Source organism: Bacillus sp. JJ1533 (assembly GCF_036965045.1).
Taxonomy (GTDB): Bacteria; Bacillota; Bacilli; order Bacillales; family Bacillaceae_L; genus Ferdinandcohnia.
Genome location: NZ_JBALOV010000003.1, coordinates 116519 through 158650, shown reverse-complemented (window position 1 = coordinate 158650; position 42132 = coordinate 116519). Strand labels below are relative to the sequence as shown.

The window sequence follows — 42132 nt, the reverse complement described above, 5'->3', positions numbered from 1 at the left end:
TCCCATCAGCCGCCCCTTTTGATTTTTTTCTTATAACGTTACGTGTGACATTCATTCACGCAGGCTAATCGATGGGCTATAGCCAAGCGGTAAGGCAACGGACTTTGACTCCGTCATTCGTAGGTTCGAATCCTGCTAGCCCAGCCATTTTTTATAAGATCATATACTATGCGGAAGTAGTTCAGTGGTAGAACACCACCTTGCCAAGGTGGGGGTCGCGGGTTCGAATCCCGTCTTCCGCTCCAATGGCGGCATAGCCAAGTGGTAAGGCAGAGGTCTGCAAAACCTTTACCACCGGTTCGAATCCGGTTGCCGCCTCCATTAACTTTTAATCAATGTAAGTGCTTTTTTATAACTTGCCGGGGTGGCGGAACTGGCAGACGCACAGGACTTAAAATCCTGCGGTAGGTGACTACCGTACCGGTTCGATTCCGGTCCTCGGCATCTTTAGATGTCTTTTTTCTTTCTATATATGCCTGAGTGGTGGAATGGCAGACACGGTGGACTCAAAATCCACTGCCAGCGATGGCGTGCCGGTTCGAGTCCGGCCTCAGGTATCATAAAAATAATCGGTTTATTAAAACACTCACAAATGTTTGTGAGTGTTTTTTTGTATGCAGAAATTGAAAATGATAGGACTTTTTATGGCTCTATAATGTGGCTCTATAATATTTGTTGGGGTTTAGACAAAGTTTTGTGTGCATAAAAAAACACGCAAACTCTTCATTCTTTTATACTTGAATTGACTAGAAACAAGTGTAAAGAATGGAGTTGCGTGCAATATGGATTTTACCATGATTATTCCTGGATTAAAAGGGTGTATTCTAACCAATGTTGAAGAAGTTGGTGAAGTAGTTCGACTGTATGTTGAGATGGAGCGAAAAGTACACAAGTGCCCCGAATGTAATCAAAGAACGAGTAAAGTTCATGACTATTGTCTACAAAAGATTCAACACTTAAAGTGGTTTGAAAGAAAAACTCAAATTTTTTATAAGCGTAGACGTTATGCTTGTGAGTGTGGTAAACGTTTTTCGGAGAAAAACCCTCTTGTCATGCGTTATCAACGTACTTCAATAGAGTGGAATCAAGCGATATCAATAAAAGCGATTCAAGGAAACGGCTGAAATCTATGGATGTTCTTCATCAACTATTATACGGCGATTCGATCAAATTTCCCGAAGTGAAATTTGTCCTGTGGAAGAGTTACCATCAGTTATAGCCATTGATGAATACAAAGGAGATACCCGCGAAGGAAAGTATCAGTTGATTATTGCGGATGGGGTTACAAAAGAACCTATTGATATTTTACCAAATCGCTATAAACGTACGATTGGTAAGAAATGAAGGGTTGCCTTTTTTTTCATAAGTTTCTCAATTTGTGTAATGATGTCTATAATCGATGATCGTTCTTTTCCACCAATAAAGACTACTTAAGAAAGCATGGATCTAGGGTCCAAATAGTCATAATGGATATGAATCATTCCTTTAAAGCAGCTGTTCAAGAGGCATTGGGTAAGCCCGTTATTGTAGCTGATAGATTTCACTTTTGTCGGTACATTATTGGGGGCTTGATGGTGTTAGGCGCCGAATACAAAACGAGTTTCATGGCTACGACCGTAAAAAGTGTAAGCGTATGAAACATGTATTTCATAAAGATAGCCAGCGCTTAACTGAGGATGAACGATGGCATTTAGACCGATACTTGGACATGTCTAATGAACTCAAACGAGCATATGAGATCAAGGAGGCCTATCGTTCTTGGTTTTTACGTGCCAAAGAGTATGGAAAACACCAGATTAGTTTAGTTAAAAAAGAATTAGAAGAATTATAAAAGTTTATTGAGGATTCAAAGATACCTGAGATGAGGAAAGCAATAAAGACCATACAAAATTGGCAAGTTGAAGTATTAAATAGCTTTGCCTATGAGTATTCAAATGGATTTCTAGAGGGAATTAATAATTTCCACCAAAGTTCTAAAGAGAAATGCTTATGGATTTAGAGTTTTTGAACGCTTTAGGGCGAAAATTTTATTAACACACAAGTATAAAAGAATAGGGGTACATATTGGTTAACTGGGCATTCTCCTCTATAAAAAATGATGAATGGTACCATCCATCATTTTTTATAGAGGTCACCAAGCGAAGCGCGGTAGCCTAAAACCCTAACAATTGATTTAGAACCCTTTTTATAAACTAAAATAACAAATACATTTACATTCTATGAAGAAGAAACGGATGGTTCTAGCACGGTTACAGTATTATTTGTCGTATTGAGGTTCACGGTTGCACCTATAGGAATGGCCGCTTTATAATAGCCGTGCCCAGTTGCAAGGTTAACCATTAGAGGCTTTCCTATGGGGGCAAGCATATAGTGGATTAAATCTTCATATGATGTGCGATAAGATGCAGGGCAATTGCTACATTGTCCCATGATGATGCCGAGACAATCGTTTAGCTTACCCGACATTATTAATTGAGTGAAATACCGGTAAACGAATGTAGCGGGAGTATGAGTTTCTTCTAAAAACAGGATTTTACCCTTTGTATCAATTTCATAGGGTGTACCAAGAGTGTTAACAAAGGAGGTCATATTCCCACCAACAATTGGACCTGTTACATTTCCAGGTACTAAACTTCTCAGTTGCATATTGGGCGGATTTTGAATCTTCCTAGGAGATCGTAAAGTCGAGGTTGCTTCAAAGAATTGGTTGAAATTATAGACTTGTGTATCTGGTCTGAAATTAAGTAGCATTAAGCTGTGGAAGGTAATTAAATCACTATTCTGGTATAAATTATTTAATAATACAGTTATGTCACTATACCCAGTTATAATTTTTGGGTTCTTTTTTATGATTTCAAAATCAAGATAGGGAAGGATTGATTGAACTCCTGTACCACCACGTGTTGGAAGTATCATGTTAACCCTCTGATTCGTAAACATACGCATTACATCTTCGGCTCTTTGCTCTGGTGAGGCAGCCGTAATTCCTTCTGCTGAATAAACGTAGTTTCCAAACAAAATAGTAAAACCTAAATCTCTTAAGAATTGCGCTCTCGTATTAATCGTATTAGCATCAATCGGGCTTCCGGGTGTAATTAACCCGATCGTATCTCCTCTTTTCAACATCGGGGGTTTCTGAGCCATATACTTTCCTCCCACCATTTGTTCCAGATAGTAATAAGTATTAGTTTCTGTGTAGAAATATGTTTAATTTGACATGTTGGAAGAGGAACCAATCTAAAAAGGGCCCTCTTCAATCAAAGGTGATTTCCTAATTTGATACATTAAGTCGAAGCTAACTGGTGTTAGTCTGGTGCACCGGTATATAGAAAAGACCAGCTATGGATGTCCTGGTGCCCATTTTCTAAATTTTACAGAAAAAGGGTTTATTTTTTAAGAAATCAATGTATAATAAACGATATATAACATATGATTTATNNGATTTATATCAACTGAATTATATGAAGAAAGGAAAAATGCAATGGCACCAAAGAAAAAATTTTCTAAACAACAAATAATCGAAGCTGCATTTGAAATCGCAAAGAAAGAGGGGATGTCCAATATTACGATTAGAAAGGTGGCGGAGTATTTGGGGAGTTCGATAGCGCCCATCTATGTCAATTTCAATAATGTGGATGAGCTTATGGAGGCGGTCATGCAAAAAATCATTGAATTAAGCTATCAACTTTTAGCCGAGGAGAATTCGGGAAAACCATTCCACGACATCGGGGTAGCGAGCCTCCGATTTGCAAAAGAGTATCCAGTTCTTTTTCGGGATTTTGTCCTGAATCAAACTAATTATACTCAAAACTATACCGAAGACATGGGGCAGGGATTAATCGAACAGATGAAAGGTGATGAAGATCTCGAAGGCTTTACGGACGAAGAGCTAATGACGATTTTATTGAAAATGAGAATTTTTACAACAGGACTCTCAATCATGGTCGCGAGTGGCATGCTTCCAGAAGAGTTTAACGAAGAAATGGGAGTTGGGCTATTAGATAGTATGGCTACAGATGTGATTACAACTGCTTACCTACAGAAGAAACAGACCTAACTCTAAAAGGGGAGGAATACAGGCTTGAACATCTTAAAAACATTGATTATTGCTTGTATAGTTTTTGTTTTAATAATGACTGGTAGTCATTCGTCTTTTGCTGCAAGTACTAATGACTTATCAGATGTTGAAACGTTTATGGATGAGTTTTTGCAGAAAAAAGTAGATGAAGAGCATATTCCGAATATGGCCGTTACCGTAGTAGCTGACGGGGAAATCGTTTTTAAGAAAGGCTACGGGTTAGCCAATATCGAGGGGCAAGTTAAGGTAAATCCAGAAACAACCATGTTTCGTCTAGGCTCCGTATCCAAGCTCTTCACTTGGACAGCAGTCATGCAGCTTGTCGAGGAAGGAAAACTTGATTTGAACACGGATATTAATCAGTACTTAGATTTTGAAATCCCAGCTAGACTTGCAATAGGTCCGAATAAAAATCAACCAAAGCCAATCACTCTCCTAGATTTAATGACTCATACACCTGGATTTGAAGATTATTCGAGTTCTATCTTTAGGCTTACGGCTGAAGAGGCGCCTCCACTTGATCAATATGTGCGTGATTATAGGCCAGAACGGATATTTCCTGCAGGTGAAGTGCTCGCTTATTCGAATTATAGCACGGCCTTAGCTGGCTACATTGTAGAAAGAGTTTCGGGTATCCCTTACTCCGATTATGTTGAAACGTATATATTTAAGCCGCTGGAAATGAACAACAGTACGTTTCAACAACCAGTACCCAAGGAGCTTTCTACTAATCTAGCACAGTCTTACAGATACATCGATGGGGAATTTAGAGAAGGGAAGTTTGAGTTTGTACCTGGACCTGCCGGGGGAATGAGTAGCACGGCAGCGGATATGGCAAAGTTTATGCAAGCCTATCTTGAGGGTGGAAGTTTCAACGGAAAAAGGATTCTAAAAGAGGATACAATCCAGCACATGCTCCAACAGCAGTTTACCCATCATGGCCAATTAGATGGGATGACTTTAGGGTTTATGGAAAAGACAATAAATGGCCAAAGAATTCTTCATCATGGCGGCAGTACGGCACTATTTGATACGGGACTGTACTTATTGCCAGATGAAAATATCGGTCTATTTATCTCGTATAGTGGAAATAATTTTCGTACTCATACAGAGCTTTTTCAGTCGTTCATGGATCATTATTTTCCGTCGGATGAGAGTGTTTCCGTCACACCTATGGGCGGAGAGGGATTACGCCAATATGTCGGTGAATATCATCAAAATCGGAAAAGCGTTACGAATGAAGATAAGATTGGCAGTCTGATCATGGGAGTGATTCAGGTCCAATTAGATGAATCAGGAGAGTTAGTAGTGACCCACAACGGAGAATCTAATCCTTTTGTTGAGATTGAACCTGGTATCTACAAAAGTATGAGAGAAGGCCATTCGATTGATGCTTATGGTGAATTTCGCACAATTGTCTTTCAAAAAGATCCCCATGGGAACATCATGCTTACCACAGATGGTCCGATGACCTATTCGAAAGCACCATGGTATGCTTCGAGCGGTTTTACCTTTTTATCTTTGATTGTGGTGATCTTATTATTTGTTGGCAGTCTTCTTTATTGGGGTATAAAAGCATTGATACGAAGGAAGAGGAAAACAACTCAACCTAAAATGGCGGTTTTGGGGAAGGGATTGGCTATTGCAGCCGGGCTACTACTGTTATTTCTAATCGCTGGAATAGGAATATCCGGGGGAGTCGACCCGATCTACCAACTACCAAAAGAAGCATTCGGTATTGTGCCAGCTTGGGGCCCCATTTTAAATATCATTCCCTTTCTTTTAACAATCATGGGATTTGTAATGCTTATTTTCAGTGTTCTCCTTTGGCGGAACAGGCATTGGAGGATCATTGGTCTTCTGCATTATTCATTGTTAAGTCTTATGATGGTGCATTTGATTTGGATTTTTTGGTATTGGAATTTGTTTTAAAAGTCATGAGTACAAATAAAGTAAGAAGCAAAAATACTCACAAATGTTGCTAAAACAATGTTTGTGAGTGTTTTTGTTGTATCTGTGATATCTACATTTACTATTTTTCAGGTTACTCATAATTAGTAGGGAATCTATAGAGAATAAGGAGAAAGAAAATAAGAGTAAAGAAGGATTATGATGAATGACAAAAAATTAAACGCGCTAGCTCCTTCTGTCATTAAGCAAGCGTTACAAGTAAATAAGAAACCATTCCCTTGGTTAAAAGCATTTAGTGCGGGGCTAGCAGCTGCTTTGCCCGTAATGATAGGATTAATCTTTGGCCATTTGCAATATGGTTTAATTGCGGGCTTGGGTGGCTTTACTTATTTATATGTATTTAATATCCCATATGCGCAACGAGCCAAAAAGATATTTTCAGTTGTTCTTGGTTTGACGTTTGTTACTTATTTGGGAACAATTAGTGCACCATATCCGCTTGCAGTTGCAATCTTGATGGGAATGATTGCAGCAATAGTCATATTTGTGTTTGGTGCATTAAAAATAACCGGCCCATCCGCCATCTTTTTTGTATTAGTTTATGCCATGTCAACCGGAATGCCGATCAATCCCGATGAAGCATTCTTACGGGCAGGATTAGTATTTTTTAGTGGTTTTTTATCGTGGATCATTGCGATGATTGGGTGGTTTTTTAATCCCCATGGTCCAGAAACTGGTGTTGTGACTAGAGTTTATTTGCAATTGGCAGAACTATTGGATGCTGTTGGGACTCATAAATTCACAGAAGCTAAGCATAAAGTGATGGAGGTATTAAATGAAGCAGAAGGGACTCTATCAGCGAGTTATATTCCATGGCGAACGACGGATATGTTTAATCGATTGTATCTGCTGAATATGTATGCAAATGAGTTGTTTATTTCAGTTGTGGAAAACTTCTCTCATGCAAAGGCGAAACTACCTAAAGAACTTGGGCAATCTGCTCGTTTGCTTGCACAGACTTTGAACAATCGTGATAAGAGAGCAAGTACAAGGATATTACAGCCTGAAAAGACAGAAATAAAGATAAGTCAGCTGTTTACTACCATCTATAATGCAGATGCAATTCTGAATGAACCCATTAGTAATATTAAAAAATCGATTCATTTTGATAAAGCCTCTCTAAAAACAATTTTTATGGGGGCGTTTGATAAAAATTCAATCGTGTTTATTTCGTCAGTACGCCTAGGTGTAATGACGGCCATCGCCGCTATCATTGCCTATCAATTTGGATTTGCTCGTTCCTATTGGGTGCCGTTATCTTGTGTAGCGGTGATGTCGGGTGCAACGATTGTTGCCACCTTTCATCGTGCCATTCAACGATTTTTAGGTACAGTAATTGGAATCATTATTGCAGGGTTCATTCTATCGTTTCATCCATCGGGTTTTGTGATTGCGATGTTTATTTTAGTATTAACGTTTATTACCGAGTTGTTTATTGTGAAAAACTATGGATTAGCAGCACTTTTCTTTACGCCTAATGCCCTGTTACTGGCTGAAAGTACAAGTTCTGAGTTGTTTAGCTTTTCTTATTTTGCCCAGGCAAGATTTATTGACATTGTAATCGGTAGTGCGATTGGATTATTAGGGGTTTATATCGTGGGTAGAAAATCTGCGTCTAGCCGAATTCCGCATTTACTGAGCAAAACGTTGCGAAGTCAAGCACAGTTCCTGATGGTTCTTTTTTCGGACCAAGGAGAAGGATTTAATGCAAGGCAGAGTAGAGAAAGATTGAAAATGAGAACCAATTTAAGTAATTTACAAACCTTGTATACTACTGCATCCGGTGAGATTCCAGCTAATCGGAAGGCGTTAGATTATTACTGGCCGATTCTTTTTTCAATACGGCAATTAGGATATTTATTAGAGAGTTGTTCAAAAGAATCTGATCGGCCAAAACTATCTGATGAAAAGTTAGCTCAAATCTTATTTGCATTTGAAACAATGGCAAATGCTGCAGCACGTAATGTTACACCGAAGCAGATAGGAATACCAGAAATTGAAGGCTATCCGAGTATACATAAGGAAATTCAATTTCTACAAAAAGAACTGGGGAGATCACGAGTGTAATAAGGAGAGGGGCAGTTTCATACTATTTGTTGTTTCCAAAAATCAAGTAACTCAAAAGGCTTGCAGTAATTTCATTACAGCAAGCCTTGTTAATGGATGAATAGTTGCCAATACATTAGTACCCGTATTCCCAGTCGATTGTTTCCTCATACCAAACGACATTATCAAAGGAATCAAAGTGGATTTCTTTATTCATGGTAGATTGAATATGTTTAGAATCTCCGAGACTTACTAGATCTTCATACACATCATGTTCAACGTTTTCTAATACTGTAACAGAGTGATCTTTATTGATTAATAATGCTGTACCTTTCATGACTTTGCACCTTCCTTGGAAGATTTATTTTTTAACTCACTTCCAGTATATCTCCATTTGGTAGCTTGAAGGCACTATTGTGAAAGGGTTCACAAATCATTCATAATTATGTTTGAAATCTTGTAACAATCTAACCTCTTTTTTCAATAAAAGATTTAGTGGTTGAGTAGGGTATTTGGATAGTGTTAGTGCGCTAATGCCGGCCCTATTTTAATATTCTCCTTTAATGACAAAATACGAGCCCCGAATCGTTCCAGCTAGCTTAGACTTCTGTCTGGCAAACTTAAACTTTCCTTCTAACTCCTTTGGAATCTCCATCCCCTCAGAAAGCTTAAAACCAACGGCACGCTTCTTAGGGTCATCAATCGTATACAAAACGTTGACCTCAAGACCATCTTTATAGAAAACGTAGGCCCAATTGATATTTTCCACTTGAAAACGAGATGTTTCTAAAGGTTTGGCCGCAAACTCAATGTCACGTTCTTCTTTCAAGACTCGGTTCACATAGTCCAGTGTTTCCTGGCTGTCGCTCGCTGGTACAACCGTAAATTCATGCTTATATTTGTTCATAAAGTAACGGGCTTCATGAGCCCGTAAACCAGCGAGTGCATCTGCTACAGGTGAAGAATCCAAACCAACTGTCGACACATTTTTAAAATCGACGATATAGGACATTTCCATCACTCCTACTTATTTCTTAACAACAGGAATCCACATTTCTCCAGAGACTAAGTTGTCTCGCTGCCCCATCTCAACCGTTGTATTTGGTCCACCCACATAGGCATAATCCACTGCTTCTGGCAAAGCTTGACCAAAGGCTAGGCCAGTAAGAGTTTGACTCAACTCTTCTGCTGTCTCCGCTTCTCCTTTAACAACGAGATAGGCACCCTTCGGGAACTGGATCACTCTGGTTGCTTCAGGGATTGTTTCCTCTGTCATAACGCCAGCATAATGGATCATCTTGTTATTCACGGCTTCGTTCACAGCAAAAATGTAGTCATTTTTGGCAATTGCTTTTAAAGCATCAAGCCTTCCATCTTGTTTAACAGCTTGCCAAAAATCTGCTTTTTCCTTGTTGATGCCAGCAAAGTCTCTGTAGTCACTTTTTAGCTCGGTTCCAATTCCTAAAACGATAAAACTTTCTTTTTCTTCAATTGTATAATCTGCCATAATTCAAAACCTTCCTTTTTTAAAAATTAGACCAAATGATTTGTCTTTTCATTTGATATGTTTATAATAGCCTTAAACCATGTCAAAAAATGATACTGTTTAGGGGTTGCCATGAAAAAAGTTGAACGGATTAATATCATTATGCGGTATATCAACAACCGCTCCCATTTTACGATCTCTGAAATCATGAGGGAATTTAATATCTCTCGTTCGACAGCCATAAGGGATATCAGAGAAATTGAGGCTATGGGGATGCCACTTGTCGCTGAAGTAGGCAGGGATGGGGGCTATTTTGTTATGCATAACTCTGTCCTGCCCGAGATTCGTTTTACCAATGATGAGGTTAAAGCTCTTTTTATCGCCTTTATGGCCACAAGAAATCAACAGCTTCCATATCTTAAGAGCCGTCAGTCTTTAGCAGAAAAATTACTAGGACTCATCTCAGAAAGCCAGCAAGATGATCTTATTCTGTTAAATCAAATTTTACTATTTGAGGGAACCAACCCGAACAATCCTGACTTACTTGATCTATCAGATCTTCCTCATCCGATGTTAGAAAAACTCATCCAAATTCTTCTTTTGGATCGATATTTATTGATTTCCATCGAAGAAGAGAAGGTCGTTACGTCTTATCACATTTATCTCTTGCACCTTTATCGTGAAAAAAGTGTATGGCTAATTGAAGGATTTGATATCAAGGAAGAAAAGACAAGGATTATTCCTGTTGACCATCTCAAAAATGTAAAACAATACCCTCCGGATGAAAGAGTAAGTGAGAAGAAGATTTTCGAAAAACTACGGAAGCAGGAAGAAGTCATTAACTTTGTCCTTGAACTTGGTCCAATGGCGATTGCACAGTTCAAAAAATACCATCCTTTAAAATGTTCTCTTTCCTATACCGATCCTTATCAAACGACAGCCATTCTGAAGACATATATCAATGTTCATCATTCCGAAGAACTAGCCGAAATAACAAATTGGCTCCTTTTCTTAGGAGAGGATATCAAGCTCAAAGAAGTGCCAAATGAAGTCTTAGTGTGCTTACAAGAGAGATTATCCTTATTTTACCCATAACGACAAACTAACAATTCTTATAAAAAGGGAATTTGTGGAATCACTTTATTTCAAGTAGCTGCATCCATCCATTACGATAGAAGTAAGTACAAAATACATAGGAGTGGATGAAGATGGCAAAAGTATGTTTTTTACTCGCTGATGGCTATGAAGATTCGGAGATGAAGAATCCTTATGAAGCAATGAATGAAACGGGGCACGAAACAGTTGTAGTAGGGCTTGAAAAAGGAGCCGAACTGAAAGGCAAGAAAGGAACAACTTATACTTCTGATCTATCCATAAGTGAAGTGAAGGCTGATGAGTATGATGCGGTGATTATTCCAGGTGGTGGCGCGCCAGAAGCACTTCGCGTCAATGACGAAGTAGTTCAATTTGTAAAACAAGCAAATGAACAAGGTAAAGTGATTGCTGGGATTTGTCATGGCCCGCAAGTCATGATAAGTGCAGATATCTTAAAAGGGGTAAAAGCAACTTCTTATATTGGAATCCGAGATGATTTGAAAAATGCTGGATCTACCTTTTTAGATCAAGAGGTAGTGGTGGACGGAAATATAATCACGTCACGTACACCTAAGGATGAGCCAGCATTTATTAAAGAAATTTTAAATAAATTATAAGATTGCAAAGGGTCTCTTCCAGTTGTGGAAGAGGCCTTTTCTATACCGTAAAATATACAACAATCGATAGCACTATTGATGTAATCGAAATCGCTATGAGAGGTCTGATTGCCCGTTCACGGACATCTTTTAAGCTTACGTTTAAACCTAGGCCAACCATTGCTGCGGTCAGCAGCCATGTGGTAAGGGCAAAAGCGAGATTCATTAAATCATCGGACACTGGAATGGAGTTGCCAAATACATAGCTTCCTAGAATACTCATGACGATAAATCCTACCAGGAACCAAGGGAATTCGATTTTTGCCTTGCCGGTTTCTGTGTTCTTATTTTTTCTCTTCATGAAGTAAATTAAAATAAAGCATAGTGGGATGAGGAGGAAAACACGGCCTAATTTTGCTAGTAGTCCAACTGCGAGTGCATCTTCTCCACCAGGAGCAGCTGCAAGTGCTACATGGGCGACCTCATGAAGACTTGTTCCAGACCAGATTCCATATTGTACGGCGTCAATTGGTAGGATTGGTCGTAAAATTGTGTAGATAATCGCGAAAATAGTTCCAACCAAGGCGATAATACCAACCCCTATTGCAGTATCCTCTTCTTTTGATTTTAAAATTGGTGCAACCGCTGCAATTGCAGCAGCCCCACATACTCCTGTTCCAACACCTAGTAATAGGGAAATCGTTTGATCCGCTTTTAGAACCTTTGCAAGCCACATCATAGCAAAAATCGCAAACATAATTACTACAGCATCCCTTACTAACAGGCCAATACCGTCACTAAGTACCATATCGATGTTTAATTTTAATCCATATAAAATAATGGCGAGTCTTAGTATTCGTTTCGATGAAAAGGTAATACCAGAGCGAATCATCTCTGGAAAGCCAAAAATCGGCCTGTAAACTATTGCAATAATGATGGCACATGCCATTTGTCCGATACTACTAAACCCTGGTACAAGTGCTAATAAGTATCCTAAAAGTGCTATAAGAAATGTAAAAGCAACCCCACCAGCCCATGCTAATTCCGGTTTTGTTTTTTTAATTAGTAATGGTTTTGTATTAGCTAAAGCCATATGTACACCTCCTGCTTTTACTATATTGGAAGATTAGGTATAAGTGAAATAAATGTTAATTATAGTTATGATAAGTGATTTGTTATAATGGGTGTATACGGAAAGGAAGTGTAGTAATGGATCAGCAATTACAAGTATTTATTATGGTTGCAGAGAAGCAGAATTTTTCTCGAGCTGCTGAGGAGCTACATATGACTCAACCTGCAGTTAGTCAATATATCCGTACTTTTGAGGGAAATCTTGGGGTGCGACTGCTTGAAAGGACGAATAAATATGTGCGATTAAATAAAGCAGGCGAGATTGTTTACCATCATGCGAAGGAGATTGTCGGATCATATACACGAATGCAGAATCTATTGGATGAATTAACAAATAAGGTGAGAGGACCGTTGTCAATTGGCGCGAGTTATACATTTGGTGAGTATGTCCTTCCGCATGTGTTAGCAGAGATGAAAGCAGTGTATCCAGATGTACAACCAACAGTAAAGATTGATAACACAGAAAGAATTGTTGAGTTGGTGAGAGCACATCAACTTGATATTGGAATTATTGAAGGGCATGTAAAAGAGGAGAAGTACCTTGAGATTGAGGAATTTGCGGAGGATCGTATGGTGATTATTGCTTTACCAAACAACGGATTGGATGGTGGAGACGGAGAGGTGGAGCTAGAAGAGTTGGAGGAGCAGGCGTGGATTCTTAGGGAAGAGGGATCTGGAACCAGGGAAGCTGGGGAAAAGATTTTTAAGGAATTGGGGATTTATCCGAAAAATATCATGACGTTTAGTAGTACACAGTCAGTTAAGGAGGCTGTAAGGGCTGGGCTAGGAATTAGTTTGTTGTCAGAGCTTGCAGTGGCAAGAGAGCTTAAGAGTGGTGACTTAAAGATTTTTGATGTCAATGGATTGCAGTTTTCTAGACAATTTTATATTGTTTTGGGTTCCTCGTTTCGGACGAAGGTTTTGGAGGAGTTTGTTGGATTACTGAAGGCAAAGGGTAAACAGTTATATTAATATTTGATTCTTCTCTCAAAACGTTATGTATACATATAAAAAATAAAGGAAAATAAAATAAATTAGCTTTGAGTAATAAAACTCAAAAATTCCGAAAAGAACATGTTGACACCGCATAATTATGGTTATAGAATTGTTTTAAATAGTCAGATATGTATACATAACTCAATGGATATTTAAAAAGAGGAGGTTTGGAGCATGGACACAGATGTAACATCTGCGGTAAATTATAAGGAATATCAAGATGGAAAGATCGGCTGTTTAGAGCTCAATCAGCCCGAAAGTTTAAATGCTGTAGATGAAATAATTTTAAATGAATTAGAATTTTATATTAATCAAGCTAATAACAATAATCGGTTACGAGTCCTAATTATTAAGAGTACTTTTTTAAAGGCATTTTCAGCTGGTGTTAATGTTAAACTACTAAAGAGCTTTTCTAATGAAGAAGCTTCTTATTTTTTCGAAAAAATTGCCAGAATATTAGAAGAAATCACAAAAATACCGATAGTAACAATTGCTGCAATTAATGGTATTGCATTTGGTGCTGGCGCAGATATCGCTTTATCCTGTGATTTGCGTATAGCAAATAAGAAAGCAATGTTCCGATTCCCCGGGCCACAATTTGGAGTTGTGCTAGGAACCCATAGGTTAGTGAATGAAGTTGGATACTCAAAAGCAAGAGGGTTAGCTTTATTGAATAAAAGATTAGATGCAGCTGAATCCTTAAAGCTGGGATTAATTCATGAAGTTAGTGATGATGAGGATTGCTTTGAAAGCGCTTTAATTATTGCGAAAAACTTACTTGAGGTTCCTGATTTCACAATAAACGCCATATCCAATATTTGTTCAGAAAGCCAGGATAATACATTTGGGCCAATTAAAGTAGCAAAGCAATCCATTATAAATGGAGATTTTCAAAAGCGGTTTGACACTTACTTAAGTAAGATCCGAAAAAAATAAGAAGCATTTTACCACTTGTGAGGAATGTAGAGAATAATATTAGGAGGATTAACATGAGTCAAGGGCTATTGTCTGGTATTAAAGTTATAGAGCTAGGGCAGGTAGCAGCTGGTCCATTTACAGGTATGCTCTTAGCAGACCTGGGTGCAGACGTTGTAAAGGTAGAAAGACCTGATAGTGGCGATGGGATGAGGCAATGGCCACCAATTCTAGAGGGAGAAGATAGTTCTTATAGTGGAAACTTTGCCTCGTTAAATAGAAATAAACGTAGTATTACAATCGATTTAAAGGATCCGGACCAAATACAACAGTTGAAGGAATTATGTTCTGAGGCAGATGTGCTTATTGAGAATTATCGACCGGGTGTCTTGAAGAGATTGGGAATAGGTTATGAGCAAATAAAGGAACTGAATCCTAAGATTGTCTATTGCTCGATTTCGGGGTATGGGCAAACTGGTCCTTACTCACAAAAAGGTGCGTTTGATGTTACAGTTCAAGCTATTAGTGGACTTATGAGTGTAACTGGAGAGGAAGACGGTGAACCTGTTAAATGCGGTGTTCCTGTAGGTGATTTTGTTTCAGCGTTATATGCAGCTTATAGTATTTTAGCAGTTCTGATAAAGCGAGAAAAAGATGGAATGGGCAGCTATATTGATAGCTCTATGATTGGTAGTCTTTTAGGAATCTCGGCATTACAGACTAGTGAATATTTTGGAACAGGTTCTCCACCGAAAAAATTAGGTTCCGCTCATCCGAGAAATGCTCCCTACCAAGGTTTTCAAGCGAAAGATGGGAAATTTGTTATTGCAGCTGGTAATAAAAAGCTTTGGAAGTCGGTATGTGAAGTTGTTGATTTACCAGAGCTTGTATATGATGAAAGATTTAAAACTCAAATACTCCGGGCAAAAAACCAGAAGAAGTTAGCTAATATTTTACAAGAAATTTTCATAGAACGAACAGTTTATGAGTGGCTTGAGATCTTTGATGAGATAGGTGTTCCTTGTGCTCCAGTCAACAATTTCCAAGACATATTAAATGATAAGCATGTAGAAAGTATGGGGTTAATAGGTGAGCTCACCTTACCGAATGGTTTGAAAGAAAAATATGTTGGTTACCCAATTAAAATTTCTGATTTCAAGTTTAATGTTTATCGAAACCCTCCAGAATTGGGGGAGCATAACGAAGAGGTCTTTCATGAATGGTTAGAGGAAAAGGAATTGGAAAGTAAGTTTTAATATTTAAAGGAGTGGAAGTTAATGGTGAGTTTTGTAAGCTTAAAAGAACTAGCTTCTCAAGTGACTGACGGATCATCGGTTACGATGGGAGGAAGTTTGTTGCATCGCGGACCATTTGCATTTTGTCGAGAGTTGATTAGGCAAGGAACAAAAAATCTTACTTTTATAAAGCCTTCTCCGGGGTATGACTTAGATATCCTATCTGCTGGGAGAGTCGTTTCAAAGGCACTAGTTGGAATTGTGTTAATGGAGAATGGTTATGGTTTAGCTCCAAATTATCGTAGAGCGGTTGAAAAAGGTGATGTTGTACTAGAAGAGCATGCATGTGCAACAATTTTGGCTGGTATGAGAGCTGCATCTAGTGGTATCCCATTTCAACCACTCGCCGGTCTTGATGGTAGTGATATACCTAAGGAAAATGGCTGGAAGAAAATAAAAAACCCATACGGTGATGAGGAAGTATATGTCGTTCCTGCTATTAGACCGGACTTTGCAATTATCCATGCTTCTGAGGTAGATGTAAAAGGAAATGTGCGGGTAAATGGAACCCCTTATTGGGATCGAATTTTGAGCCGATCTGCAAAAAAGGTCCTTATTACTGCTGAAAAAGTCGTTCCGCATGAGGAATTTTTAAAAATACCGGAAAGAACATTAATACCAGGTTTTATGGTCGATTCAATAGCAGTTGTTCCAAAGGGTGCTTGGCCTGGAACTTCTTTTGGTGATTATGATGTCGATCATGAAGCGGTTCGAGAATATTTGGAATTTAGTAAGGGGGATAAAACAATATTAAGTACACACTTAGAAAATGCCCCTGAAATGAAAAATAGGGAGGTAACAGTGAATGCCTAATACAAAAACTAAAGCAACGGCATTAGATCACATGATAGTGGCTTTAGCGAGAGAAGTAATACCGGATGAGGTTACCTTTAATGGAGTAAACTCTATTATTCCGATGGTAGCTATTGAGGTAGCAAGAAGAACAGGTAGAGTTCCATCAACTTATATCAATATTGCTGGAGGTGTTGATACAACGATCAGTGAAATGCCAAGATCTACTAGCTCGTCTCTTTTATTAGAAGGATCTGCTGTTATTTTTCCAAATGAAGAATTCTATGATCTTTGTGCGAGAGGAGGAGTAGACTTAGTATTCCTTGGTGCAGCTCAAATTGATTCACACGGAAGAACAAATGTCTCTGCAATTGGTGATTATCATAATCCAAAGGTACGTCTACCCGGAGGTGGGGGTGCTTCTGTGTTAATGCCAACCGCAAAACGAGTTGTAGTCTGGCGTACGGAGCATAGTCCGAGAGCATTAACAAAAAAACTTGATTTCATAACAAGTGCCGGAAATGTTGATAGTGTTGTGACACCTCTCTGTATATTTAAAAGAGTCAATGGTAGATTGCAAGTAAAAAGTGTGTACTCTTCCACAACTTTAGATGAAGTTGTAAAACAAACTGGTTTTGAAATAGATGTTACTAGAGAAATAGAAATCTTAGAACCTAATAAAGAAGAATTAGCTGCAATGGAGGAAGTGGATCCAAAAGGAGTTCGGTTCTTGGATTGGAAATAATGGTGGATTAGGAGGAAATAGAATTGAGTTCCATTCGAACAATATTTTTAGATGCTAGAAGTGATTGGCGTTCTGAACGCCAGGCTCTTAAAGCAAATGATGCATGGTATACCTATGAGGAGTTGGCAGTGCACGTTGAGAGCATAGCCTCTACCTTATCAAAAAGTGGTATTAAAGCTGGAGACATTGTAGGGCAGGTAGCTGAGAATAGTTTTGAAATGATTGTAAATATTTTTGCAGTGTTCCGGATTGGGGCGGTATATTGTCCGTTATCCAGGTATTTCTCCATGTCAGAACTTACTTATCGAATAGAACATTCAGGGTTAAATGCTGTTATTGCTGATGAAGAAAATTACCAGCGAGTTTCGGAAATTGCTAACACTTCTTCTAATCATGATTTTATGGTTTTACCAGTTAATTTGAAAGATGATTTTATACAAAATGTACCACTTCCAGATGTAAAAAGTGAACAACCAATTCTACTACTTTATACCTCAGGCAGTACTGGTCTTCCTAAAGGCTGCTTACTATCCGAAAAGAACTTACTTGTTAATGCAACACAAGTTATTAATCGTACTCAACTCACCAGAGAAGATAGAATCCTCCATCAAATGCCGTTACATCACACAAATGGAATTAACAATAATCTAATAGCACCGTTTTTAGCTGGTGCACAGGTTGTATTAGGACCTAGATTCTATGCACCCGAGTTATTTAGTATTTTACAAAAAGAAAGACCGACTTACTTTACCGGTGTCCCAACCATGTATTACAGATTAATTAAAGAACCAATACCAGAAGGAGCACTCGACAGTTTACGCTTTGTTCGCTGTGGTTCTGCACCTCTTAGTGTAAAACTTGAGCGGGAAATTGAAGATTATCTTAAGGTTCCAGTCATTACTAGCTATGGATTAACAGAAGGTACTTGTACCTCTACAATGACACCGATTGATGAGAAAAAATATGGATCGGTTGGAAAGCCAATGTCAGGTCAAGAGGTAAGGATCATTAGTCCGGCGACAGGAGAATTCTTACCTGTAGGAGAAGAAGGTGAGGTTGTTGTTAGAGGGGAAAACCTGATGCTTGGTTACTACAAGAATCCAGAAGCAACCGAGAAAACACTGCGTGACGGTTGGCTGTATACGGGTGACCTGGGGAGAGTAGATGAAGAAGGTTATCTATTTTTAAGTGACCGTATAAAAGATCTAATTGTTCGTGGAGGAGAAAATGTGTCACCCAAAGAAATAGAAGAATCGTTAAGTCTTCATGAGGATATTGATGAAGTTGCGGTGGTTGGAATAAAGGATGAGGAGTATGGTGAAATTCCAGTGGCGTTTATTGTTTCTAATAAATCATTTTCTCATGAGGAGTTAAAGGCTTATTCTATGTCAAAGCTATCTCGATTTAAGGTTCCCGAACGTTTTATTCAAGTTAATGCTTTGCCGAGGAATGCTTTAGGGAAGGTAGAGCGGTCAAAATTGGTTAGTAAAGCACAGAATGAGAAAGTCATAAACAAATAGTAATGATTATACACAAGAAAAGGAATCTCTTATAGAGGGAAAAAGGGAGGAAAAAATGAAGTATTTTCTAGGTATTGTTGTAATTGGCATGCTAGTTTTGGTTTCAGCCTGTGGGGGAGGAGGCAGTAGTGCATCCTCAAAAACGCAATTTTTAACGATTGCAACTGCATCTACAGGGGGAACGTTTTATCCAATTGGAATAGGATTAGGTCAACTTTGGACAGAGAAACTAGGGGACGAGGGTATAAAGGCAACTGGACAGTCCTCGGCAGGATCAGTTGAAAATATTGATTTATTGAGGAATGGTGAGGCACAGCTTGCCGTATTGCAAGGGATTGTTGGACCAATGGCATATGAGGGAATTGGGGAATTTGAAGGAAATAAATACGAAGACTTAAGATCTATCAGTATGCTTTGGCCTAATGTGGAACACTTTGTTTTAAAAGAAAGTAAGGTCAAAACTGGCACTATTTCTGATATAGAGGGTAAGAAATATTCAATTGGAGCTAGAGCGAGTGGAACTGAAATGTCTTCAAATGCTATATTTGCTGGATTAGGATATGGGGAAGGAGATATTAAGTTAGATTATCTCGGTTTTAGTGAAAGCGCTTCCTCGATTAAGGATGGACGACTAGACGGAGCGGCGTTACCAGGTGGAGTACCTGTTTCTGCTGTGACTGACCTCTATGCGAGTAATTCAGGTACTACTATTTTGGAAGTAACTGAAGAACAATTAGATTTAATTAATAGCAAATATCCAATCTTCTTTCCGTATGAAGTTCCAGCTGGTTCCTATCCCGGACAGGATGAACCTATACAAACAATTGCTCAACCAAACTGGTTAGGACTGAGTATGAAATTAGATGAAGAATTAGTTTATAATCTAACCAAAACTTTATTTGAAAATCTTGATTATATGTATGGCATACACGAAAGTGCGAAGGAGATGAAATTAGAAACAGCACTAGATGGACTTCCAGCCCCTCTACATGTTGGTGCATATAAATATTTTAAAGAAGTAGGTTTAGAAATTCCCGAGAACCTCATACCACCTGAAGCAAATGAGTAATTAATTCATTCCTACTATATACAAAACTTCTTAATGATTAAGTTTTGTATATAGTACATAAGAGTGATTTTATTGCTAGACACTTGAAAGGAGAGTGAAATAATGAATTTTTTCAAAAGGAAGAGAATGGTTAAGCAAATAGATTTAGAAGTGGATTCTGAATTGGAGATCCCAGGATTTTATGGGAAAGCAATTGCTGTAATTGCTATATTGTTTTCTTTATTCCAGATTTATGCTAATAGTTTGGCGAATATAGATGAAGTTACTAGGAATGGTGTTCACTTGGGATTTCTGTTATTACTGACATTCCTTATATACCCTGGTAGAAAGAAGACAACTAAACAGCATAAGCCTGGAATTTGGAATACTATTTTTTCTATTCTCGGTTTTGTCTCCGCGTTATATATTGTTTTATTTTTTACTGACATTCATGCTATACGAAACTCCCAAGCTATATTGCAAGATTATATTTTTGCTATCATTGCCATCGCATTAACATTAGAGGCTGCCCGTCGGGCGATTGGAATTTTTGTTCCGGCCCTTTGCATACTGTTTCTTGCTTATGCTTATTTTGGACCATACATTCCGGGAATGTTAGGACATGCGGGATTTACGTTAGAGCGACTGTTATTTAGAATGTATATGACCACCGAAGGGATTCTTGGGATCACTATATCTATATCATCCACGTATATTTTCTTGTTTATCTTATTCGGCGCCTTTTTAAAGAAAAGTGGGGCAGCAGAGCTGTTTAATGATTTATCGATATCAATTGCTGGAAAAAAGAGGGGTGGACCTGCAAAGGTAGCTGTCGTATCAAGCGCTATGATGGGGACACTGAGTGGAAGTCCTGTTGCTAATGTAGCAACAACGGGGGCTTTTACAATTCCTTTAATGAAAAAAGTTGGATATAAGCCGCATTATGCTGGTGCAGTTGAGGCAGCAGCATCCACTGGAGGAATTATTACACCACCTATTATGGGTGCGGCAGCTTTTATTATGACTGGCTTTTTGGGTGTTCCGTTTTCCACAATCTTAATCGCAGCGATTATTCCTGCGACATTATATTATTTTGGGATATTGGTGATGACTGATTTAGAATCAAAAAAAATGAATCTAACTGGTATGGATGACGATAAAATCCCGAAAGTTTGGAATGTGCTAAAGGAACGAGGGGTTTTGCTTCTTCCTATTATAGCGATAATGTGGGCATTGTTATCTGGTAGAACGCCACTTTTTGCGGGTTTTGTGGGTATTATAGTGACAATTATTGCAAGCTGGTTTAATAAAGAAACTAGAATCGGAATTAAAGAATTTTTGGAAGCACTGGAGGATGGAGCAAAAGGTGCCGTTCAAGTGGGGGTTGCTACTGCTGCTTGTGGTATAATTGTCGGTGTAGTAAATATGACAGGTATCGGATCAGTTCTTTCCTATAATATTCTTGACCTTTCAGGAGGGATACTTTTCGTATCATTACTGTTCGTAATGATTACCTCAATTATTTTAGGAATGGGTATGCCTGCTACAGCTCTTTACATTGTCGTAGCTGTGACGGTTGCACCGGCATTAATTGAAATGGGAGTAACTCCTTTAGCTGCACACTTTTTTGTTTTCTTTTTTGGTGCACTATCAAACCTTACTCCACCAGTAGCTTTAGCTTCCTATACTGCTGCAGGACTTGCTAAAGCAGATCCTATGAAAACATCCTGGAATGGATTGAAACTAACTTTGGCTGGATTTATCATTCCATTTGTTTTTGTGTATAATCCAATTATTTTATTACAAACAGATGAATCCTTTAATATCTTTTCTTTCCTTCTAACGATTCTTACAGCCTTTCTAGGTGTTTATATTCTTGCAATAGCTGCAGCTAATTACTTAAATAGGAAACTAATGGTGGTAGAACGATTACTCTTTTTTGCGAGTGCTTTATTACTCATTACACCAGGTATAATGACAGATGTTATTGGCGTAGGATTAATAATAATTACATTGATATTTAACAAACATTATAAAATAAAAGTTACAGAAAGTAGAAACACAGCCTAAAATGCTAAAGAGAAAGAAACGACAAGTATTAATTTACATCGTTTTCTTTCTCATATTCTTTTATAAAAATGGTTTAGAAGACAATTTTATGGATTAATAGTTTTACTAATATGAATGCAACATTCTGTTAATAAAAATCATATAACATCGTAGATTTCTATAATTTAAAAGGAGTTTTATTATGACTGGAAAACTACAAAATAAAGTGGATGAACTAGTGAGTCAAATTAGAAATGGTATACAAACAGGAAGGTATCCTGCGGGTACTATGTTTTACCAAGAAGCTCTTGCAGAGGAATATAAAGTAAGTCGTACACCAGTTAGAGAAGCTCTTATGAAATTAGCTTATGAAGGATATTTAGAAATAGGAAAAAAAAGACAGTTTAAAGTACCACAAATAGATTGGGATCAATTAGTACAATATTATCGTTTACGTGAGGTAATTGATGGATTAGGAGCACGGCTATTGGCTGAAGAAGTAGTAAAGGATGAGGATAAGACACTAGTATTTATTGAAGAACTAGAGAGTACCCTTAGCCGAATGGAAGGCGTAATTAATTCCTGGAACCTTCAAAAATGGTCAAAGGAAAATGTGAAGTTCCATACCCTAATAATTGAAGCGACCAAAAATACCCCCCTTATCAACCAACTCTCAGTGGTACAGGTATCAGCAAATATATTTTACCCTGCTGTAATGGCAAACCCAAGTAGGGCGAAAATTGCCTTGGATGAACATCGTCTCATTTTGAATGCGATTCGTAAGGGGGAACCAGACTTAGCCGAGAATATTGCGCGTTTTCATATTCGGTCAGCGCTTAAAGATGGTATTGATCAGAAGGATTGATTATGAAGTTGTTATCCAGATTTCTAATGGTGATAAAATCCAATTGACGAAAAATCCATTATTTGTGAAGATTTAAAAAACGCTGGATCTACCTTTTTAGATCAAGAGGTAGTGGTGGACGGAAATATTATCACATCACGTACACCTAAGGATGAACCAGCATTTATTAAAGAAATTTTAAATAAATTATAAGTTTGCAAAGGATCTCTTCTAATTTTGGAAGAGGCTTTCTTTTACGCAAGGAAGTCAGTCCCTAGGACTAACTTCCTTGCGTATTAAAATCGATTAATAAAAGCTCTTAAATCCTTCAAAATGTTTTTTCCAATAAGAGTCATTTACATTAGAGATGACTACTCCGTCATTTGACGCATGGATGAATTCATTGTTTCCGATATAGATTCCCATATGAGAAATACCAGCTTTATAGGTTCCTTGGAAGAATACTAGGTCGCCAACACTTGGTGTATTTACATAATAGGAGCGCATATGGTAACCTTCGCTTGAATAACGATTCGTATCTAAACCTGCTTCTTTATATACATAGTAAATGAATCCGCTACAGTCAAAACCGGCAGGTGTTGATCCACCCCATGCATAGCCTGTCCCCAATAGGCCTTTAGCAACTTTAATTAACTGATCGACATTATAGCTAACTTCTTTAGATGGGGTTTCATCTTTAGGAGTTTCTACTTTAGCGCCATCTCCAATATTGAGCTTTTGACCAATATAAATCATATCTGATTTTAAATTATTCCAAGTCTTAAGCTTTGCAACTGTCACTTTATATTGGCTTGCAATTCTCGACAAGGTGTCGCCGGATTTAACGGTATAAACAGTCTTAGGTTCTACCTTTTCATCTTGAGGTTTCTCTGTTTTCTCAGGAGTCGTGTTAGTTGGTTGCTCAGTTGTAGTTGTAGTAGGTTTACTTACAACAAACACGTTTCCTGGGAAAATAAGCGTAGAATTCAAGTTATTCCACTTCATTAAATCAGTTAATGAAATCTTATGTTTTGCCGCAATACCACTAAGTGTATCACCAGCTTTTACTGTATATGTAGTTGCCACTGAAGTACTAGGTTTTGGGCTTTCTTGTTTATTCGTATTTGGCTTGTTGGTGCTTGGTGGGTTAGTAGTGGCAGTTAGTTCTGTTTTAAGGATTTGATTCGGAAAAATAAGATCGCTTGTTAAATTGTTTAAGGACTTCAACTGTGTAACCGAAATATTATGGCTTTGAGCAATCTTCCACAGTGAATCACCGCTTTGAACTTTATATGTACTTGCTGCCTCAACCTCACCTGCACTATATAATGCAGTGGCAATGAATGCAGCCGTCGTCACGGACATATATATTTTCTTATTACCCAACTTTTGAACCTCCTCACAAATCTATCATTCTAATAAATCATTATACTATAGGATTGTCTAGAATTGTAGATTAATGTGGAAATAGAGGAAGGGATATCCATTCTTTTTAGACGCCAATAGAAATGCTCATTTTTTTAAAAAATTGCTAAATCTAATTCTTATTGACTGGTTAGTGCTAATAAAATAAAATTGGTAATAACAGTAAAATGAATAAAAATACAACAAAGGAGATGTTCACATGACACCATACGCTAGACCTCCTTGTTAATCGTTAGAGTCGAATAGCTCACGAGCACCTCCGTGTCTGATTATAGACGGTAATTAGACATGAGAGGAGTTTTAGAATGAATTATCAGGCGAATGTTTGGAAACTATATGGGATTCGTTTTTTTCAGAGCCTCATACCTGCCTATGTGATTGAAAGATTGTTCTGGGAACAAAGAGGCATGACCATTCAGATGGTCGTTTACACAGAGATTATTTTTGCTGTTACGGTTGTTCTCCTTGAGGTTCCGTCAGGTATTATCGCTGACAAATGGGGTCGTAAGAAGATGATCCTGTTGGGGGCTTGGTTGGAAAGCAGCATGTTTTTAATCTTGATTTTTGCGACGGAGTTTTGGCACTTTGCAGTAGCAACGTTTCTATCTGGAATCGCTGGTTCTGCAAGCAGCGGAGCGGGAAATGCACTCCTTTATGATTCATTGCTGCTGAATGGCAGGAAAAGGTCATTTGAAAAATACCTCGGCCGATTGAATGTGTGGGTTGGAACATCGGCCATCCTTGCTGCATTATCCGGCAGTCTTTTGGCAACGAAGTTTAACTTTGAGTTTAATTATTGGGTATCGTTGATTAGTATGCTTGTGTCTGTCTGTTTGTCGTTAATGTTAATTGAGCCTGCAGTAAAAGGTGACAAGGAGACATCGATTCCTTTTAAAAAATATATCAATGCTTCTGTGAAATTTTTTAGAACAAACCCAAGCGTTTGTCTCGTGGTGTTATCTGGCATGGTGACAGGTGCTGCGTTAAGTTTCGTCTGGGAGTTTTGGCAGCTTTATTTGAATCGACTGGAGATTCCGGTTATCTATTTCGGATTTTGTTCGGCAGTGTTTATGTTCTTGAGCCTTCCTGGAAATGTATTCGCCCATCTATTGATTGGCCGATTCCGATATCAGACCTTGCTGTTAACGGTAACGGCGGTGTTGGCGATAGGATTCTTATATGTATCTGTCATCAAAGATTTTACCGGTTTACTTGTGATTTGTGTGATTTTTTTCGTTTCAGGAATCATTGAACCTCTAGTTAGCGGGTACTTGCATCATAGAATGGATTCCTCGATGAGAGCAACCATTGATTCGTTCCAGTCATTGGGGCTAAATGCCGTCATCATCCTGACAGGTCTTGGGTTCGGTTATTTTTCCAGTCAATTTGATGTTTTCGGTGGGTTCGGTTTCATTTCCCTGATTTGCGGAGTGTTTTTTCTTTACTTTTTATTTGCATCTTCGAATCATGCAGTTGAATAAAGATAAGACGGAACTTTTGAGTACCAGCATCGAGAAACGTATAAAAAACTAAGTATAAAAGCAGTGTGTTTAAACACTGCTTTTAGTCGTTTTTAAATAGGAATTAGATGGTGATTAAGTACGAGCAAGATCGTTTAAGAACAGTATCAGACTATTGGTCTATTTATTCGTCATACCTATTATATTAAGGTATCAAACTTAATTTGAGGTGGGTAAATGAAAGCCGTTGTGTACAAAAGGTATGGTCCTCCCAGTGTTCTTGAAATGAAACAGGTAGAAAAACCTAGTCCTAAAGAAAATGAAATCTTAGTTAAAGTAAAAGCTACAACGGTTACAGTAGCAGACATTCGGTCACGGAGTTTTACAGTTCCACCTGCTTTTTGGCTGCCTGCACGTATATCACTTGGTTTGAGGCAACCCAAAAAAGAAATATTAGGAATGGAGCTAGCTGGGGAAGTGGAGGGAGTTGGAAAAAAGATAACAAGTTTCAAGCCAGGAGACCGAGTTTTTGCGGCATCTTTAGCTGGATTTGGTGCTTATGCCGAGTATAAGTGCTTGGAGGAGGATGGACCTGTTGCAATTATGCCATCCAATCTATCTTATGGAGAAGCTGCTGCCATTCCAATTGGAGCTCGTACCGCATTGTTTTTTCTAAGGAAGGCAGATATAAAGAGCGGTCAATCGGTATTAGTCTATGGTGCTTCAGGAAGTGTAGGAAGTTATGCAGTTCAAATTGCCAAATATTTTGGAGCAAAGGTTACAGGAGTATGCAGTACCACGAATTTGGAATTAGTAAAATCACTAGGAGCCGACAATGTGATTGATTATACGGTAAAGGGTTTTTCTCGTACAGATGAGAGATATGATGTCATCTTTGAAGCGGTAAATAAGAGTTCCTTTTCAGCTTGTATGAAATTGTTAAAGAGGAATGGTACCTATATAAATGTTACTGAACCGCTGCCGAGTATGCAAATGCTATGGACTAAATTGACTAGCAACAAGAAGCTAGTATTGAGCCGAAATTCACCTGAAACACCAGAAGCATTAAACTTCCTTAAAGGACTTGTTGAGATGGGAAAGTTAAAAGTAGTCATTGATCGATATTATTCGTTTGATGAGATTGTGGAAGCTCACAGTTATGTCGAGAAAGGACACAAAAAGGGAAATGTAGTTATAAATGTGGAGCCTAATTCATAATTGAGGTAAAAAACCATGTGGTTCCATTAAGGGGTGCGTTGATTCAAAAGGGATTATCGCACTTTTTTGTTGAGGTAAGCAGGTTAGTGAAAAAGGGCGTTTTCTTTCAAAAAAAAGGAGGTTTACAGGTGAAAGCAGCTATTTATACGACATTTGGTCCCCCTGAAGTAATGAAGATAAAGGATGTCGAACAGCCATCTATCAAAGATGATGATAGAGTGTTGATTAGAGTGCACAGTGCGTCGGTCAATGCTCTAGACTATTTGTACCGAAGGGGCTATTTGCCTACAAGGTTAGATAATGGACTAACCAAACCCAAAAATTCTGTACTGGGTATAGATGTTGCGGGTACGATTGAGGCAGTCGGTAAAAACGTACACAGATTTAAGGCAGGTGATCATGTTTTCGGGAGTTGTTTAGGATCCCATTCTGAATATGTCTCTCCACGCGAGAATTTCCTAAGTCATATGACGAAAAATATAACTTTTGAGGAGGCGGCAGCTATACCGTGTGCGGGCCAAACTGCGCTACAAGCATTGCGAGATGTAGCACAAGTAAAGGCAGGACAAAAAGTCTTAATATATGGTGCGTCAGGCGGGGTAGGGCACTTTGCTGTTCAACTTGCAAAATACTTTGGGGCTGAAATAACGGCTGTTTGTAGTACCTCCAATCTTGATTGGGTTTAGGAACTTGGGGCACATTACGTTCTTGACTATACCAAGGAAGATTTCGCGGATAATGGAAAAAAATACGATGTTATTCTCGATGCAGTTGGTAAGCGAACCTTTTTCAGTTGTTTACGTTCTTTAACCGAAAAGGGTATTTATATTACCGAACACCTTTTTTATCCAAAATACCACCCAGTTCAATTGATGATAAGTCCATTAATAGGTCGTAAGAGAGCGAAGGTTCATTTTGCGAGACCAAATGATAGAGATCTAGATTTCTTAAGTGGTCTTGTGGAGGAAGGAAAAATAAGACCTGTTATTGAGAAATGCTTTCCTCTAGACCAGATTGTCGAGGCTCACGAACACATTGAAAGTGGACGTACAAAGGGAAAAATTGTTCTTAAAATTTAAATGATAGGCCGAAATGACGGAAGTGACATTCATTTTATTGAATGGACAAGTGGTTAATATAAGGGGGATATTTCTATGGAGCGGATTAAATTAATGTTCATGCATTTTTCAAAAGAACCTTTGTGGTTTAAAATATTAATCTCTATAACTCTTCTCATTTCCATTGTCTTTAGCAGTTCTTTCTTTTCTAATAATGCCTGTTTTCAAAGTCTTTCAAAATTATCTGCTGGCATTTTCTTTTGTGCTTTGGGAATCAATATGAGATTCAATCGAAAAATTTCTACCCTGTTCTTCACCTTAGCAGTAATTTGTATAATTTTATCTATTATCTCAATAATTTAATGGGTACCTCAAACAATTCAATTGCCAAAACCGTGAATAACATATTTGATCTTCAATTGGCTTAATACCAAATATCCCTTTTTAAGAGCTAGTGTTATAATTACAAAGAATTTTCTAATAGAATCCCTTTTGGGTCAGGGTGATTGTTCAATAAAGCAGTCGTTATTTTATTCAACCATAGAAGAAATTTAGTTTAGGAAAAAAGATAAATAATGTAACCAAAAGATAACTGAAAAAGGAGGTTAAAATGTGTATTTGAGAGATATGATTGTTGAGTCCAAAATTTTTAGGTTAGTTATTAAAGGAGCTTTTTGGACATCTATTGTCATAGCTTTACTCATTATATTTATGATTGGTAATTTCATTTTTAAAATTATGTTTTTAGATTATCGATTCGAGGATGGTGAACTAATACCGCCAGTTGAAACTACATTTTATTCAGAAAATCTTGATTGTAAAAGAATTTACTTATATAAAGGGTGCGTTGATCTTTTAAAGGATTAACCACCTTTTTTATTGAATTCCTAATTGAAAAAACGGTACAGGGTTATGGCTTATTTTTGTTGATGTTATAAAGCTAATGGAGCAGAAATTGAACAATATTCATTAGCTTTTATCAACAAAGGGTTGACATTCTTGCAGAAGCGAAGGAGTGTAAACAGTGAGGAATTTATTAGTATTGGCGTTTTTAGTTAATGGGTTGACATCATTCTACTAACGAAGTAGAACAGCCTATGACAATTAGAATTTTATTATCGAAGTCCCAAAGGAGTATGTACATCTGTTCATTATCGGATGTGTTGACTAAAGATGGGTAAGAGCACTTTTGGTTTAAGTTATTTAGCTTGCGTGCAGTTTAGTTCAGCAAGAAGGAAAAAACAAACTGTAAGTTGAAGTATAGAATTATTGAAAAACAGTCACAGGGAGAGGTGAAAATGGAATACTATAAATATTTAAGACAGTTTGTAGGACATAGACCTATTATTTTACCTGGTTCTGTTGTTATCATTTTAAACGACCAAAATGAGGTTCTACTGCAAAAAAGACATGATGGTAATTGGGGGTTACCAGGTGGTTTAATGGATCTAGGAGAAAGTTTTGAAGAGGTAGCAAAAAGAGAGACTTTTGAAGAAACGGGATTAGTAGTTGAAAATTTAAAATTACTTAATGTATTCTCAGGTTCTGAATATTACTTAAAGCTTCCAAATGGTGATGAACTATATTCGGCAACAGCTGTTTATTATACGAGAGATGTAAGTGGAGAAATCAAGATTGATTATAGTGAGTCAGAAAAAATGCAGTATTTTTCCTTCGATAATTTGCCAAATGAATTGACAGATGAGTATAGAGGATTTATTGAACAATACATAGATTGTGAAAACATATACTTAAAGTAAAGGGTGCGTTGATCTAAGAAAGGATTAACCACCTTTTTTTGAATTCCGTACTGAACAAGCGGGGAATATAAGGTTTCGATATGAGGGGATTATATGAAATATCTTAGCGGCGGGGGATGATTGTATTATTAGCAATAGTGTTAAGTAAATATATTTATTAAACTATAAAAGATTTAACTGTAATTAAACGAACCGGGCAGAATAGTTCAATATGATTTGGGTAGATATGGTAAAAATTATGAGAGATGGGAGGGAGCACAATGAAAAAGTATGTTTTTTTAATATTTTTATCTTTTGTGTTAATGTTGTCCGCGTGCACACAAGGTGAAGAAGATAAATTAAATGAATATTTGAATGAAGAGACTCCCTACGATATTTCTACTGAATTTAATGATGGTGTAGTAAATATTGATATACCAATGGTCAATATAGAAGAGGAAGATGTTCAATATGAAATACATATTTTGATTATAGCCGTTAAATCTTATCCTAGAGAGAAATTAAATTTATTTGATGAGGTAAATCTCCATTTCTTTGAAAAAGATACTAATAAAACTGTTGCAGAAGTTCAAGTAAAAGGAAATACATTGATGGAAACAGATTGGAAGAATCTAAGAAGTTTTACAGATATTCCAGCCAATGTTGATAGTTATGATTATAAATGGGAACATAAATAAATTTATTGTGCTATTGGGTGCGTTGATTCAAGAAGGATTAACCATCTTTTTTGTTAATTGCCTTATTGTATGCTTGTGATAAAAAATGATTTGCTAAAGGGGGAGTTACAGTGGAAAAGGTACTTATTCTTGGAGCAAGCGGTCTTGTTGGAAGAGCTTTAATAGATGAATTTAAAGATGAATTTGATTTATATGGAACATATTCTTCTTCTTTATTGACGAGTCTTTCAGATGGTAAGCAGTTTCAATTGGAAGTTAAAGATATTAACAAGATGAGGGAAATTATACGTTCTATTAAACCTGACATAGTGATTTCTTGCCTAAGAGGAAATTTTGTTCACCAGCTCCGGTTTCATAAAGAATTGGCACTTGAATTAAGGAATAGCAGTAGTCGTTTGTATTTCTTTTCTACCACAAATGTTTTTGATGGGGACTGTTCAAGACCACATACTGAAGTAGATATACCGATTTCCGAATCAGATTATGGGAAATTCAAAATTGAATGTGAAAATATGCTAAAAGAAATTTTAGATGAGCAAGTGATGATTATCCGAATCCCAGCGATATGGGGGAAGGATTCTCCAAGATGGAACTTACTCAAAGAAAGCATAAAACAAAATAAAATGATTGATGTGTATAGTAATTTAGTATGCAACAATCTTTTGGATGTTGTGTTAGCAAAACAGTTACGGTTCATTATTGAACATAAGCTAAAAGGCATATTTCACCTAGTTTCAGAGGACATGATAACTCAGGGACAATTCTTTGAACAAATCATAAGTAAATTTTCAATTGAAAAGAATCTTTTACAATATACCTTTTTTCAAGGTAATGAGAACACATATTATTTTGCTTTGAAATCAACTCGTAAAGATATGCCAGGCTCTATTCAATGCACAAATAAAGATATTATTTCTTACCTACTAGGACAAATGGACCTTTGAAGTTATTCAGCTAACGTGCAGGTGAATGTAAGAAGAACAGGAAAGAGTAACTTCTCGATTGATTTTCTCGTCTCATAACTAAAGGGGGCAACTTTTATGTTCAAGAAAATACTTTTTTTAGCTATTTCACTACTGTTAGTTTTGGTTGCGCTGGGTGGATGTAGTTCTTCAACAAACGGCTCATATGCAGGAATTTTAGTGGTGAACGAAAAAAAATATATCTGGCAAGGAGAAATTAAGGATAATGAATTTACCCTTGGCAAAAAGATTGGAGAAGTACAAAGAAAAGTGAAGCCAGAGGTCAATCCTAAAGGGAATCTTTCGTCTAACTTTCTCGAAGTAGGTGAAGAGATATACTCTTCGAACGAGGATAGTAGGGTTCTTATTGTAAAGCGAGAAAGTGGAAGTTTAGAAAAAATGACAGAGGAAGGCTACTATAAAAGTGAATAAGGTTCCTTAACTACCGGGACAGATTAAATAGAGACGGCTTTTTTAAGGATACCCTAATTGAGTTTATATTTGAAGTGGTTTGGAGCATCTTAATGTTAATACCAAGAATGATAATTTAGCTTAATAGGGAACATTTGGTGAAGTAGTTTGTCAAAATAGAGCTAACGAGGGCAATTGCAAATAAGAGCCTTATTGAACAAACGGTGCAGTTTAGTTTAAGTATACTTCTTCAAACAGTAATTTATACGAAGAATTACCATAATGGATGCATTACTTCTTACTCGTAAATCAATAGAGAATTTGTGTTTCAAGCACTTAATATGGAAGAACATCATATAATTTGAATTAACGTTTTTTGCTAAATAACCCCCAATGAGGCAAAAAAGTAGAGGTAACTTAATAGTAAACAAAAGGCATGGACGAATATACACGCCTTTTTGATATACTAATCATGTTAAAGTTACTTTTTTCTTGAATTTATATAAAAGAAATATTGCAGGTACAGGCTGTGGTTATGGCTATGGGAATAATTTTCTTTATTGTTCATTTTGTCACCCTCCTAACCAAAATTATATCCCCCTAGGGGGGATTTTTTATTATCAAAATAAATTAAAAAATAATAAAACTTATACCTCAAAAAAAATATAAATTTATATTGCAAAACGTAACCATTCCTATTATTATAAAAAATAGTTCTAAATCGAAATAGTTACGATTATAGATATAACTATGCTAACCACAAAAGGGAGAGATTAGATTGAAAAATGTAACAATATTCATCGTATTAATAGGATTCTTAATGCTTTTAATAGCAGGTTGCTCAAACACTGACAAAGCGAACAGCGGTGAGGGTAGAAATGAACTTCATATATATACAACCATTTATCCGCTACAGTATTTTACTGAAAGGATAGGAGGAGAATTTGTAACAGTAGAAAATATTACACCACCCGGAACCGATGCACATTCAGTTGAGATAACTACAAAAACAATGGCACAAGTTGCGGAAAGTGATGCTTTCATTCATACTGGAACAGGTTTAGAGGGATTTGCCGATTCTGTGGCTGAAGCCTTAGAAAATGAAGATGTTATAATTGTTAATGCAACTGAGGGTGTTACATTCGTTGATTCGAAAGAAGAGGAAGAAAGCCACGACGACCATAACGAACACAAAGAAGAAGATGATGAAGAAGGCCATGATAAACATAGTGATCATGGAACTGATATAGATCCACACGTATGGATTGACCCTATACGGTCAATATCAATTGCAGAAAATATTAAAGATAAACTTATAGACTTGAAACCGAATAATAAGCAAAATTTCGAAAGTAATTTTTCAAAGCTAAAGGCGGAACTAGAAGAATTAGATTTAGAGTTTAAAAATATGATTAGTAATACTAAAACAAAGTCATTTGTGGTTTCCCATTCTGCTTACGGATATTGGGAAGATGCATATGGGGTAGAACAAATCGGAATAAGCGGATTGTCACCAACGGACGAACCTTCCCAAAAAAAGTTAACTGAGTTGATTGATTTTGTGGAGAAAAATAATATTAAATATATTTTCTTCGAATCAAACATGTCGAACAAGGTTGCAGAGATGGTGAAAAATGAGACTGGAACAGAACCATTGACTCTTCACAATTTAGAATCAATAAGTAACGAGGATGTAAATGACAATAAAAATTATTTTGTAATAATGAGAGAGAATATTGAAGCTCTAGAAAAGGCATTAAATTAATTATTTAATGCGTTAATCGTCTATGATTAACGTATAAACTATAGGGTGTTTATGTTAAAGATTAGCTGCCAACTTAGGTGGTCGCTGATATTTTTTTCGATTCCGATTCACGGGAGGCTAACGGGGCAGGTTATTTGAAGATAGATGTTTAGCTTGTGTTCAACAATCAGGCCATTTAATTGAATAAAACTACAAAAAGTCGTTTTCCCTTACATAAGGAAAGCGACTTTTTAGTTTGACTTTTCACTTGTTATCGAGCTATTTATTTTAAGTTCCTTTGACTAATTTTAAAAATGTTGTTGACTATTCAGTTGAACTGTATTATGTTGTTATTAAGTTGAACTATATAGTCAAACTGAATAGAGGGTGAGGATATGAAACATAAATTATTACCGTTGTCTGAAACCATGCATTATATTTTATTAGCTCTGCGTGAGCCGCTTCATGGCTATGCTGTGATGCAAAAAATCGAGGAAATGAGTAATGGAACCGTTATTTTAGCAGCTGGTACATTATACGGTGCGATTGAAAACTTGAATAAGCATGGTTGGATTGAACCAGTTGGAGAGTCAGGTCGGAGAAAAGTTTATAAGATAACTGAGGAAGGAAGCGCAATTTTGAAAATAGAACAAAACAGGTTATTGCATATTTTATCCCTGTACGAAGGAAGTGAATCGAATGAAGAAATTTAAGATATTTTATGATATTGAAAAAGAGGAGCAATGGCTGAACGAACAATTACAAAAAGGCTATCGCTGTACAAATATTAGTGGATTAGGAATATACACTTTCGAAAAAACCGACAAGAGATATGTGATGCGACTGGATTATCAAGATTATTTATCAAGGAAAAAGTTCAAAGATTACAAAGATATATATGAAGACTTTGGTTGGATTTATATAAATGGCTCCTGGCTTGGTGGAATTCGATATTGGCAAAAAGAAGATGATGGTCAAAATGAAATTTTCTCAGACCGCCAATCAAATGGTAACTATTATAAAAGATTAATGGGTTATTTGGGTATGTGGTTATTGGTTTTTTCTTATATTCTCTTCAGCAATTCGGGATTATACCATGAAGGTCTTTGGAGCATGAATAATACATTATTTTGGAAAGCTTTTTTATTTGAAACTCCATTTGTCCTTTTGAAGTTGTTTCCCGCACTTATGGTTGTTTTTTTGGGGAGAAGTTTCTATAAAGCTTATCGAAAGTATTCAATGTTAAAAGAAAAATAATATGATAAGGAGTTAATTATGAACTTTTTTTAATTCAAAGAAGTAATTGAGGATAATGTATCTACCACTGTCGGGAAAGAAGTACCCTAAATTTCATTTTCGGGGCAGATTCTTGAATAAATACAGGTAATTTGATAAGGATTGGCAAGGAATGATTAAAATAGGGAGAAGAGGAGGGGCTAAAAATTAGGATAGTAATCAAAAGTCGGTCTCCAAAAACGGTTCTTATCATTATTTTTTCCCTGTTTTTAGTGTCGATATACGGTTACCACCGACTAGAGAAAGACTTTGTATATCCGTTTGTACCTGTAGCGATCAAGGCCGATTTTTTATCGGAGGCATACTTTTCTGAGCTGGCGGAAGAGTATGACCAAATTCGTTCTGACCATCGAAAATGGTATATATTTGATACATCCAAAGCAATTTCATCATACGCAATCCTAACGCATATGATGCATGATTTGGTGGAAAATCAAGAGCTTCTGAACGGGCATAAACAATTTGATCTGTTTTTTGAGACATTTGATCAACATGTCAAACAACTCTCTTATATCACGGAAGAGATTCATTATTTTCGCAATGAACTGAATCAATATGGAGAAGCGCCTGAACAATTAGAAGAAATGATTGAACTAGTGGCATGTGGCAAATGGCAGCTATTCAGTGCCAGATATCACCGGTATGAAGTAAACGAATATGACGCTGCTTTTAATGTGAAGTTTATATCATCAAATGGCCGCTTTGAAGTTGTCTATCATGCAGAGACGGGTCAGATAGTTAACGATCCGGTAAATATGGGAACTTATAATTATGCGCCAGGGAGTATCCATCCATGGAAGTATTACCAGCACCATAAATACGATAAAGTTCCCTGGAAGAAATGGGGTAATACTAATCAGATTTCATACAAGCAAATTACAAAGAGGCAGTCAAAGCATGGCTCAACGGAGCAAAGGAAAAGTACAAAAGAACTCCATAACTTAATCAAAAACAAAATGTCAAATTCACAAAAGTGTCGATAAAAACCTATCCTAAAGGACTTGAGTACTAAAGAAACTTCCTCATACTGGTGAAATTATACATATACTTATTCTATTATAGGGCGCGATTGTTTGAAGAAGCTCCTCATTTCATCTTCAACTATGGGCTCCGATTGTTTAAGAAGAAGAAATGTTTTTTGTACTAAAGGGTGCAGGATAGTATAAGGAGGATTTTTTATTAACTATCAAGAAGATATGAGTATCTTGAAATTGGGGAGAGTTCCTGCCAAAGTGATTAAAGCTGTTTTATTTGATTTAGATGGAACTTTATTAAATAGAGATAAGTCAGTGAAAATGTTCATTGAGAGGCAATATGACAGGTTATATAAACTAGTAGGTCATATTCCAAAAGAGCAGTATGTGTCAAGATTTATAGAATTAGATAACCGAGGGTATGTTTGGAAAGATAAAGTATATCAGCAATTAGTTGATGAATTTAATATTGCTGACATCACTTGGGAAAAATTACTGCAAGATTATATTAGTGAATTTAAGAATAACTGTGTTCCTTTCCCCAATCTTATTGGAATGTTGGAAGAATTGAAAAGGAACCATCTTGTTTTAGGAATGATTACAAACGGATATGGCCAGTTTCAGATGGATAATATTAAGGCTTTGGGTATAGATAAATATTTTGATGCGATTTTAGTATCTGAATGGGAAGGAATTAAAAAGCCAGACCCTCAAATATTTAATAGAGCATTAGAGAAACTTAAGATTTTACCTTATGAAAGTATTTTTATGGGAGACCATCCTGTAAATGATGTAAAAGCTGCACAAAATGTAGGAATGAAAGGAATTTGGAAACGAGATTATCAATGGGACAATGCTGAAGCGGATTCCATAGTTGATGATTTGTCGGAATTACCTTTACTCATAGAAAAATTAAGCCAACAAAATGCTGAGTCTAGTTAAACCCAAGGGTTCGTTCAATATGATGTTCTGAAAATATATTCATTCATTATAACGGGGGAGAATCATATATGCATTCAGAGGATCTTAAGTTTACAATAGTCAAAGCAAATAAAACTGACTTAGATGTAAGAAAACAGATGTCTGAAATTTTTGCTGAAGGCTTCACACAATGGCTTGTCTTTTTTTCTAAAGATAAACATATTATTGCTAAGGCTTTTGCTCATATGTTTATTTTAGATCAATTTTATGTAGCTATAGCGGATGGGGAAATTGCTGGAGTTGCAGCATGTACTGATGGGAAGAGATCGGTAAAATTAAATAAAAAAGAATTAAGAAAGCACCTAGGCTTCATCAAGGGAAGCATGGCAGGCATCTTTTTAAAGAAAGAATTTGAAGCTCCTCATGAAAATTTCCCTCTCAACACCGGTTCAATTGAGTTTGTTGGAACATCCCCAAAGTTCCGGGGGCAGGGTGTAGCGTCACAAATTATCCAACATATTATTGAAAATACGCAGTTCCAAGATTACGTCATTGAAGAGGTTGCAGATACTAATACTCCGGCAATGCGATTATATGAGAAAATGGGTTTTGAAGAATACAGAAGAAAGCCTATGCCGAAAAAGATAGCCAAGAAAATTGGAGTAAATAACTTTTTGTCTTTGAAGTATATCAGTAAAATAAAATAAAATCTAAAAGGAGTTCTGAAAATATGAAATTAAAAATTTTAGATTCAAGTTTTTCTGTTGTGAAATTTTCTCCAACTGAAACAATACCATTGTGGGCCTTAAACTCTGATACATTTTCTATTACCCGAACTGATGAGGAATTATCCATTGTATGTCCTTCCGAATGTTTACCGATGAATGAAGCATTTAAGGATATTGAAAATGATTGGAAGTGTATAAAAGTAGAGGGTGTTTTAGACTTTAGCCTAACTGGAATATTATCTTCATTAGCGAATCCATTAGCTGAAAATAAAATCAGTATCTTTGCTATTTCAACTTTTAATACAGATTACTTGCTTATTAAAAGCCATTCAATTGAAAAAGCAAGAGTTATATTAGAGAATGAAGGTCACACTTTTAGTGAAATGTAAAAAAATTTATTGCACTAACGGGTGAATTAATCAAAGAAGGATTATCCACCTTTTTTGTTGAATTCCGAAGAAACGAAGCAGGCATTGTTTCAATTAAACGGGGGAATATCAGTGAAAAAAATAATAGGTTTGATTTTTGCAATAACTGTGTTATTACTTTTTGTAACAAAATCACTTTATGTAGATTGGAAAGAGTTAATTATTATAGTAGCTTCATTATCAGTTGTTTCTATAGTATTGAACAAACATCAGAATAGGTTTAGCGATATTTTAGGTCGTTCAGCCATTTTAGGATTTGTCTTATGCCTAACTTTTGGCTCAATTGATTTAATGGCTGACCATTTTATGTATTTCCTTCCAACAGGAAACGAAGATGGAATGCCTTTATCTCTAGGTATGAAGTTCAATGAGTACAGTGATGATTTATTTGTTGTCAGTTTAATATCGATGGTTTCAGTAATTATAATCTCTATTTTAGTAGCATTAATTTTAAAATTTAAGGCTCAAAACTATAAGGAAAATTTTAAATTTAATGGGTGGCTTTGCTCCAAGAGGAATTTAGGCACCTTTTTTCGAAGTCATTATTAAACAAACGGTGCAGGATAGTTGAAGAACAACCTTTTGAAAAATAGTCGGGAGAGGGGATATAATTTGGAGAAATTTAAACTTTTGTTACTAACTATAATCACACTTACTTTATTGTATATTGCCTTTATAATTTCAGACCCTGGTTTTGGAGTAGGTTATTAAATTATTGAAGCAAAGGGTGCAAGAGTTAAGATCAGAGCTGTCACGAGTGCAGCTTTTTTTTGTTGTACTAACGAAGCAGGATTGTTAAATAAGAAGTGAAACTTTGTAAGATGTGTTATCGTAGTTAATAAAAATAAGGGGTGTTTTACTTCAAGAGCAGTAAAGCATTATAAATGTAATACCAAAGGCTTTAAAATCTGTCGGTATTATTCAATCAAGTAAGGGATGGTTTTCAATTATTTAAATACGGGTCTCACTTTTGCGTTAATTGAGACACTTGATACCTTTTTGGAGAATATTTCGATTACTTGGCAAGGCTCGCTCATATTCGAATTGATTACTGGACTTATGGGTTGAAAATTAGAAGAGAACGATGATGAACCCCCAATGAATGATAGCGGGGAATTGGATATATTAGGAAATAGATTTAGTTCTAAGAAATAAAAGGGTTGTGAAAAATTACACTTAAAGTGACGGAGTGTGTTAGTAAAAAAAGGTCGTCAAAAAGATAACGGGTTCTCTTTTGGGGGACAAAAGGCAATAAAAATATTTAAAAAAATGCAAATAAAAACCACGATTTACATAAAAAAATCGTGGTTTTTTAGCATTCTAATTTCATCGTATAATTCCCTTAATTTTTTGTTCTTCCTGAAATTTAATTAAACATTTTTTACATATGCAATCTATTCTTATACTTTCATCCGGTACTAATTCAAAGATTTCTTTAGGGAATTCCTCCATATCACACCAACAATTGCCGTGTTCTCCAGCACTAGACATACATCCATTAACTTCCCCACATAAAGGGCAATATTTATTTGCCAATGAACTTCCCCTCCAATTGTTACATAATAATAGTTTTTTATATACTCTTTCTACTTCGATAATATGTGCTAATAACGATATATTTGTAGCATAGCATATTAAGAGCCATCCTAATAGGCTTAACAGTATTTATAGTTTCTATTGTTACAAGCAAACTAATTAATAATAAAGCACATAGTTCATAATTGGGTGTAGTTTATAACTGAAAACAAAAGTAAAGCTGAAGGGAAAATAAAAAAGAAGAAATAATTTCATTTCTATTCTTTACGAGGAGAGTCGCTTTCTTTCCAAATAGAAAATAAAGATTGGACAGAAATGCTTGAACTATCAATAGGTACCGATTTCTTTAGGCATTTCATCTATTGCTAAGGTTTATGATCATCTTGAGTGCTAAATAAAAAAACAAAGCAAAAAGAGATGACCACCAAAAATGGTAGTCATCTCTTAATTGTTTAAAAAATCTCATTTTATTTTGATAATCCTAAAACTAACTCTTTATAGATATCGAAGAATGCAAAGTAGTAATCTTTGTAGACATATTCATCAGTTTTGTGTGCCATTTTTGTTTCGCCAGGACCAAACATCATGAATGGGAAGTTTTCATCTTTACCTCGTAATAAGTTTGATGCATCCGTCACTCCTGGCGAACCTTTAACAGAAATTTCTAGACCTAAATGTTTTTTACCGAGTTCCTTAGCAAGATCAATCATTTCAGAGCGTCCTGAAGTGAAAACACTTGGTAATGACATTGTCACTTCAACAGCAATATTGGAGCCTTTTTTATTGTATTTGTTAGCTGTTGTGTTGAATAAGTCAATCACTCCATTGTTATCAAATTCAGGAATTGTACGCACGTTTATTTCAGCTACTGCTTTTTCTGGAACCGAGTTTACTTGGTTCCCTGCATTAAAAATAGTTGTACTCATAACTAATTTATCTAGTACTTCATTTTTGCGATCATCGCTATTCAATTTTTCGTCTACTTCTAATAGATATTCCATTAATGGATTAATCGCGTTATACCCTTGGTCAGGCATAGAACTGTGTGCTGCTTCACCAATAGACGTTACACGCAGGTTAAGTGATCCTTTGTGTGAGTAAATTATCGTATCATGAGAAGGTTCAGCTACCCATAGATATTCTACATCATCCATATAGCCTTCTTCGTATAATTTTTTAGAGCCTGCGCCACCGACTTCTTCACCAGTCGTTGCCATAAAACGGACAGTACCATTTTTTAGTTCATTATTTTCTTTGAGTTCAATCATCACTAAAGCAAGGTTTACTAAACCTGCTTTCATGTCATTTGTTCCACGTCCATATAATTTTCCGTCTCTTTCTATCAATGTAAACGGATCTGAAGTCCACTCGCTTTCATCACCAGGAGAAACGACATCCATATGACCAGAAACACCAATGACTGGACTCCCGCTTCCAATTTCAGCCACTAAGTTAACACGAGTGTCTGTAACTGGAACAATTTTAGATTCAATTCCGTATTCAGCAAATAAATCTTTCAAGTAATTTGCCACTTCGATTTCGTTTTCATTAATAGATTTAATCGCTATAATGTCGGATAATATCTTTATCTTTTCTTCTTCTGTAAAATGTTTCAAACTAATCCCTCCAACATTTTATCTGTCTACTTCAATCAGAATACAATTGTATTTTACCCAAAAGTCCATTAATAAGTTAGCCACTTAAGGATTCTTTGGAACTACTATACTCCTTTATACCTTGAAGAACTCGTGGTGTGGCCTTTCCTCTAATAGTTGCTGAATGATTTCTACTCCTATCATTCAAATCAATTTCACATAATAGATCATTTTAAAAATTATCTCACTCAGTTTAGTGAAGGAGGTATTAACAAGGATTAACCACTTTTTTGAAATCTTTATTTAACAAGGTAGGGTCTTCTTTCACTAAAGGGTGCGTTGATCCAATAAGGATTAATGCACTTTTTTGTTGAAGTTTTTAAACTAACGGTGCAGGTCAGTTCAACAATGAAGTAGATAGTATAGTTTCAAGTATAATCGTCTTTTGGGCCCGATTACATATTATTGGAGGAATTGGGAATCATTTATCAAGAAAAATGAATCCGAGAGGACGAATGATTATGGACGATTTATTAGTAGCCCGTTCTTTATTTGGTACGACAATGGCATTTCATATTATATTTGCAACTATAGGAGTAGGGTTGCCATTTATGATTTTGATTGTTGAGCTGCTTTACCAAAAAACGAAAGATCAAGATTATGTTGTCATGGCAAAACGTTGGACAAAGGCATTTGCCGTTTTACTTGGAGTTGGGATACCGACGGGTACAATAGCTGGAACCCAATTATCGTTGCTTTGGCCTGGTTTTATGGAAGTAATCGGTCGGGTCATGCCGCTCCCTTTTCAAATTGAAATATATGCCTTTTTTATAGAGGCCCTTTTTATGTCTATCTATGTATATGCAGCAGAAAGAATTGCTCCTTGGCTGAGAATTGTGAGCTTAATTCTAGTTGCTATCGGTGCATTAGCTTCAGCCGTATTGATTACAAATGTCCACGCCTTTCAGGGTACTCCTGCGGGATTTCGATATGAAAATGGGGAATTTCTTGACATTAATCCTTGGGCTGCCTTTTTTAACCCAAGCTTCTTTGTAACAGCTGGGCATGTTGCGTTGTCTGCCTACGTTGTGGGAGCTTTTGTTGTCTGTTCTGTGGCTGCTTTTAAAATGATGAAACATGAATCTGGATCAAGAGTTTACTTGTTTCATCAAAAGGCACTTATGCTGGGTTTAATAGTAGGTGGTATTTTTGCTTTCTTAACAGCCATAAATGGACATTCAGCTGCTCAATATTTACATGAATACCAACCAGAAAAGCTAGCTGCTGCAGAGGGATTATTTGAAACACAATCACATGCTCCACTTGCCATCG

Annotated in this window: 39 protein-coding genes, 5 tRNA genes and 3 pseudogenes (1 of these 47 running past the window's edge); 39 read left to right on the top strand and 8 right to left on the bottom strand. The window is 36.6% G+C overall.

The window, feature by feature from the left end:
- The first annotated feature begins 72 nt into the window (after positions 1-72).
- The 6 genes and pseudogenes from V7138_RS01815 to V7138_RS01790 all read left to right on the top strand — a co-directional run bounded on the left by V7138_RS01815 (position 73) and on the right by V7138_RS01790 (position 2072).
- A tRNA-Gln gene (locus V7138_RS01815) sits at positions 73-147 on the top strand.
- A 23-nt stretch (positions 148-170) separates the two neighbouring features.
- Positions 171-245: transfer RNA gene (locus V7138_RS01810), tRNA-Gly, on the top strand.
- Positions 246-247: 2 nt separating this feature from the next.
- A tRNA-Cys gene (locus tag V7138_RS01805) sits at positions 248-321 on the top strand.
- Between the two features lie 37 nt (positions 322-358).
- Positions 359-444: transfer RNA gene (locus tag V7138_RS01800), tRNA-Leu, on the top strand.
- 30 nt (positions 445-474) lie between these two features.
- A tRNA-Leu gene (locus V7138_RS01795) sits at positions 475-557 on the top strand.
- Between the two features lie 225 nt (positions 558-782).
- Positions 783-2072, top strand: a pseudogene (locus V7138_RS01790) (ISL3 family transposase).
- Positions 2073-2217: 145 nt separating this feature from the next.
- Here the strand turns inward: V7138_RS01790 and V7138_RS01785 are convergent.
- The gene (locus V7138_RS01785) at positions 2218-3144 is read right to left on the bottom strand and encodes a S66 peptidase family protein (RefSeq protein WP_335393711.1); all 927 of its coding nucleotides are present in this window, start codon (positions 3142-3144) and stop codon (positions 2218-2220) included.
- Positions 3145-3481: 337 nt separating this feature from the next.
- Between V7138_RS01785 and V7138_RS01780 the strand changes: the two genes are divergently transcribed.
- The 3 genes from V7138_RS01780 to V7138_RS01770 all read left to right on the top strand — a co-directional run bounded on the left by V7138_RS01780 (position 3482) and on the right by V7138_RS01770 (position 8116).
- Positions 3482-4057, top strand: a complete 576-nt coding sequence (locus V7138_RS01780; RefSeq protein ID WP_335393709.1) for a TetR/AcrR family transcriptional regulator — start codon at positions 3482-3484, stop codon at positions 4055-4057.
- Positions 4058-4081: 24 nt separating this feature from the next.
- Positions 4082-6010: a serine hydrolase domain-containing protein gene (locus tag V7138_RS01775; RefSeq protein WP_335393706.1), complete on the top strand. Its 1929-nt coding sequence runs from the start codon at positions 4082-4084 to the stop codon at positions 6008-6010.
- A 180-nt stretch (positions 6011-6190) separates the two neighbouring features.
- Positions 6191-8116: an FUSC family protein gene (locus V7138_RS01770; protein ID WP_335393704.1), complete on the top strand. Its 1926-nt coding sequence runs from the start codon at positions 6191-6193 to the stop codon at positions 8114-8116.
- A 115-nt stretch (positions 8117-8231) separates the two neighbouring features.
- Here the strand turns inward: V7138_RS01770 and V7138_RS01765 are convergent, their stop codons facing one another.
- The 3 genes from V7138_RS01765 to V7138_RS01755 all read right to left on the bottom strand — a co-directional run bounded on the left by V7138_RS01765 (position 8232) and on the right by V7138_RS01755 (position 9602).
- Complete coding sequence (locus V7138_RS01765; RefSeq protein WP_335393702.1) at positions 8232-8432, bottom strand: hypothetical protein; 201 nt, start codon at positions 8430-8432, stop codon at positions 8232-8234.
- Positions 8433-8642: 210 nt separating this feature from the next.
- Positions 8643-9107, bottom strand: coding sequence for a phage tail protein (locus V7138_RS01760; RefSeq protein ID WP_335393700.1), 465 nt, complete (start codon positions 9105-9107; stop codon positions 8643-8645).
- Between the two features lie 15 nt (positions 9108-9122).
- Positions 9123-9602, bottom strand: a complete 480-nt coding sequence (locus V7138_RS01755; RefSeq protein WP_335393698.1) for a GyrI-like domain-containing protein — start codon at positions 9600-9602, stop codon at positions 9123-9125.
- A 111-nt stretch (positions 9603-9713) separates the two neighbouring features.
- On the opposite strand from V7138_RS01755, the gene V7138_RS01750 reads away from it, so the two are divergent.
- Positions 9714-10676 carry a helix-turn-helix transcriptional regulator gene (locus V7138_RS01750; RefSeq protein WP_335393695.1) on the top strand — a complete coding sequence of 321 codons (963 nt, stop codon included), beginning with the start codon at positions 9714-9716 and terminating at the stop codon, positions 10674-10676.
- A gap of 113 nt (positions 10677-10789) precedes the next feature.
- Positions 10790-11293 (top strand): type 1 glutamine amidotransferase domain-containing protein, encoded by a 504-nt coding sequence (locus V7138_RS01745; protein ID WP_335393693.1) that lies wholly within the window; start codon positions 10790-10792, stop codon positions 11291-11293.
- A gap of 40 nt (positions 11294-11333) precedes the next feature.
- On the opposite strand, the gene V7138_RS01740 is transcribed toward V7138_RS01745, so the two are convergent.
- Positions 11334-12365: a YeiH family protein gene (locus V7138_RS01740; protein WP_335393691.1), complete on the bottom strand. Its 1032-nt coding sequence runs from the start codon at positions 12363-12365 to the stop codon at positions 11334-11336.
- Positions 12366-12481: 116 nt separating this feature from the next.
- Between V7138_RS01740 and V7138_RS01735 the strand changes: the two genes are divergently transcribed.
- The 10 genes and pseudogenes from V7138_RS01735 to V7138_RS01690 all read left to right on the top strand — a co-directional run.
- Positions 12482-13375 carry a selenium metabolism-associated LysR family transcriptional regulator gene (locus tag V7138_RS01735; protein ID WP_335393689.1) on the top strand — a complete coding sequence of 298 codons (894 nt, stop codon included), beginning with the start codon at positions 12482-12484 and terminating at the stop codon, positions 13373-13375.
- 198 nt (positions 13376-13573) lie between these two features.
- Positions 13574-14335, top strand: coding sequence for an enoyl-CoA hydratase/isomerase family protein (locus tag V7138_RS01730; RefSeq protein ID WP_335393687.1), 762 nt, complete (start codon positions 13574-13576; stop codon positions 14333-14335).
- Between the two features lie 53 nt (positions 14336-14388).
- The gene (locus V7138_RS01725) at positions 14389-15570 is read left to right on the top strand and encodes a CaiB/BaiF CoA transferase family protein (protein WP_335393685.1); all 1182 of its coding nucleotides are present in this window, start codon (positions 14389-14391) and stop codon (positions 15568-15570) included.
- 21 nt (positions 15571-15591) lie between these two features.
- Positions 15592-16422 (top strand): CoA transferase subunit A, encoded by an 831-nt coding sequence (locus tag V7138_RS01720; protein WP_335393684.1) that lies wholly within the window; start codon positions 15592-15594, stop codon positions 16420-16422.
- The gene (locus tag V7138_RS01715; RefSeq protein ID WP_335393682.1) at positions 16415-17146 is read left to right on the top strand and encodes a CoA-transferase subunit beta; all 732 of its coding nucleotides are present in this window, start codon (positions 16415-16417) and stop codon (positions 17144-17146) included. Before V7138_RS01720 ends, V7138_RS01715 begins: the two co-directional genes overlap by 8 nt.
- 23 nt (positions 17147-17169) lie before the next feature.
- Positions 17170-18666: a class I adenylate-forming enzyme family protein gene (locus V7138_RS01710; RefSeq protein ID WP_335393680.1), complete on the top strand. Its 1497-nt coding sequence runs from the start codon at positions 17170-17172 to the stop codon at positions 18664-18666.
- Positions 18667-18721: 55 nt separating this feature from the next.
- Entirely contained in the window at positions 18722-19735 is a 1014-nt protein-coding gene (locus V7138_RS01705; protein WP_335393678.1) for a TAXI family TRAP transporter solute-binding subunit, read from the top strand.
- A 102-nt stretch (positions 19736-19837) separates the two neighbouring features.
- Positions 19838-21784: a TRAP transporter permease gene (locus V7138_RS01700; protein ID WP_335393676.1), complete on the top strand. Its 1947-nt coding sequence runs from the start codon at positions 19838-19840 to the stop codon at positions 21782-21784.
- Between the two features lie 181 nt (positions 21785-21965).
- Complete coding sequence (locus V7138_RS01695) at positions 21966-22628, top strand: GntR family transcriptional regulator (protein WP_335393674.1); 663 nt, start codon at positions 21966-21968, stop codon at positions 22626-22628.
- A gap of 66 nt (positions 22629-22694) precedes the next feature.
- Positions 22695-22820 (top strand): annotated as a pseudogene (locus tag V7138_RS01690) (DJ-1/PfpI family protein); the annotation flags it as partial.
- Between the two features lie 93 nt (positions 22821-22913).
- Here V7138_RS01690 and V7138_RS01685 read toward each other — a convergent pair.
- On the bottom strand, positions 22914-23993 hold the full coding sequence (locus V7138_RS01685) for a C40 family peptidase (RefSeq protein ID WP_335393672.1): 1080 nt from the start codon (positions 23991-23993) through the stop codon (positions 22914-22916).
- A gap of 344 nt (positions 23994-24337) precedes the next feature.
- On the opposite strand from V7138_RS01685, the gene V7138_RS01680 reads away from it, so the two are divergent.
- From V7138_RS01680 to V7138_RS01605, 17 genes and pseudogenes are all read left to right on the top strand, one after another.
- A complete protein-coding gene (locus V7138_RS01680) occupies positions 24338-25513 on the top strand; it encodes an MFS transporter (RefSeq protein ID WP_335393669.1) in 1176 nt (391 codons plus the stop codon).
- A 216-nt stretch (positions 25514-25729) separates the two neighbouring features.
- Positions 25730-26710, top strand: a complete 981-nt coding sequence (locus V7138_RS01675) for an NAD(P)-dependent alcohol dehydrogenase (protein WP_335393668.1) — start codon at positions 25730-25732, stop codon at positions 26708-26710.
- A 128-nt stretch (positions 26711-26838) separates the two neighbouring features.
- A complete protein-coding gene (locus V7138_RS01670; RefSeq protein ID WP_335393666.1) occupies positions 26839-27396 on the top strand; it encodes an NAD(P)-dependent alcohol dehydrogenase in 558 nt (185 codons plus the stop codon).
- Positions 27397-27411: 15 nt separating this feature from the next.
- Positions 27412-27789: pseudogene (locus V7138_RS25250) on the top strand (zinc-binding dehydrogenase); the annotation flags it as partial.
- Positions 27790-27864: 75 nt separating this feature from the next.
- The gene (locus V7138_RS01665) at positions 27865-28131 is read left to right on the top strand and encodes a hypothetical protein (RefSeq protein ID WP_335393664.1); all 267 of its coding nucleotides are present in this window, start codon (positions 27865-27867) and stop codon (positions 28129-28131) included.
- A gap of 935 nt (positions 28132-29066) precedes the next feature.
- Entirely contained in the window at positions 29067-29528 is a 462-nt protein-coding gene (locus V7138_RS01660; RefSeq protein WP_335393662.1) for an NUDIX hydrolase, read from the top strand.
- A 260-nt stretch (positions 29529-29788) separates the two neighbouring features.
- Positions 29789-30205, top strand: coding sequence for a hypothetical protein (locus V7138_RS01655; protein ID WP_335393660.1), 417 nt, complete (start codon positions 29789-29791; stop codon positions 30203-30205).
- A 110-nt stretch (positions 30206-30315) separates the two neighbouring features.
- Entirely contained in the window at positions 30316-31149 is an 834-nt protein-coding gene (locus V7138_RS01650) for a sugar nucleotide-binding protein (protein ID WP_335393658.1), read from the top strand.
- Between the two features lie 96 nt (positions 31150-31245).
- Positions 31246-31599: a hypothetical protein gene (locus V7138_RS01645; protein WP_335393656.1), complete on the top strand. Its 354-nt coding sequence runs from the start codon at positions 31246-31248 to the stop codon at positions 31597-31599.
- A 757-nt stretch (positions 31600-32356) separates the two neighbouring features.
- On the top strand, positions 32357-33343 hold the full coding sequence (locus V7138_RS01640) for a metal ABC transporter solute-binding protein, Zn/Mn family (protein ID WP_335393654.1): 987 nt from the start codon (positions 32357-32359) through the stop codon (positions 33341-33343).
- Between the two features lie 374 nt (positions 33344-33717).
- Entirely contained in the window at positions 33718-34035 is a 318-nt protein-coding gene (locus tag V7138_RS01635) for a PadR family transcriptional regulator (protein WP_335393652.1), read from the top strand.
- Positions 34022-34579 (top strand): DUF2812 domain-containing protein, encoded by a 558-nt coding sequence (locus V7138_RS01630; protein ID WP_335393650.1) that lies wholly within the window; start codon positions 34022-34024, stop codon positions 34577-34579. Before V7138_RS01635 ends, V7138_RS01630 begins: the two co-directional genes overlap by 14 nt.
- 251 nt (positions 34580-34830) lie before the next feature.
- Positions 34831-35601 carry a hypothetical protein gene (locus V7138_RS01625; RefSeq protein WP_335393648.1) on the top strand — a complete coding sequence of 257 codons (771 nt, stop codon included), beginning with the start codon at positions 34831-34833 and terminating at the stop codon, positions 35599-35601.
- Between the two features lie 249 nt (positions 35602-35850).
- Entirely contained in the window at positions 35851-36534 is a 684-nt protein-coding gene (locus V7138_RS01620) for an HAD family hydrolase (protein ID WP_335393646.1), read from the top strand.
- 68 nt (positions 36535-36602) lie between these two features.
- Positions 36603-37220, top strand: a complete 618-nt coding sequence (locus tag V7138_RS01615; protein ID WP_335393644.1) for a GNAT family N-acetyltransferase — start codon at positions 36603-36605, stop codon at positions 37218-37220.
- A 23-nt stretch (positions 37221-37243) separates the two neighbouring features.
- On the top strand, positions 37244-37630 hold the full coding sequence (locus V7138_RS01610) for an ACT domain-containing protein (protein WP_335393642.1): 387 nt from the start codon (positions 37244-37246) through the stop codon (positions 37628-37630).
- A gap of 111 nt (positions 37631-37741) precedes the next feature.
- Positions 37742-38218: a hypothetical protein gene (locus V7138_RS01605; protein WP_335393640.1), complete on the top strand. Its 477-nt coding sequence runs from the start codon at positions 37742-37744 to the stop codon at positions 38216-38218.
- Positions 38219-38995: 777 nt separating this feature from the next.
- Here V7138_RS01605 and V7138_RS01600 read toward each other — a convergent pair.
- Positions 38996-39205 carry a cysteine-rich CWC family protein gene (locus V7138_RS01600; protein WP_335393639.1) on the bottom strand — a complete coding sequence of 70 codons (210 nt, stop codon included), beginning with the start codon at positions 39203-39205 and terminating at the stop codon, positions 38996-38998.
- A gap of 467 nt (positions 39206-39672) precedes the next feature.
- On the bottom strand, positions 39673-40821 hold the full coding sequence (locus tag V7138_RS01595) for an ArgE/DapE family deacylase (RefSeq protein ID WP_335393636.1): 1149 nt from the start codon (positions 40819-40821) through the stop codon (positions 39673-39675).
- Positions 40822-41321: 500 nt separating this feature from the next.
- On the opposite strand from V7138_RS01595, the gene V7138_RS01590 reads away from it, so the two are divergent.
- Positions 41322-42132 carry the 5' portion of a cytochrome ubiquinol oxidase subunit I gene (locus tag V7138_RS01590; RefSeq protein WP_335393634.1) on the top strand. 551 nt of this gene lie beyond the right edge of the window, so the window shows 811 of its 1362 coding nt (coding positions 1-811); the start codon lies at positions 41322-41324; the stop codon falls past the right edge of the window.

Coding starts and splice junctions, on each gene's coding strand:
- V7138_RS01785 (WP_335393711.1), bottom strand. CDS start 3,144: ATGGCTCAGAAACCCCCGATGTTGAAAAGAGGAGATACGATCGGGTTA.
- V7138_RS01780 (WP_335393709.1), top strand. CDS start 3,482: ATGGCACCAAAGAAAAAATTTTCTAAACAACAAATAATCGAAGCTGCA.
- V7138_RS01770 (WP_335393704.1), top strand. CDS start 6,191: ATGAATGACAAAAAATTAAACGCGCTAGCTCCTTCTGTCATTAAGCAA.
- V7138_RS01765 (WP_335393702.1), bottom strand. CDS start 8,432: ATGAAAGGTACAGCATTATTAATCAATAAAGATCACTCTGTTACAGTA.
- V7138_RS01760 (WP_335393700.1), bottom strand. CDS start 9,107: ATGTCCTATATCGTCGATTTTAAAAATGTGTCGACAGTTGGTTTGGAT.
- V7138_RS01755 (WP_335393698.1), bottom strand. CDS start 9,602: ATGGCAGATTATACAATTGAAGAAAAAGAAAGTTTTATCGTTTTAGGA.
- V7138_RS01750 (WP_335393695.1), top strand. CDS start 9,714: ATGAAAAAAGTTGAACGGATTAATATCATTATGCGGTATATCAACAAC.
- V7138_RS01745 (WP_335393693.1), top strand. CDS start 10,790: ATGGCAAAAGTATGTTTTTTACTCGCTGATGGCTATGAAGATTCGGAG.
- V7138_RS01740 (WP_335393691.1), bottom strand. CDS start 12,365: ATGGCTTTAGCTAATACAAAACCATTACTAATTAAAAAAACAAAACCG.
- V7138_RS01735 (WP_335393689.1), top strand. CDS start 12,482: ATGGATCAGCAATTACAAGTATTTATTATGGTTGCAGAGAAGCAGAAT.
- V7138_RS01730 (WP_335393687.1), top strand. CDS start 13,574: ATGGACACAGATGTAACATCTGCGGTAAATTATAAGGAATATCAAGAT.
- V7138_RS01725 (WP_335393685.1), top strand. CDS start 14,389: ATGAGTCAAGGGCTATTGTCTGGTATTAAAGTTATAGAGCTAGGGCAG.
- V7138_RS01720 (WP_335393684.1), top strand. CDS start 15,592: ATGGTGAGTTTTGTAAGCTTAAAAGAACTAGCTTCTCAAGTGACTGAC.
- V7138_RS01715 (WP_335393682.1), top strand. CDS start 16,415: ATGCCTAATACAAAAACTAAAGCAACGGCATTAGATCACATGATAGTG.
- V7138_RS01705 (WP_335393678.1), top strand. CDS start 18,722: ATGAAGTATTTTCTAGGTATTGTTGTAATTGGCATGCTAGTTTTGGTT.
- V7138_RS01700 (WP_335393676.1), top strand. CDS start 19,838: ATGAATTTTTTCAAAAGGAAGAGAATGGTTAAGCAAATAGATTTAGAA.
- V7138_RS01695 (WP_335393674.1), top strand. CDS start 21,966: ATGACTGGAAAACTACAAAATAAAGTGGATGAACTAGTGAGTCAAATT.
- V7138_RS01680 (WP_335393669.1), top strand. CDS start 24,338: ATGAATTATCAGGCGAATGTTTGGAAACTATATGGGATTCGTTTTTTT.
- V7138_RS01675 (WP_335393668.1), top strand. CDS start 25,730: ATGAAAGCCGTTGTGTACAAAAGGTATGGTCCTCCCAGTGTTCTTGAA.
- V7138_RS01665 (WP_335393664.1), top strand. CDS start 27,865: ATGGAGCGGATTAAATTAATGTTCATGCATTTTTCAAAAGAACCTTTG.
- V7138_RS01660 (WP_335393662.1), top strand. CDS start 29,067: ATGGAATACTATAAATATTTAAGACAGTTTGTAGGACATAGACCTATT.
- V7138_RS01655 (WP_335393660.1), top strand. CDS start 29,789: ATGAAAAAGTATGTTTTTTTAATATTTTTATCTTTTGTGTTAATGTTG.
- V7138_RS01645 (WP_335393656.1), top strand. CDS start 31,246: ATGTTCAAGAAAATACTTTTTTTAGCTATTTCACTACTGTTAGTTTTG.
- V7138_RS01635 (WP_335393652.1), top strand. CDS start 33,718: ATGAAACATAAATTATTACCGTTGTCTGAAACCATGCATTATATTTTA.
- V7138_RS01630 (WP_335393650.1), top strand. CDS start 34,022: ATGAAGAAATTTAAGATATTTTATGATATTGAAAAAGAGGAGCAATGG.
- V7138_RS01615 (WP_335393644.1), top strand. CDS start 36,603: ATGCATTCAGAGGATCTTAAGTTTACAATAGTCAAAGCAAATAAAACT.
- V7138_RS01610 (WP_335393642.1), top strand. CDS start 37,244: ATGAAATTAAAAATTTTAGATTCAAGTTTTTCTGTTGTGAAATTTTCT.